This window comes from Streptosporangium subroseum, from assembly GCF_900188345.1.
Taxonomy (GTDB): domain Bacteria; phylum Actinomycetota; class Actinomycetes; order Streptosporangiales; family Streptosporangiaceae; genus Streptosporangium; species Streptosporangium subroseum.
Map to the genome: position 1 here is coordinate 1 of NZ_FZOD01000059.1, position 57,671 is coordinate 57,671.

34 protein-coding genes, 2 tRNA genes, 1 pseudogene and 1 riboswitch (1 of these 38 running past the window's edge) are annotated in these 57,671 nt (G+C 69.5%); of the genes and pseudogenes, 8 read left to right on the forward strand and 29 right to left on the reverse strand.

Going from position 1 to position 57,671, the window contains the following annotated elements:
- Together CHC08_RS37325 and CHC08_RS37330 are read right to left on the reverse strand one after the other, a co-directional pair.
- Nucleotides 1-8,688 (reverse strand): non-ribosomal peptide synthetase (locus tag CHC08_RS37325; RefSeq protein WP_245878800.1); only part of this gene is annotated, 8,688 nt, incomplete at its 3' end.
- 75 nt (nt 8,689-8,763) lie between these two features.
- Nucleotides 8,764-17,982, reverse strand: a pseudogene (locus tag CHC08_RS37330) (amino acid adenylation domain-containing protein); the annotation flags it as partial.
- 817 nt (nt 17,983-18,799) lie between these two features.
- Between CHC08_RS37330 and CHC08_RS37335 the strand changes: the two are divergent.
- On the forward strand, nt 18,800-19,561 hold the full coding sequence (locus CHC08_RS37335; RefSeq protein ID WP_089212109.1) for a thioesterase II family protein: 762 nt from the start codon (nt 18,800-18,802) through the stop codon (nt 19,559-19,561).
- A 191-nt stretch (nt 19,562-19,752) separates the two neighbouring features.
- The gene (locus tag CHC08_RS37340; protein ID WP_089212110.1) at nt 19,753-19,968 is read left to right on the forward strand and encodes an MbtH family protein; all 216 of its coding nucleotides are present in this window, start codon (nt 19,753-19,755) and stop codon (nt 19,966-19,968) included.
- Between the two features lie 452 nt (nt 19,969-20,420).
- Here CHC08_RS37340 and CHC08_RS37345 read toward each other — a convergent pair.
- Nucleotides 20,421-20,494: transfer RNA gene (locus CHC08_RS37345), tRNA-Ile, on the reverse strand.
- 153 nt (nt 20,495-20,647) lie between these two features.
- On the opposite strand from CHC08_RS37345, the gene galK reads away from it, so the two are divergent.
- A complete protein-coding gene (galK, locus tag CHC08_RS37350) occupies nt 20,648-21,766 on the forward strand; it encodes a galactokinase (RefSeq protein ID WP_089212111.1) in 1,119 nt (372 codons plus the stop codon).
- Between the two features lie 180 nt (nt 21,767-21,946).
- Here the strand turns inward: galK and CHC08_RS37355 are convergent, their stop codons facing one another.
- Nucleotides 21,947-22,519, reverse strand: coding sequence for a MarR family winged helix-turn-helix transcriptional regulator (locus CHC08_RS37355; protein WP_218825677.1), 573 nt, complete (start codon nt 22,517-22,519; stop codon nt 21,947-21,949).
- An 82-nt stretch (nt 22,520-22,601) separates the two neighbouring features.
- On the opposite strand from CHC08_RS37355, the gene CHC08_RS37360 reads away from it, so the two are divergent.
- Nucleotides 22,602-23,846, forward strand: coding sequence for an MFS transporter (locus tag CHC08_RS37360; RefSeq protein WP_089212112.1), 1,245 nt, complete (start codon nt 22,602-22,604; stop codon nt 23,844-23,846).
- A gap of 149 nt (nt 23,847-23,995) precedes the next feature.
- Here CHC08_RS37360 and CHC08_RS37365 read toward each other — a convergent pair whose 3' ends face one another.
- The 6 genes from CHC08_RS37365 to CHC08_RS37390 all read right to left on the reverse strand — a co-directional run bounded on the left by CHC08_RS37365 (nt 23,996) and on the right by CHC08_RS37390 (nt 32,117).
- The gene (locus tag CHC08_RS37365; protein ID WP_089212113.1) at nt 23,996-25,603 is read right to left on the reverse strand and encodes a dipeptide ABC transporter ATP-binding protein; all 1,608 of its coding nucleotides are present in this window, start codon (nt 25,601-25,603) and stop codon (nt 23,996-23,998) included.
- Entirely contained in the window at nt 25,600-26,469 is an 870-nt protein-coding gene (locus tag CHC08_RS37370) for an ABC transporter permease (RefSeq protein ID WP_089212137.1), read from the reverse strand. Before CHC08_RS37370 ends, CHC08_RS37365 begins: the two co-directional genes overlap by 4 nt.
- A 112-nt stretch (nt 26,470-26,581) precedes the next feature.
- Nucleotides 26,582-27,553 (reverse strand): ABC transporter permease, encoded by a 972-nt coding sequence (locus CHC08_RS37375; RefSeq protein WP_089212114.1) that lies wholly within the window; start codon nt 27,551-27,553, stop codon nt 26,582-26,584.
- Nucleotides 27,550-29,172 (reverse strand): ABC transporter substrate-binding protein, encoded by a 1,623-nt coding sequence (locus tag CHC08_RS37380; protein WP_089212115.1) that lies wholly within the window; start codon nt 29,170-29,172, stop codon nt 27,550-27,552. The genes CHC08_RS37375 and CHC08_RS37380 overlap by 4 nt, the downstream gene beginning before the upstream one ends.
- 175 nt (nt 29,173-29,347) lie before the next feature.
- Nucleotides 29,348-31,099: an FAD/NAD(P)-binding protein gene (locus CHC08_RS37385; protein WP_089212116.1), complete on the reverse strand. Its 1,752-nt coding sequence runs from the start codon at nt 31,097-31,099 to the stop codon at nt 29,348-29,350.
- A gap of 85 nt (nt 31,100-31,184) precedes the next feature.
- Nucleotides 31,185-32,117 (reverse strand): glutathione S-transferase C-terminal domain-containing protein, encoded by a 933-nt coding sequence (locus CHC08_RS37390; RefSeq protein WP_089212117.1) that lies wholly within the window; start codon nt 32,115-32,117, stop codon nt 31,185-31,187.
- A 37-nt stretch (nt 32,118-32,154) separates the two neighbouring features.
- A riboswitch (SAM riboswitch) is annotated at nt 32,155-32,268 on the reverse strand.
- A gap of 52 nt (nt 32,269-32,320) precedes the next feature.
- On the opposite strand from CHC08_RS37390, the gene CHC08_RS37395 reads away from it, so the two are divergent.
- Nucleotides 32,321-32,821, forward strand: coding sequence for a DUF402 domain-containing protein (locus CHC08_RS37395; RefSeq protein WP_089212118.1), 501 nt, complete (start codon nt 32,321-32,323; stop codon nt 32,819-32,821).
- Between the two features lie 208 nt (nt 32,822-33,029).
- Here the strand turns inward: CHC08_RS37395 and CHC08_RS37400 are convergent, their stop codons facing one another.
- From CHC08_RS37400 to CHC08_RS37430, 7 genes are all read right to left on the reverse strand, one after another.
- Nucleotides 33,030-33,803 (reverse strand): enoyl-CoA hydratase, encoded by a 774-nt coding sequence (locus tag CHC08_RS37400; RefSeq protein ID WP_089212119.1) that lies wholly within the window; start codon nt 33,801-33,803, stop codon nt 33,030-33,032.
- A gap of 82 nt (nt 33,804-33,885) precedes the next feature.
- Nucleotides 33,886-34,653 (reverse strand): ABC transporter ATP-binding protein, encoded by a 768-nt coding sequence (locus tag CHC08_RS37405; protein WP_089212120.1) that lies wholly within the window; start codon nt 34,651-34,653, stop codon nt 33,886-33,888.
- A complete protein-coding gene (locus CHC08_RS37410; RefSeq protein ID WP_218825678.1) occupies nt 34,650-35,612 on the reverse strand; it encodes an ABC transporter permease in 963 nt (320 codons plus the stop codon). Before CHC08_RS37410 ends, CHC08_RS37405 begins: the two co-directional genes overlap by 4 nt.
- A gap of 16 nt (nt 35,613-35,628) precedes the next feature.
- Nucleotides 35,629-36,642, reverse strand: a complete 1,014-nt coding sequence (locus CHC08_RS37415; RefSeq protein ID WP_089212121.1) for an ABC transporter substrate-binding protein — start codon at nt 36,640-36,642, stop codon at nt 35,629-35,631.
- Nucleotides 36,639-37,805 carry an agmatinase family protein gene (locus tag CHC08_RS37420; RefSeq protein WP_089212122.1) on the reverse strand — a complete coding sequence of 389 codons (1,167 nt, stop codon included), beginning with the start codon at nt 37,803-37,805 and terminating at the stop codon, nt 36,639-36,641. Before CHC08_RS37420 ends, CHC08_RS37415 begins: the two co-directional genes overlap by 4 nt.
- A 238-nt stretch (nt 37,806-38,043) precedes the next feature.
- Entirely contained in the window at nt 38,044-39,156 is a 1,113-nt protein-coding gene (locus CHC08_RS37425) for a nitric oxide synthase oxygenase (protein WP_245878798.1), read from the reverse strand.
- A gap of 329 nt (nt 39,157-39,485) precedes the next feature.
- Nucleotides 39,486-39,561, reverse strand: a tRNA-Asn gene (locus CHC08_RS37430).
- 174 nt (nt 39,562-39,735) lie between these two features.
- Here CHC08_RS37430 and CHC08_RS37435 point away from each other — a divergent pair.
- Nucleotides 39,736-40,056, forward strand: a complete 321-nt coding sequence (locus CHC08_RS37435; RefSeq protein WP_089212139.1) for a YtxH domain-containing protein — start codon at nt 39,736-39,738, stop codon at nt 40,054-40,056.
- 286 nt (nt 40,057-40,342) lie between these two features.
- Here the strand turns inward: CHC08_RS37435 and CHC08_RS37440 are convergent, their stop codons facing one another.
- The 6 genes from CHC08_RS37440 to dnaG all read right to left on the reverse strand — a co-directional run bounded on the left by CHC08_RS37440 (nt 40,343) and on the right by dnaG (nt 47,107).
- Nucleotides 40,343-40,804: a hypothetical protein gene (locus tag CHC08_RS37440; RefSeq protein WP_089212124.1), complete on the reverse strand. Its 462-nt coding sequence runs from the start codon at nt 40,802-40,804 to the stop codon at nt 40,343-40,345.
- Nucleotides 40,801-42,099: an MGH1-like glycoside hydrolase domain-containing protein gene (locus CHC08_RS37445; protein ID WP_089212125.1), complete on the reverse strand. Its 1,299-nt coding sequence runs from the start codon at nt 42,097-42,099 to the stop codon at nt 40,801-40,803. Before CHC08_RS37445 ends, CHC08_RS37440 begins: the two co-directional genes overlap by 4 nt.
- 84 nt (nt 42,100-42,183) lie before the next feature.
- Entirely contained in the window at nt 42,184-43,398 is a 1,215-nt protein-coding gene (gene efeB, locus CHC08_RS37450; protein ID WP_089212126.1) for an iron uptake transporter deferrochelatase/peroxidase subunit, read from the reverse strand.
- 47 nt (nt 43,399-43,445) lie between these two features.
- A complete protein-coding gene (locus tag CHC08_RS50010) occupies nt 43,446-43,592 on the reverse strand; it encodes a hypothetical protein (RefSeq protein WP_179282435.1) in 147 nt (48 codons plus the stop codon).
- A 351-nt stretch (nt 43,593-43,943) separates the two neighbouring features.
- Nucleotides 43,944-45,080 carry an RNA polymerase sigma factor RpoD gene (gene rpoD / locus CHC08_RS37455; protein ID WP_089212127.1) on the reverse strand — a complete coding sequence of 379 codons (1,137 nt, stop codon included), beginning with the start codon at nt 45,078-45,080 and terminating at the stop codon, nt 43,944-43,946.
- A gap of 152 nt (nt 45,081-45,232) precedes the next feature.
- Nucleotides 45,233-47,107 carry a DNA primase gene (gene dnaG, locus CHC08_RS37460; RefSeq protein ID WP_089212128.1) on the reverse strand — a complete coding sequence of 625 codons (1,875 nt, stop codon included), beginning with the start codon at nt 47,105-47,107 and terminating at the stop codon, nt 45,233-45,235.
- Nucleotides 47,108-47,342: 235 nt separating this feature from the next.
- Between dnaG and CHC08_RS37465 the strand changes: the two genes are divergently transcribed.
- Nucleotides 47,343-48,194 carry a M23 family metallopeptidase gene (locus CHC08_RS37465; protein ID WP_245878799.1) on the forward strand — a complete coding sequence of 284 codons (852 nt, stop codon included), beginning with the start codon at nt 47,343-47,345 and terminating at the stop codon, nt 48,192-48,194.
- A 230-nt stretch (nt 48,195-48,424) separates the two neighbouring features.
- Here the strand turns inward: CHC08_RS37465 and CHC08_RS37470 are convergent, their stop codons facing one another.
- From CHC08_RS37470 to CHC08_RS37485, 4 genes are all read right to left on the reverse strand, one after another.
- Nucleotides 48,425-49,657 (reverse strand): deoxyguanosinetriphosphate triphosphohydrolase, encoded by a 1,233-nt coding sequence (locus CHC08_RS37470; RefSeq protein ID WP_089212129.1) that lies wholly within the window; start codon nt 49,655-49,657, stop codon nt 48,425-48,427.
- Between the two features lie 142 nt (nt 49,658-49,799).
- A complete protein-coding gene (gene ppdK, locus CHC08_RS37475) occupies nt 49,800-52,448 on the reverse strand; it encodes a pyruvate, phosphate dikinase (protein ID WP_089212130.1) in 2,649 nt (882 codons plus the stop codon).
- 478 nt (nt 52,449-52,926) lie between these two features.
- Nucleotides 52,927-54,312 (reverse strand): glycine--tRNA ligase, encoded by a 1,386-nt coding sequence (locus CHC08_RS37480; RefSeq protein WP_179282436.1) that lies wholly within the window; start codon nt 54,310-54,312, stop codon nt 52,927-52,929.
- Between the two features lie 139 nt (nt 54,313-54,451).
- Entirely contained in the window at nt 54,452-54,730 is a 279-nt protein-coding gene (locus CHC08_RS37485; protein ID WP_089212131.1) for an antibiotic biosynthesis monooxygenase family protein, read from the reverse strand.
- Between the two features lie 254 nt (nt 54,731-54,984).
- Between CHC08_RS37485 and CHC08_RS37490 the strand changes: the two genes are divergently transcribed.
- Nucleotides 54,985-55,374 carry a DUF6703 family protein gene (locus CHC08_RS37490; protein WP_089212132.1) on the forward strand — a complete coding sequence of 130 codons (390 nt, stop codon included), beginning with the start codon at nt 54,985-54,987 and terminating at the stop codon, nt 55,372-55,374.
- Nucleotides 55,375-55,666: 292 nt separating this feature from the next.
- On the opposite strand, the gene CHC08_RS37495 is transcribed toward CHC08_RS37490, so the two are convergent.
- Nucleotides 55,667-57,211, reverse strand: coding sequence for an aldehyde dehydrogenase family protein (locus tag CHC08_RS37495; RefSeq protein ID WP_089212133.1), 1,545 nt, complete (start codon nt 57,209-57,211; stop codon nt 55,667-55,669).
- Nucleotides 57,212-57,223: 12 nt separating this feature from the next.
- Nucleotides 57,224-57,671: the final stretch of a glyoxylate carboligase gene (gcl, locus tag CHC08_RS37500; protein WP_218825679.1), read on the reverse strand. The gene runs 1,283 nt beyond the window's last position; only the last 448 of its 1,731 coding nucleotides appear in the window; its start codon lies off the right edge, out of view — the gene reads right to left on this strand; its stop codon occupies nt 57,224-57,226.

Sequence of the window (57,671 nt, forward strand, 5' to 3'; positions counted from 1 at the left end):
GAACCACTTCTCGGTGGCGGCGAACAGCCGCGTGACGTTCCCGTGCGTGACCGTGACGCCCTTGGGCCGTCCTGTCGACCCCGAGGTGTAGATCACGTAGGCGGGATGCCCGGGCAGCGGCATGCCACCGCGTTCGGCGGCGGACAGGTCGCCGCCGGAGAGGCCGTCCAGGTCCGCGACGGTGGCGGGAGCGTCCAGCACCAGCCGGCGCACGCCGTCCGGCAGCGCACCCGCCACCGCATCCGTGGTGACGACCAGTGCCGGGGCGGCGTCCTCCAGCAGGTGGGCCACCCGGTCAGCCGGGTACTCCGGATCGATCGGCACGTACGCCGCCCCGGCCTTGATCACCGAGAGCAGGGTGACGACGAGATCCGGCGAGCGGTCCATCATGACCGCGACCCGGTCCTCCAGCCCCGTCCCCTGTGCGACGAGCATCCGCGCCAGCCGGTTCGCCCGGGCGTTGAGCTCGGCGTAGCTCAGGCGGACATCCTCGGCGACCACGGCGGTCGCCGAGGGAGTGCGGGCCGCCTGCGCCTCGAACAGTTCCACGAGCGTGGTCTGGGGGACGTCGCGGGCGGTATCGGTCGAGCCGGCCGGCAGCCGGTCCCGCTCCTGCTCGTCCAGAACGCTGATCCGCCGCAACGGGCGTCCCGGATCGTCCTCGAGCGCGGTGACGAGACCCTCGACCACGGTGTGCATGAACGCGCCCACCGTTCCCGGATCGATGGGGGCGACCGTTTGGACGTGAAAGGTGAAGTAGGTGTCCCTGTCGTCGACGGAGAACTCCAGCGGGTAGTTGGAGCGCTCGTGCGCGTACACGTATTCGATCCCGTCGAGGGGTGCTTCCTCGGATCCTCCGCTGTGGCGGTAGTTGAACAGCGAGGTGAACAGCGGTGTCCGAGCGGGAACGCCGCTGGCCTGCTGAGCCAGGGTGAGGGGCGCGTGCTCGTGCACCAGGAGTTCCGCGAGTTGCCGTCGCATGGCGTGCACGGCGTCGCGTACGGTCAGCGCGCCCACGTCGAGGCGCGCGGGCAGGGTGTTCACGAAGAGACCGGGCACCCGGTCGGCTCCGGCACCGGCGTTCATCCGGCCGAACAGCACCGTGCCGAACACCACGTCGTCGTGGCCGGAGGTGGCCGCCACCACCCGCGCCCAGGCGACGTGGAACAACGTCGCCGGGCTGACCGCGAGCCTCTGCGCCTGCTCGCGCATCCGCTGTGCCACCGCGTCGTCGAGCCGGATCCGCACCTCGGAGACGTCGCTGCCGTCCCCGTGCACGTCCAGCACTCCGTACGGCGCGGTCGACTCGCTGACGTCCCCCAGCAGTTCGGCGAAGAACCGCTCGTGCTCCTGTGCCGACGTGCCGAGCCGGGCCTGCGCGACGAAGTCCCGGAAGGGCAGCGGCGCGGGCAGCGTGTCCCCGGCCCCGGTGAGGATCGCGCGGATCTCCTGGAAGACGAGTGCGAGTGACGTACGGTCCTGCACGATGTGGTGGACTTCGAGCAGGACGTACCACTGCTGGTCGTCGGGGTCTTGCGCGACGACGACCCGAAGCAGGGGGGCGCACCGGAGGTCCATGGGCGCGGTACGGGTGACCAGCAGGCGGCCGGTGATGTCGGTCGGCACGCCGGTACTCTCCAGGTGGAGAGTCTCGACCGGGATGAACACGGTGCGCAGGACGACCTGGACCGGTTCCCGGAGCCCTTCCCACAGGAAGGCCGTGCGCAGGATGTCATGCCGGTCGACGACCTGCTGCAGGGTTGCGAGCAACGCGTCCACCCGCGGCCGGGAGTCGAGCCGGAGGACAAACGGCAGCGTGTAGAGGTCGGTGCCGTTCTCGTCCTCCATCAGGTGGTGGAAGAAGATGCCTTGCTGGAGCGGGGCCAGCGGGTAGATGTCGGCGATGTTGGCCGCCCCGCCGGGTACCTCAGCCACGATGCCGTCGATCTCCTCCGCCGTCAGGTCGGCCAGCGTCACCATCTCGGGCGTGATGGCCGAGGTGCCGGCGGGGATGCCGTTGGCCGGGACCGCCACCTGCGGGGCGGCCTGTCCGGCGAGCGCCGCCAGACCCGCCACGGTCGGGCTGGTGAACAGGGCCCGCACGTCCACCGGGACACCGGTCGCGCGTGCCCGCTCCACCAGCGTCACCGCCAGCAGCGAGTGTCCGCCCAGCTCGAAGAAGTCGTCGTCGACGCCCACGGCGGGCAGGCCTAGCACCTCGGCGAACAGGCCGCACAGGATCTCCTCCCGTGCCGTGGAGGGGCCGCGTCCGGTGACACCGGTGCCGTGATCCGGGGCGGGCAACGCCTTACGATCGAGTTTGCCGTTCACCGTCAACGGGAGCGTGTCCAGGGGCACGATCGCGGCGGGGACCATGTACTCGGGCACCAGCCGGGCCAGATGGGTGCGGATCTCCGCGACGCCCACCTCCCCGGCGGGCACCACGTATCCGGCCAGGCGCTTGTCGCCGGGCCGGTCCTCGCGCAGCACCACCGCCGCTCGGGCGATGGCCGGGTGGGTGAGCAGGGCGGCTTCGATCTCGCCGAGTTCGATGCGGAATCCGCGGATCTTGACCTGGTCGTCGGTGCGGCCGAGGTACTCGATCCGGCCGTCGGTGTTCCAACGGGCCAGGTCGCCCGTCCGGTACATCCGCTCCCCGGGCCTGCCGTACGGGTCGGCGACGAACCGCTCGGCGGTCAGACCCGGCCGGTCGAGGTAGCCGCGGGCGAGTTGCACGCCGGCGAGGTACAACTCGCCGGGCACGCCGGAAGGGACGGGTCGCAGACGGGCGTCCAGGACGAACACCCGGGTGTTCCAGACCGGCGCTCCGATCGGTACCACCCCACCGGAGTCGGTGCCGGGTTCGCAGGTGAAGGCGGTGACGTCGATCGAGGCTTCGGTCGGCCCGTACAGGTTGTGCAGCGGGATCGGCAGCACCGCGTGGAACCGGTCGCGCAGTTCCGCCGGCAACGCCTCACCACTGCAGACGACCGCCCGCAGCGAGGCGCACCCGTGAGCGGCGGGGTCGGCGACGAACACCTGCAACATGGACGGGACGAAGTGGGCGACGGTGACCTGTTCCCGCTGGATCAGCTCGGCCAGGTACGCCGGATCCCGGTGCCCGCCCGGCCGGGCCACCACCAGTGCGGCGCCTTCGAGCAGCGGCCAGAAGAACTCCCACACCGACACGTCGAACCCGAACGGGGTCTTCTGCACCACCCGGTCGGCCGGGGTCAGCCGGTAGGCGTGCTGCATCCAGGCCAGCCGGTTGGCCAAGCCCCGGTGGGCGAGGGTGACGCCCTTGGGTTGTCCGGTGGATCCGGAGGTGTAGATCACGTAGACGGGGTGGTCGGCCAGGAGGGGGCCGGTACGGTCGCCGTCGGCGAGGTCGGTCGCGGGCAGGCGGTCCAGAGTGGTGGTGAGGTACGGGTCGTCCAGGACGACGCGGGGAACCTGTCCGTTGCCCGCCGGGTTCAGGGCGGTGGTGGTGGCCAGCAGGACGGGACCGGCGTCGGTGAGCAGGCGGGTGATGCGGTCGGTGGGGTGGTCGGGGTCGACGGGCAGGTAGGCGGCGCCGGTCTTGAGGATCGCCAGCAGGGTGATGACCAGGTCGGCAGAGCGTTCCAGCAGGACCGCGACGCGGGTTTCCGGCCCGGCTCCCTGCCCGGCCAGGAGACGGGCGAGCCGGTTGGCGCGGGCGTTGAGCTCGGCGTACGACAGCCCGGCTCCTTCGAAGACCACGGCGGTGGCATCCGGAGTGCGGGCCACCTGGGCCTGGAACAACTCGGGCAGCGTGGCGGCCGGGACCCCACGCGCGGTGTCGTTCCACTCGACCAGGACCCGGTGGCGTTCGGCCGGACTGAGCAGGTCGATGCCGGAGACCGGCCGGGCCGGGTCGGCGGTCACCGCGTCGAGCACCCGGACGAACCGCTCGGCCAGCGCCTCCACCGTGCCGTGGTCGAACAGATCGGCGGCGTAGACGATGGCGCCGGTCACGCCGCCGGTGCGGGTTTCGCGGAGCTGGAAGTCGAGGTCGAACTTGGCGGGCTGATCACCGGGGTTCAGGATGTGGGTTTTGACGCCGGGCAGATCGAGGCTCGCGGGAGCGACGTTCTGCAGGGCGAGCATGACCTGGAAGAGCGGGTGGCGGGCCATGGACCGAGTGGGGGCCAGGTCCTCCACCAGCCGCTCGAACGGCACGTCCTGGTGGGCGAAGGCGTCCAGCCCGCGTTCCCGTACCCGGTGCAGCAGTTCGCGGAAGCCGGGATCGCCGGACAGGTCCGTCCGCATGACCAGGGTGTTCACAAAGAAGCCGACCAGGTCGTCCAGGCTTTCGTCGGTGCGTCCGGCAATGGTGGTGCCGATGGGGACGTCGGTGCCCGCGCCGAGGCGCGACAGAAGGGTGGCGAGAGCGGCCTGCAACACCATGAACATGGTGACGCCCTCGGCGCGGGCCAGGTCGGTGATCCGCCGGTGAAGGCCGGCGTCGATGCGCATCCCTACGGTGCCGCCGCGGTGGGTGGCCACCGGCGGGCGGGGCCGGTCGGTGGGCAGGGTGAGTTCTTCGGGCAGTGCGGCGAGGGTCTCGCGCCAGTAATCCAACTGGCGGTGCAGGGTGCTCGCCGCGTCGTCGCCCTCGCCCAGAAAGTCGCGCTGCCACAGGGCGTAGTCGGCGTACTGCACCGGCAGCGGCTCCCAGGCCGGGGCCCGGCCGCCCGCGCGGGCGGTGTAGGCGGCGGAGATGTCCCGAGCCAGAGGGGCCAGCGACCAGCCGTCACCGGCGATGTGGTGCAGCACCAGGACCAGGACGTGCTCCTGAGGACCGACGGTCAGCAGCCGCGCCTGGAGCGGGAGTTCCTTGGTGAGGTCAAAGGGGTGGAGTGCTTGTTCGGCCACCGCCTGCGCCACCTCACCATCCGCCACCTCCCGCGTGAAGAACGGCGGGTCGATCGCCTCGGGGGCGAAAACGCGCTGCTCGGGTACGCCGTCGATGTGCCCGAAGACGGTGCGGAGGACTTCGTGGCGGGTGATGACATCGGTGAGGGCTGTACGCAGGACGTCGGGGTCGAGATCGCCGGTGAGGCGGAGAGCGACGGGGATGTTGTAGAGCGGGGATGGTCCTTCCATCTGTTCCAGGAACCACAGGCGTTGCTGGGCGTACGACAGCGGCACCGCGCCGGGCCGCGGCCGGGGGGTCGGCCGCCGGCGTGCGATGCCGGCTTCGCCCTCGGCCAGGCGGAGGGCGAGGCCGGCGACGGTGGGGTCTTCGAACAGGGCGCGCATCGGGATCTCGATGCCGAACAGGGCGCGGACGCGGCTGATCAGCCGGGTCGCCAGGAGCGAGTGTCCGCCGAGGTCGAAGAAGTTGTCGTCGGCCCCGACGCCCGGCAGGCCGAGGATGTCGGCGAAGACGCCGGACAGAATCTCTTGCTGGGCGGTCAGCGGCCCCCGGCCCACCGCGAGTGCGTAGTCCGGTTCGGGCAGCGCCGCCCGGTCGATCTTGGCGTTCACGGAGAGCGGGAAGGCGTCCAGGATGAGCACCGCCGAGGGCACCATGTAGTTCGGCAGCAACCGGGAGACGTGGGATCGTAGCGTGGTCCCGTCGACGGCGACGGTGAGCCTGGCGTCCTGCGGGGCAAGAGCGCCATCGCCTCCGGCCGCGACGCCGGTGGCCTCCGCCTGCTCTGAGTCGGTAGGCACGACATAGCCGATGAGGTGTTTGTCGCCTCGCCGGTCCTCGTGCACGACCACGACCGCCTGCGCCACCGCCGGATGGGCGAGCAGGGCGGCTTCGACCTCGCCCGCCTCGATGCGAAAGCCCCGGATCTTGACTTGGTTGTCCGCCCGGCCGATGAACTCCAGCTGCCCGCCGGCGTTCCGACGCACCAGGTCGCCCGTACGGTACATGCGTTCGCCGGAGACTCCATACGGATCCGCGACGAACCGCTCCGCCGTCTGCCCCGGCCGGTTGAGGTAGCCGCGCGCGAGCTGGACGCCGGACAGATACAGCTCACCCGCCACGCCGGGGGGGACGGGCCGCAGAGCGGAGTCGAGCACATAGGCGCGCATGTTCCACACGGGCGTGCCGATGGGCGGGACGCCGGTTCCCGCCAGAGGGGGGCTTGACAGCGAGGCGACGGTCGCTTCGGTGGGACCGTAGATGTTGAGCATGAGCCTGTCGCGGGACCAACGGGCGGCTGTCTCAGGAGGACAGACGTCGCCGGCGACCACCAGAGTCATGTCCTCGGGCAGTCCACCTTCGTCGGCGAGCAAGGGCAGTACCGCGGGAGGCAGAGTGGCGTGAGTGACCCGTTGCTGAACGGCCAGCCGCGCCAGCGGGGCCCCGGGGACCAGCCGCTCGGCCGGAGCCAGGACGACTGCGGCGCCGGCGAGCCAGGCGGGCCACATGTCGGCCACGGAGGCATCGAAGCTGGGGGAAGCGAACTGGAGCAGTCTGCTCGCCGGTCCGATGCGCAGACGGTCGATGTGGTCGGCGGCGAGGTTCGGCACGCCCTTGTGCGTCACCACGACACCCTTGGGACGGCCGGTGGAACCGGAGGTGTAGATGACGTAAGCGCAGTGGTCGATCAGCAGCGGGCTGTGCCGGTCCGCGTCGGACAGGTCGTGCTCGGGGCGCCCCGCCAGGTCCTGCCACACGCCTGAGTCGTGAAGCGACAGATGGGGCACGCCGACCGCGGGCGGCTGCCACCGAGTCTTCTCGCCTGTGACCAGAAGGAACGGGTCGGCGTCGGTGAGCAGGTAGGCGATCCGATCGGTGGGGTAGCCGGGGTCGATCGGCAGGTAGGCGGCGCCTGCTTTGAGGACGGCGAGCATGGCGGTGATGAGGTCGATGGAGCGGGGCAGGGCGAGAGCGACAAGCCGCTCCGGGCGGGCACCGTACTCGATCAGCAGGCGAGCGAGCCGGTTGGCGCGGGCGTTGAGCTCGGCGTAGGAAACCTCGATGTCCTCGAACACCACCGCCGTCGCGTCAGGGGTGCGAGCCACCTGTGCCTCGAACAGTCGCGGCAGCGTCGCCGTGGGCACTTCACGCGCGGTGTCGTTCCCTTCGCTCAGGACACGGCGACGTTCGGCGTCCTTCAGTACCTGGATGGTGTCGAGCGACTGGTGGGGTGTCGTTTCCAGGGCGGTGACGATGCCTTCTGCGACGGTGTGGAGCATGTCGCAGAGAGCGTGGGGGGTCGCGGGTGCGGTGGCCTGAGCCGTGAGGTCGAACCCGTCGCCGGTGTCGTCCAGGATCATGCCGATGGGGTAGTTGCTTCGTTCGTGGGAGAAGAGGACTTCCACGCCGGGCAGTGCGGTGGCGTTTCGCTGGGTGGAGGAGCTGCTGTGGCGGTAGTTGAGCAGGGAGGTGAACAGTGGGGTGTCACCGTGGGTCGCGCCGGCCTGCTGGGCGAGGGTGAGGGGTGCGTGTTCGTGGCGCAGGAGTTCGGCGAGTTGGTTCTGGGTGGTGTGGACGGCGTCGAGGACGCTGGTGTGGCTGGTGTCGACGCGGACGGGCAGGGTGTTGATGAACAGGCCGACGGTGTGATCGGCGCCGGCGTTGAGGCGGCCGGACAGGATGGTTCCGAAGACGACGTCGTCGCGTGCGGAGGTGGCGGCCAGGACGCGGGCCCAGGCGACGTGGAAGATGGTGGCGGGGCTGGTGCCGAGGTGTCGTGCTTGGCGGCGCAGTCGCGTGGACAGGCCGGGGTCCATGCGGCTGGTGGCTTCGCTGACGTGTGAGCTGTCGATTCGGGTGTCGATCAGCCCGTAGGGGGCGGTCGGTTCGGTGACGTCGCCGAGCAGACGCTGGAAGTAGGCGCGGTGTTCATCATGGGACAGGCGAGCCTGGGCGACGACGTCGCGGTAGGGGGAAACCGTGGGCAGGCGGTTGCCGGTCCCGTTGAGGAAGGCATGGATCTCGCCGAGGATCACCTCGAGAGAGGTGTGGTCCTGGATCAGGTGGTGGACCTGGATCAGGGCCAGCCACCGGTCGCCGGGTTGCGCGGCCACGTGGACGCGCACCAGCGGAGCGCCGGTGACGTCCATGGACGTGGGGCAGATGGCGAGCAGCCGGGAGATCGGGTCCTGATCCTCTGAATCGCCGAGGACCACTTCCGTCACGGGTACCTCGGCGCTCCGGATCACCACCTGCACCGGCTGGCGCAGGCCCTCCCAGAAGATCGCCGTTCTGAGCAGGTCGTGCCGGTCGACGACTTCCTGCAGGGCGGCGAGGAAATCCTCGAGCCGGGTACGGGTGTCGAAGCCGAGCACGGTCGGCAGGATGTAGACCTCTCCATCGATGAGGTGGTGGAAGAGGATGCCTTCTTGCAGAGGGGCGAGGGGGTAGATGTCGGCGATGTTGGCTCCGCCGCCGGGGACGCGAGCGGTGATCGAGGTGATCTCCTGGTCGGTGAGGTCGACCAGGGGCAGCATGTCGGGTGTGATGTGCCGGGCGTCGGCGGGGATGCGGTTGGCGGGTACCTGTGGCGTGAATCGGTTGGCGGTGGCGGCGAGGCCGGCCACGGTGGGGGTGGTGAACAGCGATCTGACGTCGATCGCCAGACCGTGCGCGCGCAGGCGTTCCACGAGTGTGACCGCGAGCAGGGAGTGTCCGCCGAGGTCGAAGAAGTTGTCATCGACGCCGACGTGTGCCAGGCCGAGTATCTCGGCGAAGGCGGCGCACATGATCTCCTCGTGGGCGGTCGCCGGTCCCCGGCTCGTGCTTCCGCTCGTATAGTCCGGGGCGGGCAGAGCGGCCCGGTCCAGCTTGCCGTTGACCGTGAGCGGGAGCGTGTCCAGGACCGTCACGACCGTGGGCACCATGTGGCCGGGAAGCAGTCCGGCCACATGGGTGCGGGCGGCGACGCCGTCGACGTCGGCGCCGGCGACGATGTAGCCGATGAGTCGCTGGTCACCAGGCTGGTCTTCGCGGACGATGACGGTGGCCTGGGCGATGGCCGGGTGGGTGAGCAGGGCGGCTTCGATCTCGCCGAGTTCGATGCGGAATCCGCGGATCTTGACCTGGTCGTCGGTGCGGCCGAGGTACTCGACCTGACCGTCGGCGTTCCAGCGGGCCAGGTCGCCCGTCCGGTACATCCGCTCCCCGGGCCTGCCGTACGGGTCGGCGACGAACCGCTCGGCGGTCAGACCCGGCCGGTCCAGATATCCGCGGGCGAGCTGGACGCCGCAGAGATACAACTCGCCGGGAACGCCGGCGGGCACCGGACGCAGCGCCCGGTCCAGGACGAGCAGGGACACGCCGGCAAGGCCTCGCCCGATCACGCTGCCGGGTGAACGCGCTTCGGTGGCTTCGACGCCGAGCGGCGCACACGTCGCGTACACGGTCGCCTCGGTCGGACCGTACATGTTCAGCAGTACCGGCTCGGTGTCCCCGTGTCTGGCGTACCACGCTCCCAGTCGTGTCACGTCCAGCGCCTCGCCGGCGAGCACCACCATGCGCAAGGCGAGATCCGCCTCGGCGTCGGCCTGTATGAGCTGGTAGAAGGCTGATGGGGTCTGGCCGAGTACGGTCACCTTTTCCACGGCGAGCAACCGCAGGAGTTCTGCGGGCGATCGGGAGACCTCGAAGGGGATCACCACGAGCCGGCCACCGTGGAGCAGCGCGCCCCACAGCTCTCACACCGACACATCGAAGGAGAAGGAGTGGAACCACGCCCACACATCCGACGAGCCGATGCCCAACCGCTCACGGGTCGCCGCGAACAGGGATACGACGTTCTCGTGGGGCACGACCACGCCCTTGGGCCGGCCGGTGGATCCGGAGGTGTAGATCACGTAGGCCGGATGGGCGGGCAGCAGGGCGCGGCCTCGGTCGGTGTCGGACAGGTCGGTGTCGTCCGTGGCCTGGAGGTGGGCGATGGTGGCCGGGTCGGTCACATTGATGGGCGGCACCGCGTTGATGGGTGGCACCGGCTCGCCGCTCGGCGCACTTCCGTCCGTGATCAGCAGGGTGGCCTGGGAGTCGGCCAGCATGTAGGCGACGCGCTCAGCCGGGTAGGCCGGGTCGATGGGCACGTACGCCGCTCCGGACTTGACGACGGCCAGCAACGCGACGACCAGGTCGGCCGAGCGATCCATCATGACCGCCACCCGGCGCTCCGGCCCGGCGCCGTGGGCGACCAGGAGCCGGGCCAGCCGGTTCGCCCGGGTGTTGAGCTCGGCGTAGGACAGGGCGCTGCCCTCGTGGACGACGGCGGAGACGTCGGGAGTGCGAACCACCTGTGCCTGGAACAGATCCGGCAAAGTCACCGCCGGCACCTCGTGCGCGGTGTCGTTCCACTCCACCAGCACCTGGTGACGCTCGGTCCCGCTCAGCAATTCGAAGCCGTCGACACAGCGAGCGGGCTCGTCGGCCACAGCGTCGAGAAGCCGGACGAACCGCTCGGCCAATGTGTCGACGGTGGTGTGGTCGAACAGGTCGGTGGCGTAGGTGATGGTGCCGGTCAGGCCGGTGCGGGTTTCGTAGAGCTCGATGTCGAGGTCGAACTTGGCCGGTCGGTCGCCGGTGTCGAGTCGTTCGACGTCCAGGCCGGGTAGGTCGAGGCTCGCGGGTGCGATGTTCTGCAGGGCGAGCATGGTCTGGAAGAGGGGGTGGCGGGCCATGGACCGGGTGGGGGCCAGGTCTTCGACGAGTCGCTCGAAGGGGAGGTCCTGGTGGGTGAGGGCGTCCAGGGTTTGTTCGCGGACGCGGTGCAGGAGTTCGCGGAAGGAGGGTCGTCCTGACAGGTCGGTGCGGATGACGAGGGTGTTGACGAAAAAGCCGACGAGGTGGTCGAGGTTGTGGTCGGTGCGTCCGGCGATGGGGGTGCCGATGGGGATGTCGGTGCCGGCGCCGAGGCGCGACAGCAGGGTGGCGAGGGCGGCTTGGAGCACCATGAACATGGTGGCGCCCTCGGTTCTGGCCAGGGTGGTGAGTTTTCGGTGCAGGTCGGCGTCGATGTGGATGTCGGTGGTGGCGCCGTGGTGGGTGGCGATGGGCGGCCGGGGCCGATCGGTGGGCAGGGTGAGTTCTTCGGGCAGGCCGACCAGGGTGGTGCGCCAGTGATCCAGCTGTTGATTCAGGGTGCTTGCCGGATCGTTCTCGTTGCCGAGCAGGTCGCGCTGCCACAGGGTGTAGTCGGCGTACTGCACCGGCAAAGGCTCCCAGGCCGGAGCCGCACCACCGACCCTCGCGACATAGGCGGTGGACACATCTCGCGCCAGCGGGACAAGCGACCAGCCGTCACTCGCGATGTGATGCACCACCACGAGCAGCACATGCTCCTCCGGCCCCATTTGGAACAGCCACGACCGCAGCGGGATCTCAGCGGCCAGGTCGAACACGTGGCCCGCCACCGCGCCCACCGCCTGCCGGAGACCGTCCTGCGTGGCGGGGATGGCCGGCAGCTCCACCACCACATCGTCGGCGGGCAGGATCCGCTGGTACGGCCGGCCGTCCGTGCTGCCGAAGACCGTCCGCAGCACCTCGTGCCGCCCGACCACGTCACGCAACGCCGCACGCAGGGCATCAACGTCCAGCTTGCCGGTCAGTCGCAGCACCATCGGAATGTCGTACGTGGCCGACGGCCCCTCAAGCTCACCCAGGAACCACAACCGTCGCTGCGCGAACGACAACGGAACCCGCTCCGGCCTGTCGATCGCCGTGAGAGGGCGCCGGACGGGACCCGGTATCCCCAAACGCTGCGCGAAAGCCAGCGGGGTGGGCGCCTCGAACAGCGCCCGGATCGGCACCTCCGCTCCGAACACCGACCGCACCCGGCTGGCCAGACGCGTCGCCAGCAAAGAGTGCCCACCCAGGTCGAAGAAGTCGTCGTCCACGCCGACGGCGGGCAGTCCGAGCACCTCGGCGAACAGCGCGCACAGGATCTCCTCCCGCGCCGTCGCCGGACCCCGGCCACCGGCGCCCACACCGTAATCCGGGGCCGGAAACGCCCTGCGGTCGAGCTTGCCGTGCACCGTGAGTGGCAGTTCGTCCATGGCCACCAGCGCAGCCGGGACCATGTAGTCCGGCAGCGCACCGGCCAGGTGGGAGCGCACCTCCGCCACATCGACCGGGTCGCGGAGGACCACGTACCCGACCAGGCGCCTGTCGCCGGGCTGGTCCTCGCGCACCGTCGCGGCCGCCTGAGCGACCGCAGGGTGGGCGAGCAGCGCCGCCTCCACCTCGCCGAGCTCGATCCGGAACCCGCGGACCTTCACCTGGTCGTCGGTGCGGCCCAGGTACTCCAGGTCACCGTCGGCGGTCCACCGAGCCAGGTCACCGGTGCGGTACATCCGCTCGCCGGGAGCTCCGTAGGGACCCGCGACGAACCGCTCCGCGGTCAGGCCCGGCCGGTCGAGGTATCCCCGGGCCAGCTGCGCACCGGCGAGATACAGCTCGCCGGCCACACCGCACGGCACCGGTCGCAACGACCCGTCCAGCACGAACACCGTGGTGTTCCACACCGGGCGGCCGATCGGAACGCCGCCGTGGAGATCCGGATCACCGGGACGGACCTCGTGGACGACACACCCGACGGCCGCCTCCGTCGGACCATACTCGTTGACGATCACGACTCCGGGATGAGCGGATCGCCACTGGATCAGCTGCTCCCCGGTCAGGCCTTCGCCACCCAGGACGAGGTCGCCCGCGGGGAAGGATCCGGCGGGCCACTCGGACAGCACGCCCAGATGGCTCGGCGTCGCCTTGACGAAGGTGGGGGCCTGATCGGCGGGGATCTCGTCATGGATCCCCGTGACATGCACGGTGCCACCCGACGCCAACGTCCCGTACAACGGGGTGACGGTCAGGTCGAAGGCCACCGACGAGTGCAGAAGGGTGCGTCCGGCCAGCGCCGGGTACGCGTCCGTCGCCCAGGCGAGGTAGTTCGACACGGCTCCATGGCTCACGACCACCCCCTTGGGCCGGCCGGTGGATCCGGAGGTGTAGATCACGTAGGCCGGGTGGGCGGGCAGCAGCACGTCACGCCGATCGGCGTCGGACACGTCCCCGCCGTCCAGCCTCTCCAGTTCCCGGATGGTGGCCGGGCCGTCCACCTCGACGCGCGTCACGCCCGCGCCGCCTGCCACGTCCGTCCGGGTGATCACCAGGGCGGCCCGGGAGTCGGCCAGCATGTAGGCGATCCGGTCGGCCGGGTAGGCCGGGTCGATCGGCACGTACGCGGCACCCGACTTCACCACGGCGAGCAGGGCGACCACCAGGTCGGCCGAGCGGTCCATCATGACCGCCACCCGGCCCTCCGGCCCGGCCCCCTGGGAGATCAGCCACCGGGCCAGCCTGTTCGCCCGCGCGTTCAGCTCCGCGTACGTCAGGCTCAAGTGCGGCGACAGCACGGCCTTCGCCGAAGGAGTGCGCGCCGCCTGTGCCTCGAACGACTCCGCCAGGGTGGCCTGGGGAACCTTCCGGGCGGTGTCGTTCCACCGGACCAGGATCCGGTCCCGTTCGGCGGCGTCCAGTACCTCGACCTGGGCGAGCCCGGCCGACGGCGCCGACTCCAGCGCGGACACGACGGCCTCGGCCACCGTGGTCACCAGAGCCGCCAGGGAACGCGGATCGATCGGTGACGCCGCCTGAACCGTCACGGCGAAGCCGTCGCCGGTGTCGTCGACATTGACGGCGACCGGGTAGTTGGTGCGCTCGTGCGCGTGAAGCAGTTCCACGCCCTCCAGGCCGATTCCGGGGGTGTCCGCCTGGCTGTGCCGGTAGTTGAACAGCGAGGTGAACAACGGCGTCTGTGCGGGGACCCCGCCCGCCTTCTGCGCCAGGGCGAGCGGCGCGTGCTCGTGCACCAGCAGCTCCGCGAGCTGCCGCTGCATGCCGTTCACCGCGTCCAGCACGCTCCCGGCACGCACGTCCAGCCGGACGGGAAGCGTGTTGATGAACAACCCCGGGACGCGGTCGGCTCCGGCTCCGGCGTTCATCCGGCCGAGCAGCACCGTGCCGAAGACGACGTCGTCACGGCCGGAGGTGGCGGCCACCACCCGCGCCCAGACGAGGTGGAACAGCGTCGCCGCGCTGACCCCCAGCCGCTGCGCCTGCTCCCGCACCCGCGCGGCCACACCGGTGTGGAGCCGCGTTCGCGCCTCGGAGACGCCTCCGCCGTCGCCGTGCACGTCCAGCAGCCCGTAGGGCGCGGTCGGCTCGGTCACATCGCCCAGCAGCCGGGTGAAGAACCGCTCATGCTCCCGCGCCGGCATCCCGAGCCGCGCCTGCGCCACGAATTCCCGGTACGGCAACGGCTCGGGTAGCGCGTCCTGCCGCCCTTCCAGGAAAGACGCCAGCTCGCCCAGCACCACATCCAGGGCCGTGTGGTCCTGGATCAAGTGGTGGGACTGCAGCGCCACCAGCCACCGGTCGCCGCCGGGCTCCCTGGCCACATGCGCGCGCAGCAACGGGGCGCGGGTGAGGTCCATCCGCACCGGCAGCCCTGCCACCAGCCGTTCCGCCGACCCACCGTCCAGATCCGTCTCCCGTACGGAAAGCCGGGCTCCCCGCAGCACCACCTGAACCGGTTCGCGCAACCCCTTCCACACAAACGCCGTACGCATGACGTCGTGCCGGTCGATCACCCGCTGCAGGGCGGTGAGGAACGCGTCCACCCGTGCCCGGGAGTCGAACCGCAGCACCACCGGCATGATGTACGGATCAGCGCTGTCGTCGCCTTCCACCAGATGGTGGAAGAAGATGCCCTCCTGGAGAGGCGCGAGCGGGTAGATGTCGGCGATGTTCGCCGCGCCGCCGGGGACTGCGGCCACGATCCGGTCGATCTCCTCGGCAGTGAGGTCGGCGAGGGGCGCCATGTCCGGCGTGATCACCGTGGCACCCGGCGGAATCCCGTTCGGCGGACCCGCCGGCCGGCCGGCCGCCTGCTGGACCGTCGCCGCCAGCCCCGCGACCGTCGGAGTTACGTACAGTGCCCGAGCGCTCACCAGGACACCCCGCTGACGCGCCCGCTCCATCAGCGTCACCGCCAGCAGCGAATGCCCGCCCAACTCGAAGAAGTTGTCATCCACGCCCACCCGCTCCACACCGAGCACCTCGGCGAACAGGGCGCACAGCACTTCCTCCTGCGGCGTGGCCGGCGCCTGGAACGCCGCATCCCCGAAATGCTCAGGCGCGGGCAACGCCTTGCGGTCCAGCTTGCCGTTCACCGTCAACGGCAGCGCGTCGAGGGCGACGATCCCCGCCGGGACCATGTACTCGGGGAGCATCCCCGCAAGGTGGTAGCGCATCTGGACGACATCCGTACCGGGCGGCGCGACGACGTACCCCACCAGGCGCCTGTCGCCTGGCCGGTCCTCACGCACCACCACCACCGCCTGGGAGACGGCCGGGTGGGTGCTCAGCGCCGCCTCGACCTCGCCGAGTTCGATCCGAAAGCCACGGATCTTCACCTGGTCATCGGTACGGCCCAGGTATTCGATCTGACCATCGGCGTTCCAGCGGGTCAGGTCGCCGGTGCGGTACATCCGCTCGCCGGGAGCGCCGTAAGGGTTGGCGACGAATCGTTCGGCGGTCAGCCCGGGGCGGTTCAGGTATCCGCGGGTCAGCTGGGCGCCGGCGACGTACAGTTCACCCGCCGTACCCACAGGCACCGGCCGCAACCAGGCATCCAGCACGAACACCCGGGTGTTCCACACCGGCCTGCCGATCGGCAGAACGCCCTCACCGTCCCCGCCCGCCTCCACGACATGGTCCAGGCAGCCCACCGTGGTCTCCGTCGGCCCGTAATGGTTGACCACGGCTACACCGGCATGCTTCCCAGTCCACTCCAGCACCTGAGTGGCCTGCGCGGCCTCACCACCGACCATCAGCCGGCCTGTCGGCACATGCGCGTCGCCGAACTGCCGCAGGAAAGCCAGATGGCTCGGCGTGAGATGAAGGAAGCTCAACCGCTCCCCACCCAGCACGACCGGCAGACGCTCATCCAGCCCGGCCACATGCACGCGACCACCGACGGTCAACGCCCCGTACAACTCGGTCACACCCGCGTCGAACGACACCGACGTGTGGTAGACGACGTTGCCGGCCACCTCCGGGTACGCGCTCACGGCACGCGCCACATAGTTGACCACGTTGCCGTGCTGAACCACGACACCCTTCGGACGGCCGGTCGAACCGGACGTGAAGATCACATAAGCCGGGTGCCCGGGCAGCAGTCCGCCGCCCCGTTCGGCATCGGTCAAATCCTCCCCGGACAACACCGACGCAGCGGCCATGACGTCCGGGTCGTCGATCACGATGCGGGGCAGGCCGTGCCCGGCGGCCGGACCCTGCTGAACGAGCATCAAGGTGGGCCGGGCATCGGCCAGCATGTGCGCGATCCGCTCGGCCGGATAGGCCGGGTCGACCGGCACATACGCCGCCCCCGACTTCAATACCGCCAGCAGCGCGACGACCAGATCGGCGGAGCGGTCCATCAGCACCGCGACCCGCTCCTCTGGACCCGCGCCACGGGAGACCAGCAACCGGGCCAGCCGGTTCGCCCGAGCGTTCAACTCGCCATAGGTCAGACCGCTCTCCCGCGTCACCACCGCAAGCGCCGAGGGAGTGCGGGCCGCCTGCGCCTCGAACAACGTCGTCAACGTCGTGGCGGGCACCTCACGGGCGGTGTCGTTCCACTCCACCAGCAGCCGCGCGCGCTCGTCCGGGGTGAGCAGATCCAGCCCGGCAATCGGCGCATCGGGCTCCAGCCGGGCCAACGTCGCGAGCAGATCCAAGAAGCGCTCCTGGTGGGCGGCGTTCTCCTCGGCGGTGTACCGCGCCGGGTTGGCCGCGAAGTCCACCCGCAGACCGTCATCCGACCGCTCGTAGATGAGGATCATCAGGTCGTCCACCTCACCGTTCGCCAGGTACGTCCGTGAGGTGGTCTCGCATCGCCCGAAGCGCGGGGTCTCGTCCGGCGGCAGGATATTGATGACCGGCCCGGACATCCGCTTGCCCGCGGCCGCGAGCTTCAGGTCGTGGTACAGATCCCCGTAGCGGTACCGCTGGTGCGCCAGCAACCCACGAGTCCGCGCCGAGGTGTGACGTGCCAGCTCACGCACACTCATTCCCGGGCCCAGGCTCAGGCGGAGCGGGAGATTGTTGGCCATCGTCGCCACCGCGCCCGCCATCCCGGAACCCTTGCGCGCGGGAACGGTCAGGCCCAGCACGACCTCCGGCGCTCCTGCCATCCGCTGCACGTACAACCCCGCCGCGCCGATCAGCAGCGCGGGCAGCGCGACACCCGAGGACCGGGCCAGGCGCCGCAGCGGCTCGGCGATCCCGCCCGGCACCACCGCGCTGCGACGATGGGACGAAGCCGACGCCGGCGCCGTCCCTCCCGTGAGCGAGACGACGTCGGGAGTGCCCGCCATCTGCTCCGCCCAGTACGCCCGGTCCTGCGTGAACCGCTCGCTTCCCCGGTAGAGCTCGTCGTCGGCCAGGATCTCGTCGAGCGTCGCGAACGGCGTGAAGGGGCAGGCGCGTCCGTCCTCCAGCGCGGAATAGATCTCCGCCGCCCGGTTCAACCACAGCGTGTACCCCACGGCGTCCAGCGCGATGTGATGGGCCCGCAGATACAGCAAGGTCCTGTCCTCACCGACCAGGAACGCGGTGATGCCGAAGATCGAGCCGGCTTCGAGGTCGGCCGGGCGGGCCGCGTCGGCACGCATCCACGCCTCGGCGGCCGCCGTCGGCTCGGGTTCGCTTCGCAGGTCCACCACGGGAAGCCGGTAGTCCAGCGGAGGTCCGACCATCTGCCAGGGGCCGTCGTCGTCCTGACCAAAACGCAGGCGCGCCACCTCGGTCTCGGCCAGTGCCTGCCGGAAAGCCTCCTCCAGCAAGGGAGGTCGCAGGGTCCCGGAGATCTCCAGGTACTCCACCATGTTCTGGGCCGGGTTCTCCGGATCGAGGGCCTGGGCGGACCAGATGCCCTTCTGCGCCGCGGTCAGAGCCTTCTTCGCGTGTTCGAACATACCTCGTCAACCTCAGGTCTGAGCTAGAGACGATCTCTATGGGAGTACGCAGATGTTCCGGTCCCCGCGGCTCCGGCAGGCCGGATAGTGAGGTGGGGGGGTACGGAGCGCGTCATCGCCTGACCGGCCGGAGTACGTGCTCCTGCTCCGTTTCGCCTTGGGAGAGAGCTGCCTGCGGGCAGGGTTCGCGACGGTCGCCTCGACCGGAACGAGCTGTCCGAGTATGCAGTCATCGGCGATCTAGAACATGGATAGCGTGTAGCCGTACAGGACTTAAGGGATGATCATTCAGTGTCCGGGCGGCGGTCTCCCGATGCGGTCACCGTCAGCGAGCTTCCCGCCGCTCCGGGGCGGACGCGACGGGCGCGTGCCACGTCGTCGTCCCGCAGCCGGATCCCGCCGGTGGGCGGGCCTGAAGCCGACCGGCCATGGATCCTCACTCACCGATCGTGTGCATCGGCTTCCGGCGGGTGAGCGGTCGAGCATGCCATATGCCGAGCCGGCCGGCCATCAACACGCGATGGACGCTACTCGATCCGGGCATGCTGATATACCTCGTTTGCTCGGTAAGGATAAGAAGAAGGAGCGCAGCGTTCAATGTCCGGCTCACGGAGAGCCTTACCTGTCCCGGTGACGAAATAGTGAACGATATGTGTATTCATATTGTCTGTCAGACAATATGACAGGGCGAACGGTGTTCGATCGGCGTTCCAGAACGGGCGATGTCGAGGTGGGCGAACGGATCTGACTAGGATCCCGTCGGCAGGATCGGGTTCAATCTCACCGGTCACTCCCGATCGGCAGGAAAGGAACCAGAATGCTCGACAGCCGCACCAGAAGGTCCGGCGCATGGCTTCGCACGATGACGCGGAGCCCGGTTCCGCGGATTCGCCTCGTCTGCTTCCCGCACGCGGGAGGCGCGGCGAGCTTCTTCCGTCCGTGGGCGGATCTCGTCTCCGCCGAGGTGGAGCTGTTCGCGGTCCGCTATCCCGGGCGAGAGGACCGGATCGTGGAACCGTTCGCCGAACGCTTCGACGACCTGGTCGAAGCGGTGGTCGAGGAGTGCCTGCGGCTGGCGGACGCCCCGCTGGCGTTCTTCGGCCACAGCATGGGGGCGTCCGTCGCCTACGAGGTGGCCTTGCGCCTGCAATTGGACCACGGAATCCGGCTCCGGGGCCTGTTCGTCTCCGCACGCTCCGCCCCCGACCACGAAAAGAAGTCGGACCTGGCCGGGGCCGCCGACGACAAACTGGTCGAACATCTGACGGAACTCGGGGGTACGAACGTTCAGGCGCTGGAGCACCCCGAGCTGCTTGACCTGGTGCTTCCCGCCATCCGGGCCGACTACCGGCTAGTCGAAAGCTACGAGCCGACCATCAAGGGCGCCGTCCTCGACACCCCGATCTCGGTCTACTATGGCGACGCCGAGGAGGATCTGTCCGAGGAGTCCGTCATGGCGTGGTCGGCCGTGACAACCGGCCCCTTTCGGACGCGATCGTTCGAGGGCGGCCACTTCTACCTCACCGATCACCTGCCGGTTCTCGTCGCGGACATGCTCACCACCTTTGGCCGTACCTGAACGCCCCGGTTTACGGCCACGCAAGCATGAAATCGATCCCTTAAGGATAAATTTCCCCGGTATTCATCAGGCGATCAACCGAACGATTCATTCTTCAGGTCGTATGTCGGACGCTGACGGGCGTTCTCGCCCCAGCCGCGACCCCACTTTCTCCTTTCAGCCGTGCTCTATCAATCAATTGGGGACCTGTCATGACCAATCCCTTCGAGGATCCCGATGCCTCGTATTTCGTGCTCGTGAATGACGAGGGTCAGCATTCGTTGTGGCCGGTCTTCGTCGACGTGCCCGAGGGGTGGACCGTCGTCCACGGCGAAGCCGACCGGGCGAGCTGCCTCGATTACATCGAGACCAACTGGACCGACATGCGGCCCAAGAGCCTGATCGCCCAGATGGACAACGCCTCCTGACCGTGCCGCCTCAGTCGCGGCATAGCCGGCCGCCGGTCGTTGCGAGATCAGAGCGCGAGGGTCTAGGCCACCTGGGTTCACATCCACCCTCACCGCCGTTGCGTGGCGTCGACCGCCCAGATTCGGTCACCGTCTCCTGAAATGCACCTGACCTGCAATGACGTCTGCAGGCGGAGTATGTTCCAGTGCCCTGCCCATCTCCCAGGACCTGGGTGCGGTCCGTTACGTCACCGACCGTGACGTGGTGATGCGCAAGGGTGAGGTCGTCGAGACCGCCACGACGGCCGCCTGCGCACCGCACCGTCACATGAGCATTCGAAGCGACTTCTGGAAGTTTTGTGAGCACCGAGCCACGGCTCGCGATCCCGAACAGCCAGACAGCCGGACAAGACGAAAGCGTCCCTGACCGCGAACACGCAGGTCAGAGACGCTTTCCGAGTGGTCATGAGAGGTAGGGCGGGCGGGACTCGAACCCGCGACCCAGGGATTATGAGTCCCCTGCTCTAACCAGCTGAGCTACCGCCCCTCACGCGATCCGTACTGCCGCATTCAACCAAACGCGCGCCCCGTTCGCACATTCGACGGGCAGTAAGGGGTCAAGATGTGATCTTTGACGGTGAAACCGATGCTCAGGGGACTCGCTAACCTACCTGGGGACGTTGTTGAGGAGTGTTGGATCATGCGCGTTGTTGAAGCTTTCCGTGAGTCGTACGGCGTGGAGCCGCTGGGGGTGTGGCACGCCCCGGGGCGGGTCAACCTGATCGGCGAGCACACCGACTACAACGACGGGTTCGTGCTGCCGTTCGCGGTGCCGTGGGGGGTCACCGCGGCGGTCGCTCCGCGCGCGGACGACGTCATCCGGTTGCGGTCGCTCCAGGCGGGAGAGCCGCTGACCATCGAGACCCTCGACCAGGCCGAGGGCTGGGCTCGCTATGTCGTCGGCGTGTTCTGGGTGCTCCGCGAGGCCGGTCATCCGGTCCGGGGCGCGGATCTGGTGATCGACGGGGATGTGCCTCAGGGAGCGGGGCTGTCGTCGAGTGCGGCGCTGGAGGTGGCCGTCGGGACCGCCCTCAACGAGCTGTACGGCCTGGGCCTCACCAAGATGGAGGTCGCCCTCGCGGCGCAGAAGGCCGAGAACGACTTCGTGGGCGTGCCGTGCGGAATCATGGACCAGGCCGCCTCCGCGCTCGGAGAGCAGGGAAAGGCCCTGTTCATGGACTGCCGGAGCCTCGGCACCAGGAACATCCCGTTCGACCTGGCGCAGCACGGTCTCCAACTGCTGATCATCAATACCGGGGTGCACCACGAGCTCGCCGACGGGCAGTACGCCCGCCGCCGTCAGGACTGCGAGAACGCCGCCAAGCATCTGGGCGTCGAAGCGCTGCGCGACGTCACCGACCTGGCGGGCGCCCTCTCCAAGCTGCGCGGTGACGAGCGCAAGCGCACCCAGCACGTGGTGACGGAGAACCACCGGGTCGAGGCGCTGATCGGGCTTCTGCGGGCGGGTGCCGTCCAGGAGATCGGCGGCCTGCTGAACGCCTCTCACCTGTCGCTGCGCGACCAGTACGAGGTGTCCTGCGCCGAGCTGGACGTGGCCGTGGAGTCGGCGATCCGGGGTGGGGCCCGCGGGGCGCGGATGACCGGCGGCGGGTTCGGCGGATCGGCCATCGCGCTCGTCGCCGACGACCGGGTGGAGTCCGTACGGGAGTCGGTGACCCGGGCCTACGCCGAGCGCGGCTGGTCCGCGCCGGAGATCTACCCCGCGACCCCCGCGGCGGGAGCCCGCCGACTGGTCTGACCTCGCCAGGTCCTGTGACAGGCATCCCCTTCAGCACCGAAACCGACCCGGTCCTGTCGCAGGCATCTTCCTCCGGGATCGAGAAACCCTGTCAGGATTTCTCGATCCCGTTGAGCGGGGCCCCCGCCGGATCAGCGTAGGCACGCGGGGATCGGTGCCCGTCGCTGAAAGGTCACGCGCTCATGCCGGCGACCCGTTCTCCGGTTCAGCGTGCGATTTCCGGGCGATCGAGGCCCAGTCGGGCAGCAGCGGCGGGCCGTCCCCCTCCACGCCGCGCACCAGCCGGCGCAGCAGATCGTTGAGCAGCTCGCGGTCGTCGGAGTCGAGTGGGCTGAGCAGTGCCCGCTCCGCCCGGTCCCCCTCCCCCATCCGCCCTTCCCACATCGCGCGCCCCTCGGCGGTCAGCTCGACGAGGAGGCGGCGGCGGTCGCCGGGGTCGTGCGCGCGGGCGATGTATCCGGCCTGCTCCAACCGGTCGAGCCGGTTGGTCATCGTGGCCGGATGGGTGTCCAGCCACTCGGCCAGCAGCGACGGCGTCGCCCGGTAGGGCGGCCCGGACGCGACCAGGTGGTGGAGGACCTCGAACTCCCAGGGCTTGAGCCCGCCCGAGGCCAGCCAGGCCTCCTTCTCCCGCTTCATCACCCGCACGAGCATCTGCATGCGGGTGACGATCCCCTCGGTCTGCGGGTCGAGGTCGGACAGCTCACGCGACCAGTGGGCGATGTGCCGATCTACGGAGTCCGGCTCTGACATGTCCACAGGGTAACGGTCGTCTCCGCACCGATCATCATTTATACGAATGCATATATTTTGATTTCATAGTAAATTCCGATCCATGACCCCCTTGCGAGACTCCTGGGCCCCTCTGCGGGACCGCCGCTTCCGCCTGCTGTGGACCGGCCAGACCCTGTCGAACGTCGGCGACGCCGTCACCACGGTGGCCCTCGCGCTGGCGATCGTCACCGCGACGGGCTCGGCCACCGACCTCGGCGTGGTCCTGGCCGCCCAGGCGATAGCCACGGTGGCGCTGATGCTGCCCGGCGGCGTCTGGGCCGACCGCCTTCCCCGCCAGCGCCTGATGCTGGCCGCCGACCTGATCCGCGGCCTCACCCACGCCGTCATGGGCTTCGAGCTGATCACCGGCACGGTCGACATCGTCCATCTGGCGACGCTGGCCGCCGTCTCCGGCGCCGCGTCCGCGTTCTTCCTGCCCGCCTCCACGGGCCTGGTACCGGCCACCGTGAAGCAGGAGCACCTGCCCGCGGCCAACGCGCTCATGGCGATCGGCCAGCGCGGCTCCATGCTGCTCGGCCCGGGGATCGCCACCGCCCTCGCCCTGACCGCCGGCCCCGGCTGGGCACTGATCCTGGACGCCGTGACGTTTGTGCTCAGCGCGACACTGCTGGGCCGTCTCCGGCTCGCACCGATCCCGCCCGCGCCGCACGAGCGGTTCACCAGGCAGCTCGTCGAGGGCTGGACGGAGCTGCACCGCCACCGGTGGTACTGGACGAACCTCGTCGGCCACTCCCTGTGGAACATGGGCCGCTGCATCCTGATCACGATCGGACCCGTGATCGCCATCGGGAGTCTCGGCGGCGAGCTGGCCTGGGGAACGATCGTGCAGGGCGGTACGGTCGGAGCCCTCTGCGGAGCGCTGATCGCGCTCCGGGCGAAGCCGCGCAGGCCTCTCGTGACGGCCAACATCGCGCTCGGGCTCGGCGCTCTGCCCCTGGTGCTGCTCGCCGCCGGCGCTCCCGCTCTGATCGTCGGGGTGGCCTACGGGCTGATGACCGGCGGCGTTTCGTTCATGGCCCCCATCTGGGAGACCGCCGTACAGGAGCACATCCCGGCCGAGGCGATCTCACGGGTGTCGGCCTACGACTGGATGCTCTCCCTGGGGCTGACGCCCCTCGGCATGGCCCTCGCCGGCCCGCTGGCCGGCGCGGTGGGTGCCACCGCGACCCTGTACGGCGCGGCGGCCCTGCTGGCGGTCTCCTGCCTCGGGGTGCTGGTCCTCCCCGACATCCGCAACCTCCGCCAGGGCTCGGCGGACACCGCGCCGAGCGCCTCACAGGTGTGATCACGCTACGGCCCAGGCAACACGCCGAACACTTCACGGATGCGATCTACTCCGGCCCGGACATCGAACACCTCACAGATGTGATCACGCTTCTGCCGGAGCCCGGCGGACATCGGTTCGAGCGCCTCACGGGTGTGAGCGTGCTTCCGTCAGGGCTCGGCCGGCGCCAGTTTGGGCACCGCGCCGAGCAGCTCGCGGGTGTAGTCGTGCTTGGGGATGAAGAACACCTCGTCCACGTGCCCCTCCTCCACGACCCGTCCCTCGCGCATGACCAGGACCCGGTCGCTGATGTGGTGCACCACTCCGAGGTCGTGGGAGATGAAGATCAGCGCGGTGCCGTCGGCCGCCTGGATCTCCGCGAGCAGGTCGAGCACCTGGGCCTGGATCGACACGTCCAGCGCGGAGACCGGTTCGTCGCAGACGAGCACGTCGGGCCGGGGAGCGATGGCCCTGGCGATGGCCACCCGCTGGCGCTGCCCGCCGGAGAGGCGCCGGGGGTGCCGGCCGGCGATGTCGGGCGCGAGGCCCACCCGGCCCAGCAGCTCGATCACCCGGGCCTTCCTGTCCGAGGAGGACCCACTGAGGGGTTCGGCGATCAGGCGGCCGACGGTGTAGCGGGGGTCGAAGGAGCCGAGCGGGTTCTGGGAGATCACCTGGATGCCGGATCGGCGGGAGCGGCGCCGACGCTCGGAGACGCCCGACCAGGGGTCGCCGTTCAGCCGAACCCCGCCGGAGACGGGCTCGAGCAGGCCCAGCACGAGCCGGGCGACGGTCGTCTTGCCCGAACCCGACTCTCCCACGATGCCGACGGTCTCGCCCGGATAGACCTCGAAGGAGACGTCGTCCACCACCTTGCGGGTGCCGTACGCCGCGGACAGACCCGAGACCTCCACGACCGGCGCGCCGTGGCCGACGTGCCGTTCGGGCAGCGGGGCACGCAGCGACACGCCTCCGGCGATCGCGGACAGGCGGGTGCCGCGTGAGGCGGCCGAGGGCACGGCGGCCAGCAGCAGCCTGGTGTAGTCGTGCGCGGGCGCGGACAGCACGCGGGCGGTCGGCCCCTCCTCGACGATCACACCGTCCTTCATGACCAGTACGCGGTCGGCGATGGAGGAGACCACGGCCAGATCGTGGCTGATCATGAGCAGGGCGGTGCCCTCCGCTCTGCGGGCGGCGAGCAGGCGCAGGATCTGGGCCTGCACGGTGACGTCGAGCGCGGTCGTCGGCTCGTCGGCGATGATCAGCGGAGGGTCGGCGGCGATGGCCGAGGCGATCAGGGCGCGCTGGCGCAGCCCTCCGGAGAGCTGGTGGGCGTACTGCCGGGCACGCACCTCCGGCTCCGGCACGCCGACCGCGTCGAGCAGCTCGATCACCCTTGCCTTGCGGTCCGCGCGGGACACGACGTCATGGGTGGCGAGCACCTCGGCGATCTCGTCGCCGACCGTGCGGAGCGGGTCGAGCGACAGGAGCGCGTCCTGCAGCACCAGCCCGGCGAACCGGCCGCGCAGCCGCCGCCAGTCCCGCTGCCCGAACCGGAGCGCGTCCTGCCCCTTCACTGTGAACCTGCCCGCGGTCACCGTCGCGCCGGGGCCGGTCAGTCCCACCAGGGTCCTGGCCGTGACGCTCTTGCCCGAGCCTGACTCCCCGACGATCGCCACGCACTCCCCCGGCGCGATCGACAGGCTCACTCCTCGTACGGCCTCCACGCCGGCCTTGGGAAAGGCGACCCGCAGGTCCTCGACCTCGATCAGGCTCATGGGTTTCTCCCTTCGAAACGGCGTTGCAGCCGACGCCCGACCAGCGTCAGGCTGATGACGGTCAGCGTGACGGCGAGGCCGGGAAAGAGGGCCGTCCACGGGGCGACGCGCAGGTAGTTGCGGGCCTCGGACAGCATGGAGCCCCATTCGGGGCTGGGCGGCTGCGGGCCCATGCCGAGGAAGCTGAGACCCGAGGTGGCGATGATGGCGGTGCCCATGCCGATCGTGGCGAGCACCGGCAGTGGGCCCAGCACGTTGGGCAGGACGTGCCGCAGGACCAGCACCGGCCGGGACAGCCCGAAGGTGACGGCCTGTTCGACATAGCCGGAACGGCGGACCACAAATGTCTGCGCCCGGATCACGCGGGCGTAGTTCGGGATCTGGGCCACACCGATCGCGAGGATGACGTTGCCGGTGCCGGGACCGGTGATCGCGATGACCATGAGGGCGAGCAGCAGTTCGGGGAAGGTGGCCAGGACGTCGAACAGGCGGCTGAGCAACTCGTCGAGGTATCGGGGAGAGAGCCCCGCCACGATGCCCAGGAGCGTGCCGATCCCGGTGGCGAGCAGGATCGCCGCCGCGCCGATGCTCAGCGAGTGCCCGGCGCCGTGGACGACGCGGGCCAGCACGTCCCTGCCCAGATGGTCGGTGCCGAACCAGTGCCCGGCGCTCGGCCCGGCGAGCGCGTGCAGCGGATCGGCGGCCAGCGGGTCCACCCCGGTCAGCAGCCTCGGGGCCGTCGCGGCGACCGCGGCGACGATCAGGAACAGCAGCGGGGGGATCAGCCCGGGAGGCACGCCGTACCGGCGCCTGGGGGGGGTGGGAGCGGAGGGGGCGATCTGCGGCGCCTCGGTGACCGTCGTCATCGGTTTCTCCTCGGGCGGGTTCTCCACGACCTGGACGTCCTCGGACGGGACGTCGGCGACTCCCCGGCTGTGGTGTCGCCGATGTCGTCGCGGCCCTTCGCCGGCCAGGGTGTCATCGGCTTCTCCTCAGGCGGGGGTCGATCGCGAGGTAGGCGAGGTCGACGATCGTGCTGACCGTCACGTAGGCGAGCGCGGACAGCAGCACGACCGCCATCACCACCGGCATGTCCTTTCCGGTCACCGCGGAGACGGTGACCTGGCCGAGCCCGGGGCGGCCGAAGACGGCCTCGATGATGATCGCGCCGCCGAGCAGGACGCCGGTGAACCAGCCGAGGAGGGTGACGGCGGGGAGCAGCGCGTGCCGCAGGGCGTGCCGGATGACAAGCCGCCACTCGGTGATGCCACGCGAGCGCGCGGTCACCGCGAACGGCTCCTCCAGCGCCCGTTCCAGTCCCTCGCGCAGCACCTGGCCGAGCACTCCGGAGATCTGCAGCCCCAGCGCCACCGCGGGCAGGACGAGCGAGACGAAGCCGCGGTCCCCGGAGACCGGGAACCAGCCGAGGGTGAAGGAGAACACCGCGAGCAGCAGGATCCCGATCAGGAACGGCGGCACCGAGACCACCACCAGCTCGGACAGGCCGACCAGGTCGCCGAACCGGGACCTGCGCCCTGCGGTGGCCAGCGCGAGCACCAGGGCGAGCACCACCCCGAAGACCGCCGCGGTGAGCGCCAGAGAGACGGTCGGCCAGATCTGCGAGGACAGGACGTCTCCGACTCCGCGCTGCAGGATGTAGGAGTGGCCGAGGTCGCCCCGGAGCAGCCGGGCCAGATAGTCGCCGTACTGTTCCAGCGCCGAACGGTCCAGCCCCCACTCGGCGATGATCTGCGCCCGTCGCTCGGGGGTGTCGAGACCGTCGCCGATCAGCACGTCCACGGTGTCGCCGGGGGCGAACAGCAGGGCGACGTAGGCCGCCGTGGCGGCGGCCCAGAGTACGGCGAGGCCGGACCCGAGCCGCCGGACCACGGGGCCGAGCCACCCGGCGGCGGCCAGCCCCCGCCGCCGGGTGAGTTGGAGAGTGCTCACGTCCCGATCCGGACGTCGTAAGCACTGTTGGGGGTGCCGGAGACCGGCTCGAAGGTGACCCCGGTGACGCCCGCGCCGTGGGCGATCTGGTCGGCGGGCACGTAGACCGGGAGCAGCAGCGCCTCGTCGGTGACGACGATCTTCTGCACCTTGGCGTAGAGCTCCTTGCGCTCGGCCGGGTCGGAGGTGGCCGACGCCTCGGCGAGCAGCTTGTCCAGCTCGGCGTTCTCGACGTGGGTGCGGTTGATCGCGGCGCCCTTCGGCAGGATCAGGTTGAGCGCCGCCCCGGCGTCGGTGTCGCCGCGCGAGTTCTCGAAGACCTCGTACTGGTCTTCCTTGTAGGCCTTCTGCGCGGTGCCGTCGTCGACCAGCTTGACCTGGAAGTCGATGCCCGCGCTCTGCTTCACCGACGCCTGGATCGCCTGGGCGAGGACGTCACGGCGATCCCTGACGTACGGTGCCGAGGACACCGACCGTACGCTCAGCCGCTTGCCGTCCTTGACCCGGAAGCCCTCGCCGTCGCGCTTGTCCCAGCCCGCCTCGTCGAGCAGCTTGTTGGCCCGCGCCGGGTTGTTGCCGAAGGTGTTCTCCAGCGAGGCGTCGTAGAACGCCGGACTGCCCTGGCCGATGATGCTCCACGCCCGCTTGGCGGTGCCCTGGTAGACCGAGTTGAGCACGGCGTCCACGTCGACGGCGTCCCGGAACGCCTCGCGCACCCGCTTGTCGTCGAAGGGCGCGTGCGAGAGGTTGAAGTAGTAGGAGAACGCGCTCCCCGAGTTGAGGCTGGTCTCCAGCTTCAGCGCCGGGTCGCTCTTGATCAGGCCGACCTCGGTGGCGGGCACGCCCTCGATGACCTGGACCTGCTGCGAGGTCAGCGCGCCGACCCGGACGGCGGCCTCGGGCAGGAAGCGGTAGGTCACCTCGGACAGGTGCGCCGGACCCTGGTGACCGGCGCTGGGCGGCGCCCAGTTGTAGGCCGGGTTGCGCTTGTAGTGGACCTCCTGGCCCGGCGTGAAGCGGTCCAGGATGAACGGCCCGGTGCCGACCACGTCGACCCCGCCGGCCTTGAGGTCCTTGGCGTTCTTCAGCGACTTGGGCGAGACCTGGCCGGCCAGCGGTGAGGCGAGGAAGTCCAGGAAGATACCGTCGGGGGCCTTCAGCGTGACCTTCAGGGCGTACGGACCGGTCACCTCGGCCGAGCCGAAGTTGCGGAGCTGGATCGCCTTGACCGCGGGGTTGTAGCCCTCCGAGACGAGCTGGTCGAGGTTGGCCTTCACCGCCGCGGCGTCGAACTTCTCCCCGTCGTGGAAGGTCACATCCTCGCGGAGCTGGAAGGTGTAGGTCAGGCCGTCCTTGGAGACCTCCCAGGCCTTGGCCAGCCACGACAGGAACTCGCCGTTCTTCCCCCGGGCGATCAGGTTGTCGAACTGGTTGTGCACCAGTAATCGGGCCTTGTTCTGGCCCCACTGGTGCGGGTTGAAGGTGATCGGCTGCGTCTCCACGGCCCACACCAGCGATCCGCCGCCCCCATCGCCGGCCGTCGCCGTCGGAGCCTCGCTCCCGCACGCCGCCAGCGTCAGCACCCCGGCCAGCGCCAGGGCGCCCCATTGCGATTTCACTGACTTCTCCTCATCCGACGACTCACGCGACGGCTCGTACCATTCATGCGGCTCATACGGCTTATACGGTTCTTACGGCAGGTCATCCGGCACGGCCGGTCCGGGTGACGACGGCTCATGCGCGGTGACCGCTTCAGGCGGCGGCTCATGCGCGGTGACCGCTCCGGGTGGCGGCTCATGCGACGTGGCTGATCTGGGTGGCGACGGTCTCGGACAGCACGATCCGGGCGAGCGCGTCGGCGTGCCGGAACAGCGGGGCGTTGAATCCGGGCCGGGCGAAACCGCCGGTGGCCCGTCCGCCGACGACCCAGGGGCCGAAGGCGAACCTGCGGGGATGCGGGGTGTCGGATCGATCGAGCAGGCGGCGGTCGGCGGGCCGTACCTTCAGCAGCCCGGCGGACTCCTCGGCCTCGCCCCGGTCGCGGAGCGCGGTGATCAGTGGGTCGGTGGCCCGGCTCACGCTGGGCGCGGGCAGCCTGGCCTCGATCAGGGTCGTGGCCTCCACCCCGCCGGGCACGCTGGGACTCTGCGCCCACCACCGCCCGTCGCGATGTCCCACCTGGAGATCGGTGCCGAGGAAGGTGACCACGCCGGCCTTGGCGAGGGCCCGCAGCTCCTCCAGCCGGGGGCCCGGCGGGCCACTGGCGACGTAGCTGAAGAAGCCGTGGAACCAGGGGTCGGAGATGCCCAGCTCGGCGAGGACGCCGTAGACGGAGAGCAGTCCGAGGATCATGGCGTGGTCGGCGCTGTGCGCGGGGTCGGCACGCCGGTCGAGATCCGTCGCCAGGTAGCCGTGCATCCACTTCTGCAGCCCCGCCGAGTCGCCGAACCGTATCTTCTCCAGCGGCCGGTCCAGCCGTTCGAAGTCCAGCCGGTCCAGGTGCCGGGGCACGGCCTGGCGGATCAGCCTCCGCATCGCGAGGCTGCCCCACTCCTCGGCCGCGAACGCCTCCTGGAACTCCTCCCAGCCCACCCGGGATCGTTTCGGGTGCGCGGTGATCAGCTCGTGGTAGTAGGCGAAGGCCAGCTCCTTGCGGACCAGCGGCCACACGTCCCGGTGGAAGTTCCACGGTCCCTCGCCCAGCGCCTTCGCGGTGAGGAAACGCGGCACCGGCGGGCGGACGCCGCGGAACGGGTATCCGGTCTTGGAGTGGTACGGCACGCCGCGTCGCGATCCCACGTGGAGCAGCGGCTCCCGCCCGCTGGGCAGGTAGACGAGCTCCTCATCGTATTCGCGGACGAACCGCCCGCCCCTGCCCGAGGTGAGCAGCACCATCAGGTCGACGAAGGCCAGCCCCATGCCGCGCACGATCGCCGGCTCTCCCCCGGGGATCGCGTCCAGGTCGAGGTCGGCCGCGTAACCGGTGGGAACGTAGTGCAGCCCGCTGCCTGCGGCGAGGCCGGCCAGCGACCGTTCCTCCCTGGTCGGGGTCACGTCGCCGTGCCCCTGGGCCAGGATCACCGCGTCCACCTCGATCGTCCGGCCGTTCTCCAGCGTCACCGCCTGGCCGCCGGGAACGTCGGCCAGGTCGAGCACGCGGGTCGCGTGCACGTGCACCCGGACCCCGCGCGGAGCCGTCTTCACCGCGCGCTGGAAGACGTGGGACAAGTACGCGTTCTGGACAGGGCGGGGGGCGAACAGGCCGGGGTCGCGGCCGAGCCACTCCGCGAGGGAGGGCCCGGGGCGGATCGGCCCCTCGCACTGGACCGACTCGTCGGTGAACAGTGTCACGTCGGCGGCGGTGGAGTTCATCCAGAGCAGGTCGGGCTGCTCCTTGCGCCAGACCCGGCCACCGCCCGGCGGATAGGGGTCGATCACGTGGATGTCCAGCGACGGCCAGCTCAGCAGCTCGGCCGCGTTGGCGCAGATCCGCTCCACCAGGCAGGTGCCGGTCGGCCCCGCGCCGACGACGGCGACCGCGCTCATAACGTTCCCTCCCTCGACGGACTCGACGGACTCGACGGACTCGACGGACTCGACGGAGTGAGGATCGCGAAGGCCCCGCGCCCGCTCATACGGCGGCTCTGTGATGGGACTGCTCCCAGTCGGCCTGGAACGGCTGGGCCGGGATCCGCCAGGGGTCGGTCTCCCCCGTCGGGGTGGAGAGCGCGGTGAGGTCGGTGTTCTCCCGGAAGGCGGGATGCTGGTAGAGGTCCCTGGCGTAGGCCCACAGGTTCGGGAACGCGGTCAGCGGGCGCTCACTGATCCTGGCCGCCGGGTTGTCGCTCACATCGAACCGGAGCAGCGTCGGCCAGAGCCTGACATCCGCCTCGGTGATCCCCGATCCGAACAGGAACCTGCGGTCGGCGAGCCGGGCGTCGAGCTCCTCCAGGAAGGCGATCACGGCCTGCCGTGCCTCGCCGTACTCCGCCTCCGTCGTCGCCGATCCGACGCGGCCGGCCGCGGTGTTGACGTACTCGTAGATCCTCGCGTTGAGCGCGTCGATCTCCGGGCGCAGCTCCTCGGGGTAGAGGTCGGCCTCGGGATCGCCGTCGAACCGGGTGCCCAGGTCGATCGTGATGTCGGGGAAGTTGTTGCTCACGATCCGCCCGGTCTCCCTGTCCCACAACGTCGGCACCGAGACGTGCCCGTCGAACCCGGGCTCGGTCGCCTCGTAGGCCTCCCTGAGCGTGGCGAACCCGTTCACCGGGTCGGCCCCGCGCCGCTCGCGGAACGCCCATCCCCGCCCGTCGCGGTCGTCGTCCACGTAGGACAGCGAGACCACGTCCTCCAGTCCCTTGAGCGAGCGGACGATCGCCGCACGCTGCGCGTAGGGACAGACCGCCGCGACGTAGAGGTGATAGCGCCCGGGCTCGGCGGGGAACTCGGGCGTCCCGATCCGTCCCTGAAAGGGGTAGCGGGGGCCGGGACGGCCGCCCGGCCGGTAGCGGCCGTAGGTGTCGAGGTCGACGGGGCCGGCGTAGTTGAGTGTGATCTCGGACATGTGGTGCTCCCAGGCATGTCTCGGTAACCCGGTGAGGGGTTCGCGCTTGCGGCACGCCCACCGTGCCGCCAGGTCTCTCCCCGGGGGCACCCCGCCGCGGTGCGAGGGTTGCCGGTCAGCCAGCCGGGGCTTTGCACTGACACTCTTAACCTAGTTAGAAGGTAGGAAATACATAGATCTATGTCAAGCCTTAAAGTCGAGGGATGTCACATGAGATCGTTAATGTGGTCTACCGCAAGTACGACGGGTCTCTGCACTGGAACCACCCCAGCCTGCTCCTCGGCGAGGACGAGCACGGCGTGTGGATCGGCTGCACGGCAGGCTCGGGAGCCCGCAAGGGCAACGGGCCCGTAGTCCCCTCACCCTCCGCGTTCGTGATGCTCTTCCCCCGGGACGGCTGGTGGACGGCCTCCTTCAACGCCCTCCCGCACAAGGTCGAGATCTACTGCGACATCGCGACGGTGCCCCAGTGGAGCGACGGCGAGGTGACCATGGTCGACCTGGACCTCGACGTGATCCGCATGCGCGACGGCCGGGTCATCCTGGACGACGAGGACGAGTTCGAGGAGCACCAGGTCCGCTACGCCTATCCCCCCGACGTCATCGAGAACGCCCGCACCACGGCCGCCCGGCTGATGGAGGCGGTCCGCACCCGCGCCGCCCCCTTCGGCGCCGCTCCCCACTGGCTCGCTCAGGTGACCTGAGCCGCCCCGTCTCCCGTCCCGGTCGACCTGGACCACCCCCCTCCGGTACGGCCCGGCCACCCGGCGCCACCCGCCGACCACACCCCGCTCCGTCGTCCCACGCTCCTGCGGTGCTCACCGCCGGGCGCCGCGACGCCCTCACGTCCAACACGTCCGAGGCCCGGCCGGCTCGCCGCCGCGCAAGCCGGCCGGGCGGCCTGGGGAGGGTCTACAGCGGAGGGAAATCGGGGGCGCGGCGCTCCAGGAAGCTGGCGACGCCCTCGGCGAAGTCGGGTCTGGTGAAGGCCTCCACCATCTGGCGCGCCGCCGCGGACTCCGACGACTCCAGGGTCTGGCTCCAGTCGCCCCAGATCTGACGCTTCATCACGGCCATCGACGCCGGCGAGCTGAAGGCGGCCAACTCGCGGGCGTAGGCCGTGGCCTCCTCCAGCAGACCCTCCCGGGGCACCGACCGGTTGACCAGGCCCAGCTCGTAGGCCTCGGCCCCGGAGAAGGTGCGGCCCGACAGCAGCAGGTCCATGGCCTTGGCATGGCCGATGAGCCGGGGCAGGATCCACGACAGGCCGTACTCGGCGATCAGGCCGCGCCGGGCGAAGGCGGTGGTCCACTTCGCCTCGTCCGCGGTGAAGATCAGGTCGCACATCAGGGCGTGGACCATGCCGAGCCCGGCGCAGGCGCCGTTGACCGCGGCGATGATCGGCTTGCGGATCGTGGTCGGGAAGGTGTTGTGACGCTTGTCCGGCTCGCCCTTGTAGGAGCCGTCCTGGATGGCGCCGAGCGTCTGGAAGTCCGCCCCGGCGCAGAAGCCCTTCCCCGCTCCGGTGACGACGATCACCCGGACCTCGGGGTCCAGCTCCGCCTCGGCCAGCTGGTCGAAGTAACGCCGCCCCATCTCGCCCGTCCAGGCGTTGAGCCTGTCCGGCCGGTTGAACGTCAGCGTCAGCACGCCCCGCTCGATCGACGACAGCACCAGGTCGACCATCTCGTCTCCCCTCCCGGGAGCCCCCTTTCCCGGAGGCCTTCCGCACGAGAGCGCCCCGTCCGGACAGCTCCAGAATATGGTTCTATACCTTTTCCCTCTCCGGCGACAGCATGTGCGAGCGGACCAGGTCCTCCACGGTGGCGCGCAGCCCGAGGAAAAGGGAGGTCCGCTTGATGGCGAGGGCGCGGTAGGCGGGCAGCACGATCGGGACCTCCGCGGCGACCCGGCCGGGACCGCACGAGAACACGAGCACCCGCTGGGCGAGCATGACGGCCTCCTCGACGTCGTGGGTGACCATCAGCACGGTCGTTCCCATGTCCCGCCACACCTCGCGCAGGAAGAGCTGCATGTCCTCCTTGGTCTGCACGTCGAGCGCCCCGAACGGCTCGTCCAGCAGCAGCACGGCCGGTTCGCACGCCAGCGCCCTGGCGATCGCCACCCGCTGGCGCTGCCCGCCGGACAGCTGCCGGGGCAGCGCGTCCGCCCAGGACGACAGCCCGACCTCGCCCAGGTACCAGCGGACCCGGCGCTCCCTGTCGGCCCGGGAGATCGGCAGCAGCCGCAGCCCGAAGGCCACGTTCTGGGCCACGGTGAGGAAGGGGAACAGCGCGCCCGACTGGAACACCAGCCCGCGTTCGGGCCCCGGCCCCTGGACGGGCACCCCGCCGAGCGAGACCGAGCCCGCGCTGACCGGCGACAGCCCGGCGATCAGCGACAGCAGCGTGGACTTGCCCGACCCGCTGGCGCCCACCACGCACACGAACTCGCCCGGCTCCATCGACAGGTCGATGCCGTCCAGCACGCGCGTGGTCCCGTAGTCCTTGGCCACCCCGCTCAGTACGAGGTTCATACCACCCACCTCCCGAGGCGGTCGCGCAGGATTCTCAGCGCGACGTCGATCAGCAGGCCGACGATCCCGATCACGATGAGCACCGCGAAGATCTTGTCGGTCTGCAGGAACCGCTGGGCGCGGACGATCCGGTAGCCGAGCCCCGACTCGGCCGCGATGAGCTCGGCCACCACCACGAAGTTCCACGCGGCGGCGGCGTTGATCCTGGCCGCGTCCACGATCGCCGGCAGCGCGTACGGCCAGGTCACCTTCCGGAGGACCTCCCCGGGCCTGGCGCCGAGGGTGGCCGCGACCTGGCCGAGCTCACCCGGGACCCTCCGTACGGCGTCGGCGACCATCAGCGTGTTGAAGAACACGACGCCGAGCACGAGGATCGCGATCTTGGACGGTTCGCCGAGCCCCAGCCAGATGATCAGAAGCGGGATGAAGGCGCTGGCGGGCATGTAGCGGAGCAGGCCGACGGCCGGTTCCAGCAGGGCCAGCGCCACCCGCGAGGTGCCCATCGCGACGCCGAGCGGCACCGAGATCAACACCGCCAGCCCGAACCCGGCCCCGACCCTGCCAAGGCTGGCGAGGGTGTCCCGGACCAACTGCCCGGTGCCCAGCATCTCCCCGAACGCCTCCAGCACGGCCGGCGGAGACGGCAGGAAGGCCGGGTCGACCAGCCCCGCCATGCTGACGGCGGTCCAGACGGCGAGCGGGACCAGGATCGAGGCGGCGCGCAGACCCCAGCGGGCTCTCAGGGAGAGCCCCGCCCCGCCGGAGCGCCCGCGCGTCCAGGCCGGGCGGGACCGGCCCCCGCGCCGGGGCAGCGGCTCCCAGGTCCTGCGTCCCGTGTCGGGGGGCGCGACGGGAGCGACGGTCCTCGCGCTCATCAGAGCCGTGATTCTCTGGGAGAGGAGCAGGGCGAGCTGCACCCGCCCGGGCCGCAGCCGGTCGGGTCCGGGCCGGATCTCCATGTCCACGCTCCCGCTCTCATGGTGTGAGACTCCTGACGAACTTGGGCTCGAACAGGCCGTCCAGTGACGGCTCGGTATCGGCCAGGCCGGATGAGACGAGGAACTTCGCGATCAGGGAGGCCTGGTGGTCGAGGTGGGCGCCGGTGGTGCCGGGCTCGAAGGCCGCGAGGTTGTCCTCAAGGGAGAAGATGGTGGTCCCGGCGTCGTAGCTCGCGTAGGCCGCCTCGTCCACCCCGCCGCGCTTGGCCATGATCGCGTTGGCCTCGGTCTTGTTGGCGGCGATCCACCGCAACGTCTCGAACCACGTCTTCACCAGCGCCTGCACCTCGCCGGGCCGCTCGGCCACCAGGGCCCTGTCGACCGCCAGATGGTCGGGGATCGCGCCGGGGAAGTCCTTGGACGTCGCGACGGCCTTGGAACCGGACAGCTCCAGGGCGGTGGTGGTGAAGGGCGCGAACACGCCGACCGCGTCCACCTGACCGGCCTTGAAGGCCGCCGCGGCGGCGTCGGTCGGGAGCGGTTTGAACGTGATGTCCTTCTCGGTCAGACCCGCCTTCTGCAGCGCGAGCAGGAGCAGGTAGTGGTCGACCGTGCCCTGCTCGGCGGCCACGGTCTTGCCCTTGAGGTCGGCCACCGTGAAGATGCCGGGTCTGGCGATGATCTGGTCGTTTCCGGTGGAGTTGTCGTTCACCAGCACGATCGTCTGCTTGGCCCCGCCGGAGACCGAGGCGAGGGTGTCGTTGAGCGTCTGGCTGTTGGCGTCGATGTTGCCGGTGGCCAGCGCGGTCAGGCTGTCGGTGTAGCTGTCGAAGTATTTGAGCTCGACCTTGAGCCCGTTCTTGGCGAACAGGCCGCGTTCCTGGGCGACCTGCCAGGGAAACCAGCCGGGCCAGGCGGAGAAGCCCAGCGTGAGGGTCCTGCCCCCCGCGGACGCGGCGGAGGTGCCACTCCCGGCCCCGTCGGGAGTGGCACCGCAGGCCGTGCAGAACGCGAACAGGCAGAGGGCGAGAAACAGACGGCGGAGCGTCATGAGGCTCCCCCCTTCTTGGGCAGGTGACCGGAGCGGACCAGGCAGCCGAGGGTGTCGCAGATCACCCTGGTGGCGATGAGCGCGGTGATCTCGGCGTTGTCGTAGGGCGGCGAGCACTCCACGATCTCGATGCCGGCCAGCGGCGCGGCGTCGGCGATGATCTGGATGAACTTCAGGACCTCGCGCGGCAGGAAGCCGCCGGGTTCCGGCCAGCCGGTGCCGGGGACGAAGGCGGCGTCGAGGCAGTCCACGTCGAAGGAGAGCCAGACGGCCTCGGCGTCCTTCCAGGCGACCTCCAGCGCGCGTTCGGCCGCGGCCTCGATGCCCATCTCCACGCAGTCGGTGACCGTCATGATCGTGGTGCCGCGCTCGCGGCCGACCTTCACGCCGGGCCGGGGCGCCTGCCAGCCGCCGATGCCGATCTGCACGAGGTTCTGCGGCGGCACGTTGGGGATGTCGGTCGCGTGGAACCACGGGGTGGTGTGCATGCGCTCGTCGAGGTCGGTCTCCTGGGTGTCCACGTGCCGGTCGAAGTGGATGATCCCGAGGTTGCCCGACAGGTGTTCGGCCACGCCGCGCACGGTCGGGTAGCCGATCGAGTGGTCGCCGCCCAGGACGACCGGGAACGCCCCGCTGGAGTAGACGTGCGAGACGGCCTTGGAGATCTGGTCGAAGGTCTTCTCGATGTTGCCCGGGATGGTGAAGATGTCACCCAGGTCGGCCATCGTGATCGACTCACGCAGGTCGACGCCGAGCTCGAAGCTGTAGGGACCGTACAGGGCGGAGATCTTGCGAATGCCCTGCGGCCCGAACCTGGTGCCCGACCTGTAGGTCGTGCCGCCGTCGAACGGCGCGCCCAGGATCGCCACGTCGTACGCGCCGCACCGCCGTACGTCCTCGATGTAGGGGGCCTTGAGGAAGGTGTTGATCCCGGCGAAGTGCGGCAGCTCGCCGCGGGAGAAGGTCGGGATGCGCCGGTCGACGATCGAGTCGGCGCCCTGCAGACCCACCTCCAGTGCCCAGGCGACCTCTCGTTCCCAGCCGGCGGTGGGCAGCTCGGCCTCGCGGTCGACGGCGAAGCGCGCCTCGGGACCGTTGTGGTCGACGCCGGGACGCTCGGGACCGGGGTGGTCGGGGTCGGACGCGGACGGATGCCAGTGCATGGGAGCTCCGATACAGCTCGGAACCCGGCCGGAAGACAGCCGGGTTCTGCCGGCCTCCCGGGCTTTTGTCCCGCCGTGGAACGGCCAGGCGGCCGCCTGCACCTCTCGGACCAGCCCCGCGCCGTTGCCGTACGGCCTCACGTGCCCTGTCGTACGGCATCGACGACGGCGGAACCCTAGGTGCGCCCCACCACGAAGTGGGTCACGACCAGTGCAACGCCACGACGTTTCACCGGGGTTAACCCTCCGTTGCAGTCCAGTGACCGAGTCCTCGCTCCAGGGAGTCGGGGTGGTGGACGAAGCTGGGCGACTGCTCCCTGTTCTCGTAGTAGCGGTGGAAGACCGGCGTGGCCGACGCCGACATCGGGGGGACGATCCAGGTCCAGTCGGCCGGGCAGACGCGCCCGGCCTTCTCCTCGCGCTCCAGGTGGGTCAGGAAGTGCCGGGCCTCGGTGTGGTGGTCGGTCATCGTCACCCCGGCCTGCTCGAAGGAGTGCAGGACCGCCATGTTCAGCTCCACCAGGGCGTAGTCCCGCCAGAGCGAGCGGTCGCTGTCGGTGTCCAGGCCCATCCTCCGGGCGATCAGGGGCATCAGGTCGTAGCGGTCGGTGTCGGCCAGGTTGCGCGCGCCGATCTCGGTGCCCATGTACCAGCCGTTGAACGGCGCCGCCCGATAACAGATCCCGCCGATCTCCAGGCACATGTTCGAGATCGCCGGTACGGCGTGCCAGCGCAGCCCCAGCTGCTCGAACCACGGGTAGGCAGGATGCGACAGCGGCACCTCCAGCACGGCGTCCCCGGGAACCGTGGAGAGCAACGGCGGGCCGTCTCCCATCGAGATCGCCAGGGGAAGCACGTCGAAGGGGCTGCCGGGACCACCGGGCCAGCCGAGCTTGCGCAGCATCGTGGTGAAGTCGACGTAGCGGGGGTCGCCGACGATCGAACCGTCGTCCATCGCGTATCCGGCGTACCGGATCAGCTGCTCGTTCCAGATCCGCGGTCCCGGCATCCCGGGACGGTCCTGGGCGAACACCGTGATCGTCGGCCGGATCCTGCGGACGGGCGCCGCCTCCCGCAGATGGTTCACACATTCGACGGCGACGCCCTCGGGCGTGTTCACGTGCCGCCGGTCGCGTACGCGCAGCGAGCGCCAGTACAGCCGCCCGATGCATCTGCCGCTGTTGCGCCAGGCCACCTTGGCGCCGAAGGTCAGCTCTCCGGGCGTGTGCGTATAGGTCCCCGTCCGTGCGATCTCGGCCCGCACCTCGTTCAGGCGGGGCTTCACCGGCCCCGCCGCGGGGTTCTCGGCATGGAACAACCTCAGGTATTCCTCGGCCGCCGCCGCGTCCACACGCGGTACCGCGTAACTCCGCTCATGGACGTCGTCAGCCCGTTCGGGCGCACGACGCAGGGACCTCCGCCAGGTCAACACTGAAAACCACCCATATGTGGCTCACGAGCACAACAGCCGTTCCGGGCGGCGAGGTGCCCTAAACGCAGTGGCCCTTACCCCACTGCGGTCATTGTGGTCCGCGGCCTCCGCGTCTCGGGTCACCCTGCGCGAGCAGGGAGGCACGGCGCGGCGTCTCTCATTTTCTGCGAATCACAGTGTTTTGTCCGCCGAACCAAATTCTGAAACGCCGAAGGCCCCGGGAGCTGGGCTCCCGGGGCCTTCTGAGATGGCTCCCGCGATAGGACTCGAACCTATAACCTGCCGGTTAACAGCCGGCTGCTCTGCCGATTGAGCTACACGGGATTGCTCTTTACGCTGGTCGGTCCGGGTGTTTCCCCGTTCCTTGCTGCGCAGGAATAGATTAGCGCACTCCGCCCGTGTGTGTCGCATCGATACTCCGGGGTAGGTCGGAGAACAACCGGCGAGCTGTGTGCGATCAGTGGACAGGGTCCGGCCGAGCCGGCTGTGGAGGTGGAGATGCGTTATCGATTGATGTTCGGAGTGGGTCTCGCGGTGGGCTACATCCTGGGAAGTCGCGCCGGACGGGAGCGCTACGAGCAGATCAAGAGGATGGCCCAGCGGGTGTCCGACAATCCCACGGTGCAGGAGGCCGCGGGCCTGATGGGCGCCAAAGTTTCCAAGGCCACCGGCGTGGCGAAGGACAAGGTGAGCGACGTGGCCAAGCACCGCCTGCCGTTCATGCGCTCCGGCAGCAACGGCTGGCAGACCGACAAACAGGACGACACGGGCACCGGTTGGCCGCAGGAACAGACGAACACCGGCGCCACGCCCTACTGAGCGACCGAGCGCGCCGGTGACGGAAGGCCCCGAGAGGGGCCTTCCGCATGTCCGGAGGCATTCCGCCCGGAGACACGCCCGATCCACGTCCGGTCACGTCACGGCTACCCGTGTGGCTGCGTCCCCCACGTCGTCCCCATATCCCCCACGTCCCCCGCGCCACGCCGCCCGATCCTCGGCTCCCCGCTCAGATGCGCGGTCCCGCTTCCCGGCTCCCCGCCAGAACGCCGAAGCCGAAGCGGGTCTCCTCCGATTCGGACGCCGAAGCCGCGCGTGTCCCTCCGGTTCAGACGCCGAAGCTGCGGCGGGTCTCCTCCAGCGCCTGCTCGGCGAGGGCACGCAGGCCGGGGTCGGTGGGATCCAGGCCGGGGTCGAACACGAACTCCCAGACAAGCTGGTCCTCATCGGTCTTCCTGGCCACCAGCAGCACTCCCCCGCGCGCGTCCAGCGGGGCGTACTGGTTGACCACGATCGAGGCCGTCACCCGCTCCCGCACGGCCTCGGGAACCCGGCCGGGCTCGGGGAGCAGGGCGCGGTGCGACCGCCCGTCCGTGGTGACGACCGTCAGTCCCTCCTCGTCCCACATGGCCCGATCCACCTGGAACCACGGCAGCCGGGCACCGCCCAGATAGAGCGCCCTGTCCGTGGCGATCACGTAGCCGTCCGGCCCCGCGGCGTAGGTGAGCGCCCGGTCGGGCGGTACGACGGCCTCGCGGACCTCGGCGGGTGTGCGGTTGAAGAGCTTCATGGCTCAACGGTATCCGCGAGCAGATCGAGGGTGAGCGCGGCCGACCAGGAGAAGTCCCTGCTGCCCCGGCCACTGCCGTCGAAGGGATCGAAGCACTCGCGGAAGCCCGCCTGCCGTACCAGGCGCAGGGTGCCCGCCCCGAGCACCTGCGCCAGCCCTGTCTGGTCGTGGATGGCGGCCGCCCGCCGCAGCAGCCAGTTGGTGTTCATCCAGGACGGCCCCCGCCAGTAACGGGACCGGTCGAACTGGGGGGCGCGAATCTCACAGCTCGGCACCGGATAACCGACCGCGCCCATGAACCGGGGTGACTCCAGCAGCCTCACCAGATCCGCCACCCGCTCGGAGGGCAGCCCCGGATCGAGCATCGGCCCGAAGCAGCCGACCGTGCAGACGGGGCTGAGCCGCCCGCTGCGCAGATCTCGGGTGTGAAAGACGCCGTCGGCCCAGAGACGCTCCAGCAGCGCCGCACGGATCCGCTCGACCGCTTCCCGGTACGGCTGTGGATCGGCGCCCGCCAGCGGGGCCAGTTCGGCGAGCGCCTGGCAGGAGGCGAGCCAGATCCCGTTGAACATCGGGTCCTCGACCGCGAACGGGTGATCCTCCCGGAGGTAGGTCGCGTCGTAGCCGGAGTCGCGGTAGCGCAGGGCCAGCGACACGTAGCGGTCGTGGTGGCTGTCGAGGTGGCCGTCGGGGAACCCCTCGCTCCGGTAGGCGTAGCGGACCTGGGGCAGGGCCTCCAGCGGGGCGTCCCATACGGGACTGTCGTCCATTCCGGACTCCCACGGGTGCACGATCGCCGCCAGCCCTCCCCCGCCGAGATCCCTGGCCGTGGTGAGGTAGTCGTGCTGGGCCGCCAGCATCGGATAGATCCGCCGGACGAGGGCGGCGGCCATCTCACGGTCCGTCGTGTGCCGCCACATCCACCACAGGGCGAGGCCCTGCAGCGGCGGCTGGGTCAGCCCCGAGGTGAGCACCTCGTTGGGGGAGGCCGGGTGGTCCTGGGAGCGCCAGACGGACGGGCCGGGGAAGTACGCCTCCGCGGAGGCGGGGTGGAAGACGATGTGCGGCACCATCCCGGTGCGCCACTGCCCCGCCAGCAGGCTGAGCAACTCGGCTCCCGCCCTGCGGGTGTTCCAGCGGGACAGGCCGATCGCGACGAAGGTGGAGTCCCAGTTCCACTGGTGGGGATAGAGCCCGGGCGCGGGCACCGTGGCGGACCCCGTCCAGTTCGCGTCGAGCACGGACCATGCCTCGCGCCCGAGCGCGACGTCGTCTACCGCCGCCCGCGCCTCCATTTGTCCAGTCTGCGCCTCTATCGACGGGGATAATAGGGCTACGCCTTCCGGGTCACCCGGAAGGCGGTGGATGGGGGGATGCCGTCACGCCAGAAGGGACGCGCCCCAGAACGATCCCGGGCTCACCCCGCCGGGACAGGCGAAGACGCCCGATCCGACGTGCTGGATGTATTCGTTGAGCGTGTCCTTGGCCGCCAGGGCCCGCTGGATCGGGATGAAACCCTTCTCCAGATCACGCTGGTAGGCGAGGAAGAACAGGCCCGCGTCCAGCCGTCCCAGGCCGTCGCTGCCGTCGGTGAAGGAGTAGCCCCGGCGCAGGATCGTCGCCCCGGACAGGGAGTCCGGGTGCGCCAGCCGTACGTGGGAGTCGATCGGGAGCTTGTCCAGGACCACGGGATCGTGCTCGCGGGTGCCTCCGTAGGGGGCGCCCTCGCGCTTGGTGCGGCCGAAGATGTCCTCCTGCTCCTTCAGCGAGGTGCGGTCCCAGGTCTCGATGTGCATCCGGATCCGCCGGGCGACCAGATAGGAGCCGCCGCGCATCCACTCGGGGCCCTCGTCCCCGACCCAGACGTGGGTGTCCAGTTTCTTCTCGTCGGTCGCCGCGATGTTGTCGGTGCCGTCCTTGAAGCCCATGAGGTTGCGCGGGGTCTGCGCGTCCGGCGTGGTCGACGACGTCTTGCCGAAACCGAGCTGGGACCACCGGATCGACGCCACGCCGAAGCCCATGCGCACCAGGTTCCGGATGGCGTGCACCGCGACCTGGGGGTCGTCCGCACACGCCTGGACGCAGATGTCCCCGCCGCTGCGGGCCGGGTCGAGCTTGTCCGCGGGAAAGTGCGGCAACTCCTTGAGCCCGTCCGGCTTGGGCAGCTTCAGCTTGTCGAAGAACGAGGGGCCGAACCCGACCGTCAGCGTGAGCCGCGAGGCGGGCAGCCCGATGGCCTCGCCCGTGTCGTCCGGCGGGGCCAGCTCTGCCCCGGTCGCCCCGCCGCCGACCTCTTTCGCCTCGGTCATCTGGGCGGCCGCCGCCGCCCAGGCCTTCAGCATCGTCGCCACGTCCTCCTTGGAGTCCGTGCTCAGGTCGAAGGCGGCGAAGTGAAGCCGGTCCTGGACCGGGGTGGCGATCCCGGCCTGGTGGGAACCGTGGAACGCGATCGACTGGCCGGAGTCGGCGGCCAGGACCGATCTCGGCTCCTGCTCCGTCTGCCGGAGCAGGCCGGCGCCGGCGGCCACGACGGCTCCGCCGCCCACGGCGAGGCCCGCTCCGGTCAGGAGCCTGCGTCGACTGAGATCGGTCATCTCTCCCCCTTTGGGAAATCGGTCATCTCTTCCGCCCTGGAAAAAGATCAGTCTGCGGAAACCGCGACGAGACCGGAGAGCGGCTCGGCGAGGGCGTTGACCGCGTCGGAGCGTTCCTTGACCCGGTCCCTGGGCGGCTTGGCGCAGGAGACGAGGACACCGCAGGTGGCGATGGCACGGAAGGCTGCGGGCATGGAGGCTCCTGCATAGTCAGTTAGGCGTCCCTAACTTAGCTTTCCCTAACCTTGTATAGCCAATCGGACCCCCCTTCAGCCCGGCGTGATAGGCGCCGCCCTCATCGCCGGCTCTCATTTCCGCTTTCATTGCCGGCGCCTCGACGTCCGTTGCCCGATGCCCTCGGCGCGGGCCCGCGCGGAACGACGGGCCCGGCGCGGCCGGTCCCGCGAAACGGCGAAAGCCCCCGGCGGCGCCCCGTTGGAGCGGCGACGTCGAGACCCCGAGGGAACGGCGAAGGCCCCCGGATCATGGATTCCCGGGGGCCTTCGCCGTAAGGACTCTCGATTCTCCGTCGAGACGACGGACGCTCAGTCGAGGTAGTCGCGGAGCACCTGAGCTCTGGTCGGATGACGGAGTTTGGCCAGGGTCTTGGACTCGATCTGCCGGATGCGCTCCCGGGTCACCCCGAACTCCCGGCCGACCTCCTCCAGCGTCCGGGGGTGGCCGTCGGCGAGACCGAAGCGCAACTGGATGATGCGCTGCTCACGCTCGGACAGCGTCGCGAGGATGTCGTCGAGCTGGTCCTGCAGCATGATGAAGGCCGCCGCCTCCATCGGGACGACCGCGTCCGCGTCCTCGATGAAGTCACCGAGGTCGGAGTCCTCCTCGCCGATCGGCGACTGCAGCGAGACCGGCTCCTGGGCGATGCGCTGGATCTCGATCACCCGATCGATCGGGAGATCCATCTCCAACGCGATCTCCTCGGGCGCGGGCTCGCGACCGAGATCCTGGTGAAGCTGACGCTGGACCCGGACCAGCTTGTTGATCGTCTCGACCATATGCACCGGAATGCGAATGGTGCGCGCCTGATCGGCGATGGCCCTGGTGATCGCCTGGCGAATCCACCATGTGGCATATGTGGAGAACTTGTAGCCCTTGGTGTAGTCGAATTTCTCGACCGCCCGGATGAGCCCAAGGTTGCCCTCCTGGATGAGATCCAGGAACAGCATGCCGCGTCCCACATATCTTTTGGCGATTGACACGACAAGCCGAAGATTGGCCTCAATCAGCCGCTGCTTGGCTCGCGTTCCCTGCCAGACGAGCTCTTTGAACTCCGGGAAGACCAACCGCGACACGACACTGGTCAGCTTGTCCTCGGCGAACAGCCCGGCTTCGATCGACTTGGCGAGCTCCACCTCCTCCTCGGCCGTGAGCAGTGGCACACGACCGATCTCCCGCAGGTAGATGCGGACCAGGTCGCTCGTCGGCGCCCGTTTTCCGACATCCTCCTCATCGGACCGGGTGGGCTCCTCGTCGCCCTGAGGCTCGAGGACCTCCACTCCGTGCTCGGCGAGCATGCGGACGACGCGTTCAAGCGCGTCGGACGGCAGCTCGGACTTGTCGAGCGCGGCGGCCACGTCATCAACCGTGACGCTTCCGCGCTCTCTTCCTTTCGTGACGAGGTCGGCCACCTGGTCTACCGATGGCGGCCCACTTGGCAGCACCGATGCACCCACGGGAGACAGTCTGCTGTATTAGTCCCCCTAAATGGCAGACCTATTTTTGTCACCGAAGGTAAGGCCGCGATCATTATCGGATCGAGACCTTATTAGGGTTTGATCGAATCGACCCGCGGACATTAAAGCTAATTACGACATCAGCTTGAGGCGATGCGTTCCTTCAGTAACCGTCGCTGCTGCTCCAGCGCGACCAGTTCGCCGAACAGCCGGTTGTACTCCTGCTGCTCCTCGACCGGGTTGGTCCGCTGCATGCGTGACTTCAGCTGCTCGATCACCCGGGCCACCGAGACGAGCTCCAGGGCCGCCAGCAGGTCCGAGGCATAGCGCTCCTCGTTCGCCAGGTCCGCCCGGAGCTCCTCCACCGCGAACCGGGTGACCACCCCGCGCAGGGAGTCGCTGACCTCGGCGAGCAGCCGGTCCACCCACTCACGCCCGCCCTGGCCGGCCGCCGCCATACCGCCCGCGTCCACGATCAGCTTGTACAGCGCCGCGTGTTCGGCGAGCGTGAACGACTCCGGGCCGAGCGCCTCGAAGCCGGGACCGAGCAGCACCGGACGCTGCACGGCCAGCTTCAGCACCTCGGCCTCGGTCCGCACACCGGGGTCGGTGAGGTCGGCGACCTTACGCGGCGCGGCGCGGCGCTGTGCCTGTGGTCCCGCGCCGCGCTGTGCCTGCGGCTGGGCCACGGCGGAGATCTCGGCGATCCGATCCATCACGAACCGCTCGTTGTTGAAGCCCAGCCAGCGGTCGAGGTCGACCCCGTACAGCTGGCGGAGGGACCGGTCCTTGATCCCGGCCACGATCGGCGCGGCGGCGTCCAGCGCGGACAGCCGGCCCTCGTTGGTGCTCACGTCGTAGCGGGAGATCACGCTGCGGATCGCGAACGCGAACAGCGGCTCCCTGCTGGCGATCAGATCGCGCACGGCCGCCTCGCCGTGCTTGATGCGCAGATCGCACGGGTCGAGCCCGTCCGGCTGCACGGCCACGAAGGTCTGGGTGACGAACTTCTGCTCGTCGGCGAAGGCCCGCAGCGCCGCCTTCTGCCCGGCCGCGTCGCCGTCGAACGTGAAGACCACCTCGCCGTGCGACCCCGACTGGTCCAGCAGCAGTCGTCGCAGTACTTTGATGTGCTCCTCGCCGAACGCGGTGCCGCAGGTGGCCACCGCCGTCGGCACGCCCGCCAGATGGCAGGCCATCACGTCGGTGTAGCCCTCGACGATCACGGCCTGGGAGCGCTTGGAGATCTCCCGCTTGGCCAGGTCGACGCCGTAGAGGACCTCGCTCTTCTTGTAGAGCGGGCTCTCCGGGGTGTTCAGGTATTTGGGGCCGTCCTCGGCCTCGTTCAGCTTCCGCGCGCCGAAACCGATCACGTCACCGGTGATGTCGCGGATCGGCCAGACCAGCCGTCCCCGGAACCGGTCGATCGGACCGCGCCGTCCGTCCTTGGCGAGCCCGCCCTTGATCAGCTCGGCCGAGGTGAACCCCCGGCCCATCAGGTGCCGCGAGAGCGCCTCCCACTCGGCGGGTGCGTAACCCACCCCGAAGTGCTCGGCGTCGACCCGCTCGAATCCGCGCTCAGACAGGAACTTGCGCCCGATCGCGGCGTCGGGGCCGGCCAGCTTCGAGACGTAGAACTCCGCCGCCGCCTTGTGCGCCTCGATGAGGCGGCTGCGCTCGCCCTGCTCCCGCCCGGGGACGTAACCACCCTGCTCGTAGCGGAGCTGGATGCCCGCCCGGTTGGCCAGCTGTTCCACGGCCTCGCCGAACGACAGGTGCTCCAGGCGCCTGACGAAGGTGATGACGTCGCCGCCCTCCGCGCACCCGAAGCAGTACCAGTAACCCCGGGTGGGGGTGACGTTGAACGATGGACTCTTCTCGTCATGGAAGGGACACAGCCCCTTCAGGTTTCCGCCGCCCGCGTTGCGGAGCTGGATGTGCTCACCCACGATGTCCGCGATCGGCGAGCGCTCCCGCACGAGCGCGATGTCCTCGTCACTGATCCGGCCTGCCACGCCGTGAGTCTAGTCCGGCATCCCGACAACTCGGAGCCCCCGGCGGACGCGGGACCGGGCACGAATGCGGACCTGGAGGGTACGGGGACGTGGACGCGGAGGACACACAAGGGGGCGACTTTCCCGAAGCGGTCATAACCAATCAGGAGGTCGGTTACAAAGGTAAAGGCGGATTCTCGATAATGTTACGCGGGTGGAGATCATGCGATCGGGGCATATAGCACGATTGACCGCCGTGACCAGCGCGGTTCTCGTAACGGGAGCCTGCGCGTCACCGGGCGGGGTGGCCGGCATCAGCACGCTGCCTCCCACCCCCGCGGCGGACAGGGTCATCTCGGCGCAGACGGACGAGGTCGTCGCGACGATTCCGGAGGCGACGCCGACGGCGACACCGATTCCTCAGACGGCGGTGGACCGGCCCAAGCCCGACGCCCCGGTGCAGGTCCCGCCTCCGAAGCTTTCCGAGTACGCCTACGTCTTCCCCGTGAAGGGCTGCCGGGTGACCTACGAGAGCGCGTTGCTGGTGCTGCCCAAGACCACGATCTGGGCCGGGCAGGGATGTTCCTTCGTCTCCCCCGTGAGCGGCGTGGTCTACGAGGTCAACACCCAGAACCGGTGGACGCCCTCCACCGACCGCGGGGCGGACCGCGAGGGCCGGTTCGTCACGGTCATCGGCGACGACGGCGTGCGCTACCTGGGCGGCCACCTGGACAAGGTCGCTCTGGGAATCAAGCCCGGGGTCCGGGTCAGCGCGGGTCAGGTCCTCGGCCAGGTCGGCAACTCCGGCAACGCCCGCTCCACCGCCAGCAACCTCTATTTCGCGATCTCCTGGAAGACCGACCCCTCGCTCTGGTGGGTACGGCGCGGCATGGTCAAGCCGTGGGACTACCTGGACGCCTGGCTGAAGGGCAACGCCACGCTGTCCCCCAAGGACGAGGTGCGGGCCGTGATGAACCGGACGGGAGCCACGCCCGGCTGCACGACCCTGTGCGCGTCCAAGACCCCGCCCCCCAGCAAGCCGACGAAGAGGCCGCCGAAGCCCATTCCCCAGGTCACGCTGAACCCCCCGACCACGCTGAACGGCTAGGGCCGGGCGCCCTCCGGAACACCGGACGGGCTCAAGAGGGCCGGGCGCCGTCGGAACACCGCCCGGCTCAAGTCTGCATGGCCTGGATGCCGGACACCGACATGATCGGAGCTCTGAACGGCTGAGGCCGGGCGTCACCCTCAGGCCGGCATGATCGGAACGTCCTGGCAACCGCGGAGCCGGGCGTCACCGGAACCCCGGACGGCTGGGAATCGGGGAGGTCCGGGGCCTCAGCGTCCGGAGAGGTGCCGGTGCCAGGTGACCGCCGAGGTGTCGGTGAGCGAGGCGATCTGGTCGACGACCACGCGGAGCCGTCCGGCGTCCGTGGTGGCCTTGGTGAAGAAGGGCCTGAGCGCGGGCTCCAGGGTGCCCGGCGCGCCCAGCATGATCAGGTGTGCCAGGTCGTGGATGAGCTCGCGCTGCTTGACCCGGTTGGCGTTGTGCGCGTCCCTGGTTATCACGTAGTGGACGGTGAGCCCCTTCAGCACCGCGCACTCCAGCCGGGTGGTCCTGGGCACGATCAGGTCGGCGCTGTGGCGGCCCACGGTGGGCCCGTACACCTCCTGGGTGGCGACCTGCGCGGACCTGCAGAGGTGGCCGATGAGCGCGCTGGTGAGGCCCTTGATCGCGGCGAGGTCGGCGAGGGAGGCGTCGAAGTGGCGGGGCCAGAGCGGCTGGGCGACGAGGCGGCCGAAGATCTCCTCCAGCTCGCCGGGATCGGCGTCGTCGACGTACCAGGCCCGGGTGGTCTCGCAGACCTCCCGGCGCTCCGCCGGGTCGCGCAGCATCTCCAGCACGACGTCGCCGGAGTGGAGCGCGTCCTCGAGGTCGTGCACCGAGTAGGCGACGTCGTCGGCCCAGTCCATGATCTGGGCCTCGAAGCTGACCCGCCCGGCGGGCGCGCCCTCCCTGATCCAGTCGAAGACCGCCATGTCGTCGTCGTAGGCGCAGTATTTGGAGCTCGTCTCGCGGGTCCACGGATATTTGACCGCGGCGTCCAGGGAGGCGCGGGTGAGGTTGAGCCCGGCGCTGCGGCCGTCCTCGGTGACGACCTTGGCCTCCAGCCGGGTCAGCAGGCGCAGGCTCTGCGCGTTGCCCTCGAACCCGCCGCATCCGGCGGCGAGCTCGTTGAGCGCGGTCTCCCCGTTGTGGCCGAACGGCGGATGCCCGAGATCGTGAGCCAGGCAGGCGGTCTCCACCAGGTCGGGGTCCAGGCCGAGCGTCTCGCCCATCTCCCGGCCGATCTGCGCGCACTCCAGGGAGTGGGTCAGACGGGTGCGGGGCATGTGCTGCCCGCTGCCGAGGGTCTCCCCCGGACCGACCACCTGGGTCTTGGCCGCGAGCCGGCGCAGTCCCGCGCTGTGCAGCACTCGCGCCCGGTCTCGTTCGAACGGGCGTCTCTCAGGGTTGCCGGGCGGTTCCGGCACCCACCTGGCTTGGTCGTGCTCGTCGTAACCATGCATAAGTGCTGTGATTTTATCCGGGAAAGAGTCAGTCCACGCCGAACGGCGAGGAAACACCTGGTGACCAGGCCTATGTCCCACCTGGGGCGGGGCCGTGGAGGCCTTCGCGATCCGCGAGACCGCGGATCGCGAAGGGCCGCCGTCAGCGGGTGTCGGAGCCGGCACCGATCAGGGCCGCGCGGCCGGCCTCCAACCGGGCGACCGGAATGCGGAACGGCGAGCAGGACACGTAGTCGAGACCTGCCTGGTGACAGAAGTGGATGGAGTCGGGGTCGCCACCGTGCTCACCGCAGATGCCGAGCTTGAGATCGGGGCGGGTCCTGCGGCCCTCCTCCACGGCGAGCAGGACGAGCCTGCCGACCCCGTCGCGGTCCAGGGTCTCGAACGGGGAGACGCCGAAAACCCCCAGCTCCAGATATTTGGAGAAGAAGGCGGCTTCGACATCGTCACGCGAGAAGCCCCAGGTCATCTGGGTCAGGTCGTTGGTGCCGAAGGAGAAGAACTGGGCGGCCTCGGCGATCTGCCCGGCGGTCAGCGCCGCGCGCGGCACCTCGATCATCGTGCCGATCAGCGCCTCGACGCCGACCTCGGCAAGGATCTCCTGCGCCTCGTCCCTGACGTGCTCCAGCTCCTGGACCGCGCCGACGAGCGGGATCATGACCTCCGCCCGGGCGCCCGGGACGGCCTTGGCCGCCTCGGCGATCGCCCGGACCTGCATGGCGAACAGGCCGGGGATGACCAGCCCGAGCCGTACGCCACGGAGGCCCAGCATGGGGTTCTGCTCGTGCAGCCGCTTGACCGCGGCGAGCAGCTTGCGGTCCTTCTCGTCGGCCCGGTCACCCGCGAGAGCGACCTTCACCGACAGCTCGGTGTAGTCAGGCAAAAACTCATGCAACGGCGGGTCGATCAGGCGAATCGTGACGGGCAGGCCTTCCATCTCCTGGAAGATCTCGGTGAAGTCCGACTCCTGCAGCGGCTTCAGTGCGGCCAGCGCCTGCTCACGCTCCTCGGAGGAGGTGGCCAGGACCAGGTCCTCGACCAGCCGGCGGCGGTCGCCGAGGAACATGTGCTCCGTACGGCAGAGCCCGACGCCCTGGGCGCCGAACCGGCGGGCCCGGGCGGAGTCCTCGGCGTTGTCGGCGTTCGCCCGCACCTCCAGCCTCCGGGACGCGTCGGCGTGGGACATGATGCGGTGCACGGCCTGGACGAGCTCGTCCTCGTCGCCGAGTTCACCCGAGCCTTCGAAGTACTCCATGACCGGGGAGGCGACCACGGGCACCTCCCCGAGATAAACGGCGCCGTTGGTGCCGTCGATGGAGATGACGTCCCCCTCGGAGACCACGACGCCTCCGGGCGCGGTGAACCTGCGCTCCGTGACCGAGACCTCCAGCTCCTCTGCCCCGCAGACGCAGGTCTTGCCCATGCCCCTGGCGACCACGGCCGCGTGCGAGGTCTTGCCTCCGCGGCTGGTCAGGACCCCCTGGGCGGCGATCATTCCGGCCAGGTCGTCAGGGGTGGTCTCGCGGCTGACCAGGATGACGGACTCGCCCCGGGCGGCGAGCTCGACGGCCCTGTCCGTGGAGAAGACAGCCTTGCCGACGGCGGCGCCCGGCGAGGCGTTCATCCCCTTGGTGATCACCTTGCTCTCCGCGTCCTTGGCGAACCGGGGGAACATGAGCTGGGCGAGCTGGGCGCCGGTGACCCTGGTCATGGCCTCGTCGATGTCGATCATGCCCTGGTCCACCAGCTGTACGGCGATGCGGAACGCGGCGCCCGGGGTCCGCTTGCCCACGCGGGTCTGGAGCATCCAGAGCTTGCCGCGCTCGACCGTGAACTCGATGTCGCACAGGTCGCGGTAGTGGTTCTCCAGCTTGTCCATGATCTTCATGAGCTCGTCGTAGACGGGCTTGTCGATGCCCTCCAGGTCCTGCAGGGAGATGGTGTTGCGGATGCCCGCGACCACGTCCTCGCCCTGGGCGTTCTGCAGGTAGTCGCCGTACACGCCCTGGTGACCGGTGCCGGGGTCCCGGGTGAAGGCCACGCCGGTGCCGGAGTCCATGCCCCAGTTGCCGAAGACCATCGAGCAGATGTTGACCGCCGTGCCCAGATCGGTCGGAATGCGCTCCTGGCGGCGGTAGATGACGGCACGCGGGGCGTTCCAGGACTCGAAGACGGCCTTCGTCGCCATGCTCATCTGCCGGTACGGGTCGGCGGGGAAATCCTCGCCGGTCTGGTCCTTGACGATGCCCTTGTAGGTCGTCACCAGACGCTGGAAGTCGGCCGCGTCCAGCTCCAGGTCGTCGCGCCCGCCCTTGAGCTCCTCGAGAGCCCCGTCGAACAGCTCGCCGTCGATGCCCTGGACCGTCTTGCCGAACATCTGGATGAGACGCCGGTAGGAGTCCCAGGCGAAGCGCTCGTTGCCGCCTGCCTGCTTGGCCAGGCCGTGCACCGACTCGTCGTTCAGCCCGATGTTGAGAACCGTGTCCATCATGCCCGGCATCGAGAACTTGGCCCCGGATCGCACGCTCACCAGCAACGGGTCGTCGGCCTGCCCCAGGCGACGGCCCATCCGGCTCTCCAGCGCGTCCAGGTGCTCGGTGATCTCCTCTTCCAGGCCTTCCGGGAGGGCTTCCTCCTCCAGGAACCTGCGACACGCCTCACTGGTGATCGTGAAGCCAGGAGGAACCGGCAGTCCGAGATTGGTCATCTCCGCCAGGTTGGCCCCCTTACCGCCGAGCAGATCCTTGAGATCTTTGTTGCCCTCGGTGAAGTCGTAAACGTACTTGGGCACGGTTGCTCCTTCTTCGACTTCAAACGGCGTTTGGTTCCGCCTCCCTTCGGACTCTACCGACGGAAGACCCGATGAAACGTCACTCGATAGACAACACAACGTTTATCCAGGTCATACCCCATAGAGCGGTCTAATCCAATTCACTTCAGAACAAAATCAATCGCCATATCGCCCACCCCAAGAATTGGTATAAACCAATTGGTGTAAACCAATTTTCTCAGCATTCAAACACGTTCACGGAAGCTTCAGGATCTGTGGTAGAAGATCGCGACCAACCGCGCGATCACCCCCATCCGATGAAGGTGACTCTCCCTTACACGGGCCGCGTCCCGGGCTGTTTCTTGATCCGTTGGGATCGGCCATCTCGGGCCCGGTCAATCCCGACGGATCAGGAAACCCGGGCCGGGAAGGGCCCCACATACAGATACGGCTCCCGCCTGTGTGGCGGAAGCCGTATCGGAAGAGCGGACCGTGAAGATCAGTCGTTGAGGTGCTGGCGGAGGTAGGACTCGACCTGGTCGAGGGCCACGCGCTCCTGGGCCATGGAGTCACGCTCGCGGATGGTCACCGCGTGATCCTCAAGGGTGTCGAAGTCGACGGTGATGCAGAACGGCGTGCCGATCTCGTCCTGGCGACGGTAACGGCGGCCGATCGCGCCCGCGTCGTCGAACTCGACGTTCCAGCGGCGGCGGAGCTGGGCGGCCAGGTCCTTGGCCTTGGGCGACAGGTCCGCGTTACGCGACAGCGGAAGCACCGCGACCTTGACCGGCGCGAGGCGGTGGTCGAGGCGCATGACCGTGCGCTTCTCCATGACGCCCTTGGCGTTGGGCGCCTCGTCCTCGGTGTAGGCGTCCATCATGAAGGTGAGCGTGGCGCGGTCGACACCGGCCGCCGGCTCGATCACGTAGGGGACGTAACGCTCGCCGGTGTCCTGCTCGAAGAAGCTGAGGTCGGTGCCGGAGGCCTTGCCGTGCGCGGTCAGGTCGAAGTCGGTGCGGTTGGCGACGCCCTCAAGCTCGCCCCACTCGCCGCCGGTGAAGTTGAAGCGGTATTCGATGTCGACGGTCCGCTTGGCGTAGTGGGCCAGCTTCTCCTGCGGGTGCTCGTAGATGCGCAGGTTGTCCTTGTTGATGCCCAGGTCGGTGTACCAGCGGAAGCGCTCGTCGATCCAGTACTGGTGCCACTCCTCGTCGCTGCCCGGCTTGACGAAGAACTCCATCTCCATCTGCTCGAACTCGCGGGTGCGGAAGATGAAGTTGCCTGGAGTGATCTCGTTGCGGAACGACTTGCCGATCTGGCCGATGCCGAACGGGATCTTCTTCCGTGCCGACTGCTGCACGTTGAGGTAGTTGATGAAGATGCCCTGGGCGGTCTCCGGCCTCAGGTAGGCGAGGCCGGACTCGTCCTCGACCGCGCCCAGGTAGGTCTTCAGCAGACCGCTGAACTGCTTGGGCGAGGTGAAGGAGCCCTTGTTGCCGCAGTTGGGGCAGGTGATCTCGGCCAGGCCGCCCACCGGCGGCTTGCCGTGCTTCTCCTCGTAGGCCTCTTCGAGGTGGTCGGCGCGGTAGCGCTTGTGGCACGACTGGCACTCGGTCAACGGATCCGTGAAGGTCTCAACATGGCCGCTGGCCTGCCACACCTCACGGGCCAGGATCACAGAGGAGTCAAGGCCGACCACATCGTCACGGCCCTGCACCACGCTCTTCCACCACTGCCGCTTCACGTTGTTCTTGAGCTCCACGCCAAGCGGACCGTAGTCCCACGACGCGCGCAGGCCGCCGTAGATCTCGCTTGAGGGATACACAAGCCCGCGTCTCTTGGAGAGGCTGACGATGGTGTCCATGATGTCCGTACGGCGTGCCATAAGGGAAAATCTCCATCCGGCTGGAGGTCGGCGAGGAAGTGATTGGGTCTCCAGCTTAGGGGAGCCGGACCCCCAGGACATGCGCTTAAACCATGACCCCCACCTCACTTTCCTTGTCCGGCGGGACGCATAAGGGACGTCAGGGTCTATCGACGTCCTCGAAGGCGCTCGGCTCGTTGATCATCAACGTCATCAGCGGATACATCGACATCCGCGCCGCGCCCAGTGCCCGCCGGTAGAACCCGGCGCCCTCCCACTCGCTGACGAGCGCCCACAGCTCCGGCTCGTCCACCGACCTGGACACCCGGCCACGCACGTATCCGGGCTGCCCGGCCAGGGTGTCGACGATGTCGTGGGCCTGAGTCAGAAACTCCTCGGTCTGGCCGGACGGCACCGAGTAACGGATGAGAGCAAGCATTCGCCCAGCATGCCAGAGCCCTGTCCCCTCCCCGCCCCGGCCCTTCCACCGGCTGCCTACTGCCTACTCGGCCTGTCTCGGCCTGCTGCCCGCTGCCCGCTCTGTTCGCCCTGACCCGCGCTGCTCGCCGTCCACCGCCTGCCCTGCCCTACCGTCTGCCACCACCTGCCTCCGCCTTACCCTCCGCACCATCTGTGACCCGGTCCGCCCTCCAGCGTCTGCCGCTCCGGGCTTGGCGGCGTTAGGCTCGGGCTGTGGCCGACAAGCGCAGTGAACGCCCCGCACATCCTCTGTCCCAGCGCCGTCTTCAGCAGGCCAAGCGCCCGCTGCCGCCGGGCGAGCAGTTCTTCACGCCTGGCGCGACGGGCCTGCGGCGGAAGGTCGAGCTGCGCAGCGCGGCCCCGCTCGTCTTCCTCTTCCAGCTGCCCCGCTGGATCGCCCCCGTGCTGCTCGTCGTCCTTCTCCTGGTCGGCTTCGCGGTGCCGTCCTTCTGGGGCGGGGTCGCGGTGCTGCCGGTGCTCGGATTCGTCGGCTGGCTCGCCTATATGTCGTGGCCGTCGCTGGGAGCCGGGGGCCGCCTCCTGCGGGTGGCGCTGCTCACCTTCCTGATCCTGTTGATCGCCGACCGGCTCGGCGCTTTCTGAAGACCACGACGCTTTTTTGAGAGGCCACGACCTCTCGGGGCCGCGGCCTCTCAACGCTCAGCGCCACGGCCTTTGAGCGGCACGACCTCTCAACGCTCAGCGCCACAGCCTCTCGGTGCCACAGCCTCTCGGTGCCGCGACCTCTGAGCGCTCTCAGCGCCACGGCCCCTGGACGCTCTCGGCGCCACGACCTCTGAGCGGTACGGCCGGACGCCGTACCGCTCAGCCGGAGCGACCGGCCAGGACGAGGGTGTGCCCTGGCCGGGCCCCGGACGGCCTGGTGGCCGGTCGGCTAGCTGGAGGGCGGCAGCATCGTGTAGCCGGGGAAGTTGCCCGGCAGACGCTCCGTGTCGGGCCCCTGGGTGACGGCCCTGACAAGCAGCTCGCCACCCACGAACGCGCCCCGCCACGACGCGCCGAGACCGCCGAACAGCTCTTCGCGGTCGCCGCGCGAGCGCGGCGCGTTGACGCCCACCTTGAACGCCCGCACCTCGGAGGCCAGCCGTCTGGCCGTCTCCTCCTCGTCGCAGGAGATCGTGGCGACCAGCGCTCCGTTGCTGGCGTTCATCGCGGCCAGCAGCTCGGCCTCGGTGTCGACGAGCACGATGGTGTCGACCGGCCCGAACGGCTCGGCGTGGAACAGCGGCGACGAGCGGGGCGGGGTGAGGATGGCGACGGGTGCGAGGTAGGCGGAGGTGTCCTGGCCGGGAAGGAAGCGGCCGTCGTCGAGGGACCCCCGGTACAGGGGAACCCCGCCCTTGGCCACCGCCTCGTCGATCTGGTCGGCGAGCTCCTTGACCTTCGCGTTGGTGATCAGCGGGCCGAAGTCGAGGTCCGGCAGCGGATCGTCGGGGGCCTCCACGGCCAGCGGGTGACCGAACCGCACGGAGTTGATCGCCGGCAGGTAGGCGGCCAGGAACTCGTGGAACAGCGAACGCTGGACCACGAAGCGCGGGTAGGCCGTGCAGCGCTGCTTGGCATAGTCGAAGCTCTTGCGGATCTGCCCGGTCAGCAGCTCCCAGTTGCCGTACTCCCACACCCCCCAGCAGTTGAGCCCCTCCTGTTCGAGGACGTGCCGGTGCCCGAGATCGGCGAGCGAGGTGGCCACCTGCCCGCCGGCGTCGCGCCCGCCGACGAAGGAGACACAGCCCAGCTCCTTGCCGCGCACCAGCGCCGGGGAGAGCTCGGCCCCTCCCCCGCTGACCAGGGTGATCGGCAGTCCCTCCCTGGCGGCCAGGGCGCAGGCGAGGGTGAGGCAGGCCAGGCCGCCGTCCGTGGGCGCCTTGGCGATGACCGCGTTGCCCGCGAGGACCTGCACGAGCATGGCGTGCATCAGCACGCTCATCGGGTAGTTCCAGCTGGCGATGTTGCTGACCGGCCCGTGCAGGGGGGTCCGGCCCGCGACCATCCGGTCGATCTCGGCCACGTACCAGTGCACCCCCTCGATGCACCGGTCGACGTCGGCGGTCGCCAGCTTCCACGGCTTGCCGATCTCCCACACCAGCAGCAGGGCCAGCAGGTCGCGGTGGGCGGTCATCGCCTCCAGCGCCGCCGTGACCCGCGCCTTGCGCTCGGCGAGCGGCGTGTGCCGCCACAGGCGGTGCTCGTCGAGGCTCGCCTGCACCGCTCGGGAGGCCACGGCCCTGTCGAGCCGGGGCGGCCCGGCGATGGCGGTTCCGTCGACCGGCGAGACGCCGGGCGACGGACGGCCGTCGCGCTGCCAGAACCCGCCCCAGTGGTTGAGGACCCGATCGTCGTGGAACGCCTCGGGCACCGCCGACACGCACCGGTCGTAGGCGTCGGACCAGGCCGTGCCGGGCTTGAGCATGAACGACATGGGTTCCTCTTCTCAGTCGGACCAGTCGATGGCCAGGGCGAGCTCCTGCTCGGGCAGCGGCTCGAATTCCTTGATCGTGTTGAGAGAGGCGCCCATGGCCGCGTTGGCTTCGCGCTCGACCATCACCTCGACCAGTACGGGGAGGCGTTCGCGCTCGGATTCCGCCGAGGCCCAGGCCAGCGCGTCACGAATGTCACCCGGCTGCTCGACACGCCGGGCCGGGCAGCCGAACGCCTCCATGAGTTTCACGTGGTCGACGCCGCCCTCCCCGTAGTGTAGGTCGACCGCGTAATTCATGTCGTAGGGCATCTCGGCCTGCCGGATCAGCCCCAGATACTCGTTGTTGATCATCACGATGACAAAGGGGATGCGGTACTGGGCGGCCACCGCGATCTCCTCCATCAGGAACTGGAAGGAGTAGTCGCCCGCGACGGCCACCACCTGGCGCTCGGGGAAGGCG

Coding starts and splice junctions, on each gene's coding strand:
- CHC08_RS37335 (WP_089212109.1), top strand. CDS start 18,800: ATGCTCGACAGCCGCACCAGAAGGTCCGGCGCATGGCTTCGCACGATG.
- CHC08_RS37340 (WP_089212110.1), top strand. CDS start 19,753: ATGACCAATCCCTTCGAGGATCCCGATGCCTCGTATTTCGTGCTCGTG.
- galK (WP_089212111.1), top strand. CDS start 20,648: ATGCGCGTTGTTGAAGCTTTCCGTGAGTCGTACGGCGTGGAGCCGCTG.
- CHC08_RS37355 (WP_218825677.1), bottom strand. CDS start 22,519: ATGTCAGAGCCGGACTCCGTAGATCGGCACATCGCCCACTGGTCGCGT.
- CHC08_RS37360 (WP_089212112.1), top strand. CDS start 22,602: ATGACCCCCTTGCGAGACTCCTGGGCCCCTCTGCGGGACCGCCGCTTC.
- CHC08_RS37365 (WP_089212113.1), bottom strand. CDS start 25,603: ATGAGCCTGATCGAGGTCGAGGACCTGCGGGTCGCCTTTCCCAAGGCC.
- CHC08_RS37370 (WP_089212137.1), bottom strand. CDS start 26,469: ATGACGACGGTCACCGAGGCGCCGCAGATCGCCCCCTCCGCTCCCACC.
- CHC08_RS37385 (WP_089212116.1), bottom strand. CDS start 31,099: ATGAGCGCGGTCGCCGTCGTCGGCGCGGGGCCGACCGGCACCTGCCTG.
- CHC08_RS37390 (WP_089212117.1), bottom strand. CDS start 32,117: ATGTCCGAGATCACACTCAACTACGCCGGCCCCGTCGACCTCGACACC.
- CHC08_RS37395 (WP_089212118.1), top strand. CDS start 32,321: ATGTCACATGAGATCGTTAATGTGGTCTACCGCAAGTACGACGGGTCT.
- CHC08_RS37400 (WP_089212119.1), bottom strand. CDS start 33,803: ATGGTCGACCTGGTGCTGTCGTCGATCGAGCGGGGCGTGCTGACGCTG.
- CHC08_RS37405 (WP_089212120.1), bottom strand. CDS start 34,653: ATGAACCTCGTACTGAGCGGGGTGGCCAAGGACTACGGGACCACGCGC.
- CHC08_RS37410 (WP_218825678.1), bottom strand. CDS start 35,612: ATGGAGATCCGGCCCGGACCCGACCGGCTGCGGCCCGGGCGGGTGCAG.
- CHC08_RS37415 (WP_089212121.1), bottom strand. CDS start 36,642: ATGACGCTCCGCCGTCTGTTTCTCGCCCTCTGCCTGTTCGCGTTCTGC.
- CHC08_RS37420 (WP_089212122.1), bottom strand. CDS start 37,805: ATGCACTGGCATCCGTCCGCGTCCGACCCCGACCACCCCGGTCCCGAG.
- CHC08_RS37435 (WP_089212139.1), top strand. CDS start 39,736: ATGCGTTATCGATTGATGTTCGGAGTGGGTCTCGCGGTGGGCTACATC.
- CHC08_RS37440 (WP_089212124.1), bottom strand. CDS start 40,804: ATGAAGCTCTTCAACCGCACACCCGCCGAGGTCCGCGAGGCCGTCGTA.
- CHC08_RS37445 (WP_089212125.1), bottom strand. CDS start 42,099: ATGGAGGCGCGGGCGGCGGTAGACGACGTCGCGCTCGGGCGCGAGGCA.
- efeB (WP_089212126.1), bottom strand. CDS start 43,398: ATGACCGATCTCAGTCGACGCAGGCTCCTGACCGGAGCGGGCCTCGCC.
- CHC08_RS50010 (WP_179282435.1), bottom strand. CDS start 43,592: ATGCCCGCAGCCTTCCGTGCCATCGCCACCTGCGGTGTCCTCGTCTCC.
- CHC08_RS37470 (WP_089212129.1), bottom strand. CDS start 49,657: ATGCATGGTTACGACGAGCACGACCAAGCCAGGTGGGTGCCGGAACCG.
- CHC08_RS37480 (WP_179282436.1), bottom strand. CDS start 54,312: ATGGCACGCCGTACGGACATCATGGACACCATCGTCAGCCTCTCCAAG.
- CHC08_RS37485 (WP_089212131.1), bottom strand. CDS start 54,730: ATGCTTGCTCTCATCCGTTACTCGGTGCCGTCCGGCCAGACCGAGGAG.
- CHC08_RS37495 (WP_089212133.1), bottom strand. CDS start 57,211: ATGTCGTTCATGCTCAAGCCCGGCACGGCCTGGTCCGACGCCTACGAC.